The organism is Photorhabdus luminescens subsp. luminescens, from assembly GCF_001083805.1.
Classification (GTDB): Bacteria; Pseudomonadota; Gammaproteobacteria; order Enterobacterales; family Enterobacteriaceae; genus Photorhabdus; species Photorhabdus luminescens.
In genome coordinates, this window is the sequence record NZ_JXSK01000006.1 from 173015 (window position 1) to 230685 (window position 57671).

A 57671-nucleotide genomic window follows, 5' to 3' on the forward strand; every position below is an offset into this window, starting at 1 on the left:
ACCTGTGGGTGCAAAACAAGTGCGGCTTCAATTTCGCTCAATTCAATGCGGTAACCGCGGATTTTGACCTGAAAATCATTGCGTCCCAGATATTCCAGATCGCCATCCGGCCGCCAGCGGACTAGATCGCCGGTTTTATACAGACGGGTATACCCTTTGGCCTTGTCTGCTGCGGTGGCAAAAGGGTTTGCCACAAACCGCTCGGCGGTCAGCTCCGGCAGGTTCCAGTAACCCCGTGCGACTCCGGCGCCACCGATATACAGTTCTCCCGGCGCTCCGACAGGAGACAAATTGCCATGACTGTCAAGAACGTAAAGGCGGGCGTTATTAATGGCTTTGCCGATATTGGTTGGGATGACTCCAGGTTGATATGTTTTTTCAGTCGCACAAACGGTCACCTCTGTTGGCCCATAAGAATTGAGGACAGCGCTATGACGGTTGAAATGTTCAAGAAAATCCAGAGAGGGGGATTCTCCGGCGGTCACTAATAACTGCAAGGAAGGTAAATGCGAGCCCATTAACAGCTTCAATATTGCTGGCGGTAAGGCGGCTATTTCAATGCCTTCTCGTTGAATGAGTTTTTCAACGGCGGGGCCATTACGTTCTGTTTCGCTGCAAAGGTAAAGAGTCAGTCCATTAAATAAACTGGGGAAGAGTTCGAAAACAGAACCGTCAAAAACATAGGCGGCAAACATTAAGGCTTTTGTTCTCTTGGCGGCATCAAAAATTTCAGCCTGTGCTGTTGCCATATGAGCCACATTTTTGTGCTCAATCATGACGCCTTTCGGCTTCCCGGTGGTGCCGGAGGTATAGATGATATAGGCCAAATTGGTTGATTTGTTTACCGATACTAGATTTCCCACCGGTTTGTCTGCGGTGGTTGCCGGGTCATCCGTTGCTATTAGTATTGGTTGTTCTGCGCATGTTTGCGTCTCTGTCGCCAGCGTTGCCAGATACTTTTGTTGAGTTAGGACACAGGGTGATTGGGTATCGTTTAAAATAAACAAAGCCCGCTCTGATGGATATTCCGGTGAAATGGGCACATAAGCGCCCCCGGCTTTCAGCGCCGCCAGAATACTGATGACCATGTCCAGACTGCGGTCGAGGTAGAGGGCTATGGGCGTATCAGCTTGCATGGGGACATTATGATGTTGCTGACAACGTTCACGGATCACATAAGCCAGTTGGTTGGCCCGTTCGTTAAGCTGGCGGTAGGTGAGGGATTCACCTTCAAACACCAGCGCCACGTTATCCGGTGTCCTTTCCACTTGGGCTTCAAACAGTTGTGGCAGGGTTTTATCCTGCGGATAAGGCGCATCGGTCTGATTCCAGCGGTGCAGCAGGGTATGACGCTCTGCTTCGCTAAGGAAGGAGATTGACGTATGTGACTGGTCTGGATTGCATGCTGCCGCGTGCAGGATACGTTCAAGCTGAGCCAGTACGCGCTGTGTCTGTGTTTCTGTCAGCCAGTCTTTGCCATAACTGAATTTGATGGTGAGACTGTTGTTGTGCTCATAGGCTACCAGCGATACTGGATAATCCACTTTTTCGACGGACCGACGGAATGTCAGGGCATGTTCTATGCTGGTGGGGTTTTGGCTTACCACGGGGGCCGGGTAGTTTTCAAATACCAGTAAGCTGTGGAATAACCGTTCTCCGTCGGATTGTAAACTGGCCAGTGAGACGGCACTGTAGCTGTTGAGGGCAGCAATAGCCGCTTGGATATCCTGTAAAATCACCGCTACACTGTCTGTTGGGCGCCATTGCACCATCAGCGGCAAAGTATTGATATATAGGCCGACACTGGATTCAATTCCCGCCACCGGAATATCTCGACCGGAGACGGTGGTACCGACAACGGTCTGCTCATCTCCTGTGTAGCTGTGAAGTAGCTTATGCCAGGCAAATTGCAAGGCCACATTCAATGTCACTCCTTGTGTTCGGCACATATTCTTAAGCTGTTCATAAGTGCTGCCCTGTACAGTGAGTAGTTGCTCAGCGGGTTTTTCAACGGTTTTTATCTGCGTTAAATCAACGCAATGACTTAGCAAGGGGGAAAAATCATTCATTCCGTGGAGTTGTGATTTATGTTCAGCCCAATAAGCCTCGGATTCTGCTTTATGATCCAGATAATATTGCTGAGTTGCCAGATAGGCTTTATCTACCACTATTTGGGGGACACGTTCTTGTGTGAGTTCGTTGTAATATTCATGCACAGTCTGCAATAAAATCGGGTTGCTCCAACCATCGGTAATACAATGATGTTGCGTGATTAGCACCGTTACCAGATGTTCACTTTGTTTAATTAAGGTGAAGCGAATTAAGCCGGGCTGACTTAAATCAAACGGCAGGGTTCGGTCATGTTGTTGAATTGCTTCAATGGCGCTGTTCCATGCTTCTTCCGGTAATTGACTGATATCTTTGATCTCGAAATTCGCCGAATGAATACTTGCGCCTTCCGTCACAACTTGTAACACCTCGTTTTCCCAGTTAAATGCCGTTCTGAGGATGGGGAAGCGTAGCGAGGCCAGCGCCCAGGCCTGCTGGTAGGCGGCAAGATCGAGTTGTGTGTGATAATCCAGCAACAGTTGTACGCGATAGGCATCATCTTGTGGCTGGGTCAGATGATGATAAATAAATCCTTGTTGCAAACTTGTGGCGGGGTACAGGGCTTCAAGCGGGTAGCGCTGTTGTAGCTGGCGTAGGAGAGAGATTGACAGCCCGTCAATACCATAATCACTGGGGGTTTTTATCCCGCCGATTTGCGCCTGTTGTTGACCAGCCATGATGACAACCTGGAGAGTCTGCTCAAATGCGGTGATAAATAGTTGTGTCTGAGTCGGTGTTAAGCGCGAACTGACACTGAATTGCAGCTTGCCGGCTTGAATTAGTCCATTAATATTGAGTAGTAAATGACTATAGTTATCGTTTGCTATTACGTTTCCACAATAGTCGTTGGTCAGTGACCAGTTTTGCCCGATTGCTCCGCCCAATTGCCCGAGGTAATTGAAGCTTATTGCTGGTAAATCCCCATTCAAATAGCCTGCCTGATGTAATGCCCCATAACCAATGCCTTTATTGGGCACAGTACGAAGCATCTCTTTGGTGTGAATGATGGTGTCTGCAATAGTTGCCTGCATTGCCAGACGAACGGGATACAGTGTGGTAAACCAGCCGATAGTTTCAGAAACATCCAGTCTGTTGTCGATACTCTCTCGACCGTGGCCTTCAAGCGTGATGTGGTTAACCGGTTGAGAAAAAACAGCTTGTAATGCCAGTGTGAGAGCGCTGAGAAGCAAGTCATTGATTTCGGTTTTATAGCCAGCATTGGCCTCATGCAGCAGAATGTCGGTCAATTCGGCAGAAATGCTCAGCATGTGATGACTGATTTCATCTGAAGCGGTGTGAGAGGGATTTCCTACCATGACTTGCTGCCAGTAGGAAATTTCCTGTTGATGGCATTTTGCATAGTGATGGACGGCACTCACCCACTGACGATAACTACTGGTCTTTTCTGGCAGTGTTTCGCCCTGCAACAATCTGCGTATATCTTCAGCAATAATTCGCCAGGAAACTACGTCAATAATCAGATGGTGGAATGCGAAGAATAGCCGGGCGCTGCCATCCGTATATCCGGTCAGATGACCTGCTTGCCATAATGGCCCGTTGTAATAATCAAAGCCACTTTGCCATTGGGTTAGTTGTTGATGTAATGCTTCCTTATTTAATCCCCTGATATCACAGTGATGTAAAAGAGAATATGAAGATGGCATTTTCTCGGAATAGTACTGACGATAGCCGTTTTCGGTATCTATAAAACGGGTACGTAGCATATCATGCCGTTTAGCCAGCATTATCAGGGCCTGTTCAATCTGTACGGATTTAATATTCCCGGGGATCTGAATCATAAATGCCTGATTCCAATGGTGTGGATGTGACCAATTCCAGTCGAAGAAGATTTGTTGGATAGGCAACAGGCTAAATTCCCCGCTTAACAATCCCTGCTCTGCAAGTATGTTAACGGTAGGTGATGAGAGTGCCAGTAGTTGGGCTAACCGGGCTACCGTTGGCGCTTCAAAAATTGATTTAACTTGGAGGGAAAAGCCCGCCTGACGCAGTTTTGACACCAGTTGGATACTGACAATGGAATCCCCCCCAATGCGGAAAAAGTTATCTTCAATGCCAATCCGCTCCAGCCCCAAGACGGCCCGCCAGATGGTACAGAGCTGAGTTTCCAGCGCATTTCTAGGCGCGACATAGCTGTCACGATCTCCCCAGATTGGTTCAGGCAGGGCGCGGCGATCCAGTTTGCCATTCAGGGTCAAGGGAACGGAGTCGATGCGAGTAAAGTTGGCTGGCAGCATGTATTCTGGCAGGCGGGAAGAGAGATGTTCAGTCAGGCTGGCATCAGATAGTTCCCCCGCAGTCACCAGATATGCCGCCAGTATTTTATGGCCGTTATGATCACGATCAATCACTACCGCCTGTTTGACCTGTGGGTGGGCCGTCAGGGCACTTTCTATTTCGCCCAGTTCAATACGGTAACCACGGATTTTGACTTGAAAATCATTGCGTCCCAGATATTCCAGATCGCCATCTGCTCGCCAGCGGACTAAATCGCCAGTTCTGTACAGACGGGTGTAACCGCGTGCTTTGTCTTCTGCGGTGGCAAAGGGATTAGCCACAAAACATTCGGCCGTCAGTTCCGGTTGATTTAAGTATCCCCGCGCCAGCCCGGCACCGCCGATATAGAGTTCTCCCGGTGCGCCGACAGGAGATAAATTTCCTTGATTATCAATAACATAAATGCGAGCATTATTAATGGCTTTACCAATGTTTGCTGCAATATCCCCATGTTGATATCGCTTCCCTGTCGCACAAACGGTCACTTCTGTCGGGCCGTAAGCATTCAGTATGCTGCTATGTTGGCTGAAATATTCAAGAAAATCTGGAGAAGGCGACTCTCCGGCGGTCACTAATAATTGCAGGGAAGGCAACTGAGTCCCAGTTAATAATTTCAGTATGGCAGGGGGTAAGGTGGCCATTTCAATATTTTCCCGCTGAATGAGTTTTTCAACGGCGGGGATGTTACGTTCTGTTTCGCTGCAAAGGTAAATTGTATGACCATGAAGCAGGCTGAGGAATAACTCGGAAACCGAGGCGTCAAAGACGTAAGCAGCAAACATTAAGGCTTTTTTTCTCTCTGTGGCATCAAAGATTTCTGCCTGTGCCGCCACCAGATGAGCCACATTTTTGTGCTCAATCATGACCCCTTTCGGCTGGCCGGTGGTGCCTGAGGTATAGATGATATAGGCCAAATCTGAGGATTTGTTTACCGATGCTGGATTGTCCACGGACTGGCCTGCGGTGATTGTCAGGTCATCCGCTGCTATCAGTACCGGTTGTTTTGCGCGTGTTTGCGTGTTCGTCGCCAGGGTTGCCAGATACCTTTGCTGAGTAACGACGCAGGGTGATTGGGTATCATCCAAAATAAACCGAACCCGCTCTGATGGATACTCAGGGGAAATGGGGACATAAGCGCCACCGGCTTTCAGTACTGCCAGAATACTGATGACCATGTCCAGACTACGGTCGAGGTAAAGGGCTATGGGGGTATCAGCTTGCATAGGGACATGATGGCGTTGCTGACAACGTTCACGGATCACATAAGCGAGCTGGTTGGCCCGTTCGTTAAGCTGGCGGTAGGTCAGAGATTCTCCTTCAAACACCAGCGCCACGTTATCTGGCGTGCTTTCCACTTGGGTTTCAAACAGTTGTTGCAGGGTTTTATCCTGCGGATAAGGCGCGTCGGTCTGATTCCAGTGGCGCAGCAGGGTATGACGCTCTGCTTCGCTGAGGAAGGAGATTGACGTATGTGACTGGTTTGGGTTGCATGCCGCCGCGTGCAGGATGCGTTCAAGCTGACCCAATACGCGCTGTGTCTGTGCTTCTGTCAGCCAGTCTTTGCCATAACTGAATTTGATGGTGAGGTTGTTGTCGTGCTCATAGGCTACCAGCGATACCGGATAATCCACTTTTTCGACGGACTGACGGAATGTCAGGGTATGTTCTATACCGGCGGGGTTTTGGCTTACCACGGGGGCCGGGTAGTTTTCAAATACCAGCAAGCTGTGGAATAACCGTTCTCCGTCGGATTGTAAACTGGCCAGTGAGACGGCACTGTGGCTGTTGAGGGAAGCAATAGCCGCTTGGATATTCTGTAAAATCACCGCTACACTGTCTGTTGGATGCCATTGCACCATCAGTGGCAAGGTATTGATATATAGGCCAACACTGGATTCAATCCCTGCCACCGGAACATCGCGGCCGGAGACGGTGGTGCCGACAACGGTCTGTGCATCGCCCGTGTAACTGTGCAGGAGTTTATGCCAGGCAAATTGTAAGGCCACATTCAGTGTCACCCCTTGTGTCCGGCACATATCCTTAAGCTGCGCATAAGTTTTGTCCTGAACAACGAGTTCCTGTGTAGCTGGGTTTTCAATGCTTTTTATTTGCGCTAAATCGACACGGTGACTTAACAACGTGGAAAAATCATTGGCGCCCTGAAATTGGGCTTTGTATGCCGCCCAATAAATGTCTGATTCAGCTTGATGATCCAGATGATATTGTTGGGTTGCTAGATAAGTCTGCTCCACCATAATCTGGGGCTTCTGCCCTTTTATCAATTGGTTGTAATACTCATGCACAGCTTGCAATAAAATCGGATGGCTCCAGCCGTCAGCAATGCAGTGATGTTGTGTAAGCAGTATGGTGACTAACTGCTCATCCTGCCTGATGAGAGTGAAGCGGATTAACCCGGGATGACTTAAATCAAAAGGTAGGGTGCGGTCGTGTTGTTGAATTTCGTCAATTGCCTTGTTTCGGTCTTCTTTGGGTAATTGACTGATATCTTTGAACTTGAAGTTCAATGGTCCAATACTGGAGCCCGTTGTTACGATCTGTAATATTTTTCCTTCCCAATCAAATGCGGTTCTGAGAATGGGGAAACGTAGTGAAGCCAGTGACCAAGCTTGTTGATAGACGGCAAAGTTGATATTGGTGTGATAATCCAACAGCAATTGCACACGATAAGCATCATCCTGTGGCTGAGTCAGATGATGATAAACAAACCCCTGTTGCAAGCTGGTAGCCGGAAATATCGCTTCAATTTTTTTTCTGGGGGAGACGACTACACCATTCGGACCAGAATGGTTTTCATTAAAAATAAAACTCTGAAAATCTTTTTCTGAGAAAATACTTCTTTTGTTCAAAAAGTCTAATATATTTTCTTTTCTCTGTTTAACCTTATTAATAAGTTGGGAGGGAGGTGTTTCTCCGATGAACGCCAGTTTCAACTTATTCTCATAGACCCATACTGACATATGATTTTTATTAAGTTCTTTAAATAGCATCAACATTTTTTACACGTCCAAAATAGTTTTCTTTTCTGGGTGATGATCTGAATTTTCATAATTCATATGATCAAAACGATGAGTGAGCTGGTTTAGCTGTTCCATTGAAACGTCTTTAAACCCGTAATCACTGGGGGTTTTTATTCCTCCCAATTGAGCCTGCTTTTGACTAGCAGCAATGACGTTATTGAGTGCTTGCTTAAATGCCGTGATAAACATCTCTGTCCGGGCTGGCGGCAAACGGGAATCCACGCTGAATTGCAATTTTCCCGCCTGAACTGCGCCATTAATGCCCAGTAGTAAATGGCTAATATTTTTGCTGTCTAACACAGACCCACAATCATCATTGGTTATGGACCAATCTTGATGGCTGGCCCCTCCTAACTGACCAAGGTAGTTGAAACTGATGGTTGGTAGATCGCCAGTCAGGTATCCCGCTTGATGTAACGCACTGTAACCAATACCTTTATTCGGTACGTCACGAAGCATCTCTTTGGTGTGGATGATGGTTTCTGCAATATCAGTTTGCATTTCCAGACGGACAGGATACATGGTTGTAAACCAGCCAACGGTTTCGGAAAGATCTAATGTGTCGTCAATGGATTCCCGCCCATGTCCTTCCAGAATGATGTAGTTTACAGCTTGGGAGAAAGTCTCCTGCAAGGCCAGTGTCAATGAGCTTAACAGTAAATCGTTAATTTCAGTGTGGTAACCGGTATTGGCTTCATGTAGTAGCATGTCCGTCATTTCGGCAGGAATGCTTAACAGGTGCTGAGTGAGGTTATACAGCATGGGTTTGGTGTCGTTTCCTGCTATTACTTGTTGCCAATAGGGTATTTCATCCTGATGCTGTTGTGCATAATGATGGATAGCGGTGACCCATTGTCGATAACTACTGGTCTTCGGTGGTAAGGTCATCCCCTGTAATAACAGATGCATATGTTCAGTAATAATCCGCCAGGAAACGGCGTCAATAATCAGATGGTGGAATGCGAAGAATAGCCGGGCACTGCCATCCGTGTATCCGGTCAGATGACCCGCTTGCCATAATGGCCCGTTGTTGTAATCGAACCCGCTTTGCCATTGGGTTAGTTGTTGATGTAATGCTTCCTTATTTAATTCTCCGATATTACAGTGATGTAAAAGGGAATATGAAGATGGCATTTCTTCGGAATAACACTGACGGTAGCCGTTTTCGGTATCTATAAAACGGGCACGTAGCATATCGTGCCGTTCAACCAGCATTATCAGAGCTTGTTCAATCTGTGCAGATTTGATATTCCCGGGGATCTGAATCATAAATGCCTGATTCCAATGGTGTGGATTTGTCCAATGCCAGTCGAAGAAGGTCTGCTGGATAGGCAATAGGCTAAATTCCCCGCTTAACAATCCCTGCTCTGCGAGCACGTTAACGGTAGGTGATGAGAGAGCTAGCAGTTGGGCTAACCGGGCCACCGTTGGCGCTTCAAAAATTGATTTAACTTGGAGGGAAAAACCCGCCTGACGCAGTTTTGAGACCAGTTGGATACTGACAATGGAATCACCACCAATGCGGAAAAAGTTATCTTCAATGCCAATGTGTTTTAGCCCCAATACGTCTTGCCAAATGGTACAGAGCTGAGTTTCCAGCGCATTGCGGGGCGCGACATAGTTATGACGATTCTCCCAGACTGGCTCAGGCAGGGCGCGGCGATCCAGTTTGCCGTTCAGGGTCAGGGGTACGGCGTTAATAAAAGTAAAGCTGGCAGGCAGCATGTATTCCGGCAGGCAGGGAGAGAGATGCCTGATCAGGCTGTCATCGGACAGTTCCCCCGTTGCCACCAGATATGCGACCAGTACCTTATGGCCGTTATGATCACGATCAATCACCACCGCCTGTTTTACCTGTGGGTGGGCTGTCAGGGCACTTTCTATTTCTCCCAGTTCAATGCGGTAGCCACGGATTTTGACCTGAAAATCATTGCGCCCCAGATATTCCAGATCGCCATCCGACCGCCAGCGGACTAAATCACCGGTTTTATACAGACGGGTATACCCTTTGGCCTTGTCTGCTGCGGTGGCAAAGGGATTCGCCACAAACCGCTCGGCGGTCAGTTCCGGCCGGTTTAAATACCCCCGCGCCAGCCCAGCACCGCCGATATACAATTCTCCCGGCGCTCCGACAGGAGACAGATTGCCATGATTATCAAGAACGTAAAGACGGGCGTTATTAATGGCTTTGCCGATATTGGTTGGGATGACTCCAGGTTGATATATTTTTTCAGTCGCACAAACGGTCACCTCGGTTGGCCCATAAGAATTGAGGACAGCGCTATGACGGTTGAAATGTTCAAGAAAATCCAGAGAGGGGGATTCTCCGGCGGTCACTAATAACTGCAAGGAAGGTAAATGCGAGTCCATTAACAGCTTCAATATTGCTGGCGGTAAGGCGGCTATTTCAATGCCTTCTCGTTGAATGAGTTTTTCAACGGCGGGGCCATTACGTTCTGTTTCGCTGCAAAGGTAAAGAGTCAGTCCATTAAATAAACTGGGGAAGAGTTCGAAAACAGAACCGTCAAAAACATAGGCGGCAAACATTAAGGCTTTTGTTCTCTTGGCGGCATCAAAAATTTCAGCCTGTGCTGTTGCCATATGAGCCACATTTTTGTGCTCAATCATGACGCCTTTCGGCTTCCCGGTGGTGCCGGAGGTATAGATGATATAGGCCAAATTGGTTGATTTGTTTACCGATACTAGATTTCCCACCGGTTTGTCTGCGGTGGTTGCCGGGTCATCCGTTGCTATCAATATCGGTCGTTCTGCACATGTTTGCGTCTCTGTCGCCAGCGTTGCCAGATACCGTTGCTGAGTGACGACACAGGGTGATCGGGTATCGTCCAAAATAAACCGAACCCGCTCTAATGGATATTCCGGTGAAATGGGCACATAAGCGCCCCCGGCTTTCAATACCGCCAAAATACTGATGACCATGTCCAGACTGCGGTCGAGGTAGAGGGCTATGGGGGTATCAGCTTGCAGAGGAACATTATGGTGTTGTTGACAACGTTCACGGATCGCATAAGCCAGTTGGTTTGCCCGTTCGTTAAGCTGGCGGTAGGTGAGGGATTCGCCTTCAAACACCAGCGCCACGTTATCCGGTGTTCTTTCCACCTGGGCTTCAAACAGTTGTGGCAGGGTTTTATCCTGCGGGTAAGGCGCATCAGTCTGATTCCAGCGGTGCAGCAGGGTATGGCGCTCTTGGGCAGACAGGATGTTAATTCCAGACAGCGATTGTGTCTGGTCTGCCACGAATGCGGCCAGCACTCGTTGATAAATCCCTGCCAGTCTTACGATGGTAGCCTCAGCAAACAGGCTGACGGCGTAGTTCAGACAACCGGTAATATCGGTTTGTCCATCGGATAAAAACAGGCTCAGGTCAAACTTGGCCGGGCTGTATAACGGCTCATCCAGTGTCGCCGGTCTGAACGGCAGACGGTTGTCTGGCGGATTTTCTCCAAAGTTCTGCAACCCGAACATTACCTGAAAAATTGGATGACGGGCGGTGTCACGCTCAATATCCAGCGCTTCAACCAGTTGTTCAAACGGCATGTCCTGATGGATCTTGGCTTCTGTCACTCGCTGATGGGTCTGTTTAATCAGTGTTTCCACACTGGCGGTTTGTTGAAGTGGTAGCCTTAAGACCAGTGAGTTAACAAACATTCCCATCAGGGACTGGGTTTGGGCATGGTGGCGGTTATCTGTCGGCGTCCCCAGAACGATATCGTTTTGCCCGGACAATTTTGCCAGCGTGATATAAAAGGCACTGAGCAACACGGTATACAGGGTGGTTTCCTGTGCTTTTGCCAGCGCCCTTAACTGCTCAGAAAGCCGGGAGTCCAGCACAAACTTGAAATCCCGTCCCTGATAACTCACCTGTGTGGGTCTGGGATAATCGGTGGGCAAAGCTAGCGATTCATAGCCGGACAGGGCCTGCCGCCAGTAAGTGAGCTGGCGTTCACGGACGTCGCCCTGTAAATAGTCCCGTTGCCAGACGGCGTAATCGCCGTAGGTGATCTCCAGCGGAGGAAGCTGGTTGTCACGGCCTTCCTGCAAGGAGTGGTAGATCTCTGCCAGTTCAGCCATAAAGATATCGATCGACCAGCCGTCAATGGCGATGTGATGCCATAGCATTAATAAGTAGCGCCGATTGGAAAGCTGATAGCGGCGCAGGCGCAGGCTGGGTTCTGCGGCCAAATCAAACGGAGTGGCTATTTCAGCACGAACTGTGTTCAAAAATGTGTCAGCATTTTCACAGCACTGGGACTGGATAACTAAATTTTCGTCCAGTTTCTGCGGGTAAACCTGTCCATCATCATCGTTGCGGTACACCATCTTCATGACAGCATGGCGTTCAGCCAGCCGGTTAATGGCAGTTTCCAACAGGGGCAGACAGGCATCATTATCCAGCTCAACCAGATAAGGGATATGGTAGGTATCGGAACCTTGTTCAAACTGCTCGATAAATAACATCCGCTCTTGGGCAAACGATAAGGGATAGTGTTCCTGTGCCAGATGAGGGATAACCGTATAAATCTGCTGTTCCATCTGGGTTGTCAGGCCAGCGATGGTTTTCAGCGTAAACAACTGCGCCAGTGAGACTTCGGTTGCCAGCATGCGGCGGATGGCGGTGGTCAGCCTGATTGCCGTCAGGGAGTTGCCCCCGATGCGGAAGAAATTATCCTCAATGCCCACCCGTTCCAGACCTAACACTTCCTGCCAAATGGCGCACAGTTGGGTTTCCAGCGCATTGCGGGGCGCCACGTATTCCTCTTTGTTTCCCCAGACCGGTTCCGGCAATGCCCGCCGATCCAGTTTGCCGTTCAGGGTTAGAGGAACGGACTCAATGCGGGTAAAGCTGGCCGGTACCATATAGTCCGGCAGGCGGGAAGATAAGTGCCTGACGAGTTCATCGTCTGAGAGTTTCCCTTCCATTACCAGATACGCGGCCAGAACTTTATTCCCGTTATGTTGGCGATCGATCACTACCGTCTGTTTGACCTGAGGATGAGCCGCAAGAGCACTCTCAATTTCGCTCAATTCTATGCGGTAACCGCGGATTTTGACCTGAAAATCATTGCGTCCCAGATATTCCAGATTGCCATCCGGCCGCCAGCGGACTAAATCACCGGTTTTATACAGACGGGTATACCCTTTGGCCTTGTCTGCTGCGGTGGCAAAGGGATTCGTCACAAACCGCTCGGCGGTCAGTTCCGGCCGGTTCCAGTAACCCCGTGCGACTCCGGCGCCGCCGATATACAGTTCTCCCGGCGCTCCGACAGGAGACAGATTGCCATGATTATCAAGAACGTAAAGACGGGCGTTATTAATGGCTTTGCCGATATTGGTTGGGATGACTCCAGGTTGATATATTTTTTCAGTCGCACAAACGGTCACCTCGGTTGGCCCATAAGAATTGAGGACAGCGCTATGACGGTTGAAATGTTCAAGAAAATCCAGAGAGGGGGATTCTCCGGCGGTCACTAATAACTGCAAGGAAGGTAAATGCGAGTCCATTAACAGCTTCAATATTGCTGGCGGTAAGGCGGCTATTTCAATGCCTTCTCGTTGAATGAGTTTTTCAACGGCGGGGCCATTACGTTCTGTTTCGCTGCAAAGGTAAAGAGTCAGTCCATTAAATAAACTGGGGAAGAGTTCGAAAACAGAACCGTCAAAAACATAGGCGGCAAACATTAAGGCTTTTGTTCTCTTGGCGGCATCAAAAATTTCAGCCTGTGCTGTTGCCATATGAGCCACATTTTTGTGCTCAATCATGACGCCTTTCGGCTTCCCGGTGGTGCCTGAGGTATAGATGATATAGGCCAAATTGGTTGATTTATTTACCGATACTAGATTTCCCACCGGTTTGTCTGCGGTGATTGCCGGGTCATCCGTTGCTATTAGTATTGGTCGTTCTGCGCATGTTTGCGTCTCTGTCGCCAGCGTTGCCAGATACTTTTGCTGAGTTAGGACACAGGGTGATTGGGTATCGTTTAAAATAAACAAAACCCGCTCTGATGGATATTCCGGGGAAATGGGCACATAAGCGCCCCCGGCTTTCAATACCGCCAAGATACTGATAACCATGTCCAGACTGCGGTCGAGGTAGAGGGCTATGGGGGTATCAGCTTGCAGAGGGACATTATGATGTTGCTGATAATGTTCACGGATAGCATAAGCCAGTTGGTTTGCCCGTTCGTTAAGCTGGCGGTAGGTGAGGGATTCGCTTTCAAACACCAGCGCCACGTTATCCGGTGTCCTTTCCACTTGGGCTTCAAACAGTTGTGGCAGGGTTTTATCCTGCGGATAAGGCGCATCGGTCTGATTCCAGCGGTGCAGCAGGGTGTAGCGCTCCTGAGCAGACAGGATATCAAGTTCGGCCAGCGATTGTGTCTGGTCTGCCACGAATGCGGCCAGCACTCGTTGATAAATCCCTGCCAGTCTCACGATGGTAGCCTCAGCAAACAGGCTGACGGCGTAGTTCAGACAACCGGTAATATCGGTTTGTCCATCGGATAAAAACAGGCTCAGGTCAAACTTGGCCGGGCTGTATAATGGCTCATCCAGTGTCGCCGGCCTGAACGGCAGACGATTGTCTGGCGGATTTTCTCCAAAGTTCTGCAATCCGAACATTACCTGAAAAATTGGATGACGGGCAGTGTCACGCTCAATATCCAGCGCTTCAACCAGTTGTTCAAACGGCATGTCCTGATGGATCTTGGCTTCTGTCACTCGCTGATGGGTCTGTTTAATCAGTGTTTCCACACTGGCGGTTTGTTGAAGTTGTATCCTTAAGGCCAGTGAGTTAACCAACATCCCAATCAAGGGCTGGGTTTGGGCATGGTGGCGGTTATCTGTCGGCGTCCCCAGAACGATATCGTTTTGCCCGGACAATTTTGCCAGCGTGATATAAAAGGCACTGAGCAACACGGTATACAGGGTGGTTTCCTGTGCTTTTGCCAGCGCCCTTAACTGCTCAGAAAGCCGGGAGTCCAGCACAAACTTGAAATCCCGTCCTTGATAACTCACCCGCGTGGGTCTGGGATAATCGGTGGGCAAGGCCAGTAATTCATAGCCGGACAGGGCCTGCCGCCAGTAAGCGAGCTGGCGTTCACGGACGTCGCCCTGTAAATAGCTCCGTTGCCAGGCGGCGTAATCGCCATAGGTAATCTCCAGCGGAGGAAGCTGGCTGTTACGGCCTTCCCGCAAGGAGTGATAAATTTCCGCCAGTTCAGCCATAAAGATATCGATCGACCAGCCGTCAATGGCGATGTGATGCCATAGCATTAATAAGTAGCGCCGGTTGGAAAGCTGATAGTGGCGCAGGCGCAGGCTGGGTTCTGCGGCCAAATCAAACGGAGTGGCTATTTCAGCACGAACTGTGTTCAAAAATGTGTCAGCATTTTCACAGCACTGGGACTGGATAACTAAATTTTCGTCCAGTTTCTGCGGGTAAACCTGTCCATCATCATCGTTGCGGTACACCATCTTCATGACAGCATGGCGTTCAGCCAGCCGGTTAATGGCAGTTTCCAACAGGGGCAGACAGGTATCATTATCCAGCTCAACCAGATAAGGGATATGGTAGGTATCGGAGCCTTGTTCAAACTGCTCGATAAATAGCATTCGTTCCTGGGCAAACGATAAGGGATAGCGCTCCTGCGCCAGATGAGGGATAACCGTATAAATCTGTTGTTCCATCTGGGGTGCCAGGCCCGCGATGGTTTTCAGCGTAAACAACTGCGCCAGTGAGACTTCGGTTGCCAGCATGCGGCGGATGGCGGTGGTCAGCCTGATTGCCGTCAGGGAGTTGCCCCCGATGCGGAAGAAATTATCCTCAATGCCCACCTGCTCCAGACCTAACACTTCCTGCCAAATGGCGCACAGTTGGGTTTCCAGCGTATTGCCGGGTGCTACGTATTCCTCTTTGTTTCCCCAGACCGGTTCCGGCAATGCCCGCCGATCCAGTTTGCCGTTCAGGGTTAGAGGAACGGACTCAATGCGGGTAAAGCTGGCCGGTACCATATAGTCCGGCAGGCGGGAAGATAAGTGCCTGACGAATTCGTCGTCTGAGAGTTCCCCTTCCGTCACCAGATACGCCACTAGTGCTTTATTACCTTCATATTCTCGATCAATCACCACCGCCTGTTTTACCTGTGGGTGTAAAGCGAGTGCAGTTTCAATTTCTCCAAGCTCAATGCGGTAACCGCGGACTGTGACCTGAAAATCATTACGTCCCAGATATTCCAGATTGCCGTCCGGCTGCCAGCGCACCAAATCGCCGGTTTTATACAGGCGGGTGTAACCACGTTGTTTATCTTCATTTGTGGCAAATGGATTCTCTACAAAACGTTTGGTCGTCAGTTCAGGTCGGTTTAAATATCCTCGCGCCAGTCCTGCGCCTCCGATGTAAAGCTCTCCGGGGGCGCCAAGAGGTACAAGATTCCCGGAACGATTCAAGACATAGGCATACATGTCATTTAATGGCCGTCCAATGCAAGATACTGCTGTGGCGTCGTCTTGGGTTAATTTCTTGTAGGTAACATGTACAGTTGTTTCGGTTATCCCATACATATTGATGAGAGCGGGAGATTGATCGCCGTAATGATTCCACCAAGGTTTCAATTGAACCGGATTCAGTTTATCTCCACCAAAAATCACGTAGCGAAGACGGGGAAATTCAGCGCCAATATTCAATGACGCATCAATAAAGGCATAAAATGCCCCGGGCGTCTGGTTTAATACAGTAACTTTCTGATCTGAACAGAGGCGACTGAATCTGTCAAAATCCTTCGTACATTCTACTGTTGGAATAATCAGACGTCCGCCGTAGAGCAATGCGCCCCATAATTCCCAGACACTGAAATCAAATGTGTAAGCATGGTACAGCACCCAGGTATCATTTTGATTAAAGTGGTAATCTCCCTGAGTGGTTGCGAATAAACGCACAACATTATGGTGTGTCTGCAACACGCCTTTCGGTTGTCCGGTCGTGCCGGAAGTATAGATAACGTATGCCAGATCTGTGGCTCCGTTGATGGGGGCCGGATTCTCTGTTGACAGATTTTCTGTCACTGTCTGATCATCCACAGCTATTAACGTTGGCTGTTTAGTCTGTGTCTGCGTATATTCCCTCAGCGTTGTCAGATATCGCTGTTGAGTCAACACACAGGGGGATGCGGTATCTTCTAAAATAAACCGGACTCGCTCCGACGGATATTCCGGGGAAATGGGTACATAGGCTCCCCCGGCTTTCAGCACTGCCAGAATGCTGATGACCATTTCCAGACTACGATCCAGATATAAAGCCGCCAGCGTATCGGCTGGCATGGGTTTATTGCACTGTTGTTGATACTGTTCGCGGATCACCGTGGCTAACTGATTAGCCCGTTCATTGAGCTGGCGATAAGTCAGTGTTTTCCCTTCAAACACCAACGCCACGTTGTCTGGTCTGGCTGTTGCCTGAACCTCAAATTGCTGATGAAGAGTACGGTCTTGCGGATAGGATATATCGAGCTGGTTCCAGGTATGCAGTAATGTATGGCGCTCCTGTTCTAGTAAAATAGGTAATTCACTGACTAATGATGTAGGGTTGTTGAGTAAAGTAATAAACAGATTTTGTAATCGTTCAAGTATTCTGTTGACATCCTGCTCACTAAAGTATTTCCGCAGATAATTTATCGTTATTTTTAGTTCCTGAGCATACCCATAGTCTTTTAATCTAAAGACGATAGGATAAATATTAAATACTCCATCTATGTGATAATGCTGATTTTCAGTGATTTCGACGTCTGATTCAGAAAAACGTTCATAGAAAATAGAGATATTGGGTAAAGAAAGCTTATATTTATGAGCAATTCGAGCAAGGTGAGATTGAGGAAATTTACAGTGATAATAACTCTTTTTGAGTGCGGATTCTGTTAATTTAATCTGTTCAATCACACTAGCCGCATGAGAAATATAACAATGCGCCGGATACATATTTGCATGCATCCCAACAACATATTTTTCTGATTTTCCTTCTCTTCCATGTGTGATTGTGTTAAAAATCAACTCTTGTTGTCCTGTAAGTTCAGTCATAATAATGCTGACCAGACTCGAAAAAATGAAAAGCGGATTAGTTTTGTATTCTCTACAAAAAGTACGCAAATCTTCTTTAATTGGAAAAGGTAATATTAACGTACAATGATCACTGCCTGTATTCTGATAGCAAGGTGTTAATTGATGTATTTCTTTTTGTTTCAGAAAATCAAACCAATAACTCTTATCTTTTTCATATTGAGTGCTATTGAGATATTTTCTCGACTTGATTATTGTAGTTAAATATTGTGGAATTTCTGACAACCATGCGGTAGATGTTCCATTTTCAAGACATTTGTATAATTTATGGACATATTCATGAAGTCGATATAACCCGACGCCATCAATCATAATGTGATGGAATTTAGTGAAAAAGTAGTATTTTTCATTATCTAAGCGGATTAGTGTAATCTGATATGGAGTTTCCTTTAAATAATCGATAGGAATACCGACTTGTTGCTTCATCCAAAGATGTGCTTTCTGTTCAGGATCAAGTTGCATCGAAACATCGTAGCACTTGATTAATTCTGGCGTGTTTTGATTTTGGATATATTGAATAGCTTCATTATTAGAATTAATTGATATACGTAAACGTAACATATCAATGTGTTGATATAGTAAATTACACACTTTCTGCAAAATAACTATATCAACATTGTTTTCTATCAATGTATACCAGCCGAGACTGTGTATTGGACTATTCTCATAAAGCATTTGTTCGTAAAACACATCTTCCTGAGAAGGATGAAGACTATATAAGTTCGAATCCGATGAACCCTCAGATGTTCTCATAGTAAATTATACGAATGTATTCCGTTTGTAAGTTATTTGTAATTTATGGCATGAATGAGTAGATTTCATTACTTGCCTGACTTTAAATTATTCATGTTACGGTCTTAATTTAATAGGCATTGGCATAATCTGTCATAGCGTCACTACAGATAATCTCGCAATCTTTCAACACTCTTCCTCATGAAAAAATAGTTAATATAGTATTTATTGGCTAATGATTCACTTTCTATTAATTTCCTATATATTCAAGCTCACATATTTGTCACCAACCTTATTTTTATTAAATTTACTTGCAGAAATTATTATTATCTTTATTTATCATACTATAATCATGATTTTTGCGATGCAATAATAATTGTCATTTGAATTGATGTCTGTATTGTATAACAAGCTTTTTAATCAGGGCAAGATCGCTAATATTTTTTAATCACAAATAAAGAATAAATCAATTAATCTGAGGAAGTAGTTATGAGCTTATACTCTCTTTTTGAGAGCAGATACTATGTACTTTGAGAGGGAACCCTAAAAACTTTTCTCAGTGGCTAAGATTGAATAAAATACAGACAATGTAATTCCTAATTTCTGACAAGGCAATGCCGTCATTTTCTTCTATATCTGTAGAACCGTATGCACCATATGATAAGGCAATATGTCGATACCCGCTCTTCCATTGTTGAACTTCGTAATGATCCAATCCACATTCTCCTTTTGTTTTCTCAAAACCACACTCAATTTCTCAGCGACAACCGGCTATCTGAACCAGCGTATTGAGGACTGCCTGTTCTTGCTTCTTATCCAACTGCGACGAACCATTAGAAAAACCTTTCCTTCCTTAAATCATATTTTTGTAAAATTAATGTAAATAATTTGTGATTGTAAACACAAAAATAAGAAAAATATTATTCCTTGATAATTGGCAAGAAATAATATTAACAAATTGATTCATAAGAAAATAAAAATAATAAACCCATAAATATGTTATTTTAACTAATGGTTTGGCCTATTGAATATACATGTATATACAACTATACATTTAACAAATATCCGAAGACAAAAGGCAAAAGGAGCCAGACCGTGACCGCCCAAAATAGTAAATTTCGTAATGTCGGTATCCGGGCACCCAGAGGAACACAATTAACAGCCAAAAGTTGGTTAACCGAAGCTCCTCTGCGTATGTTAATGAATAATCTTGATCCAGAAGTTGCTGAAAACCCTCATGAGCTGGTGGTGTATGGCGGTATTGGCCGGGCTGCTAGAGATTGGGAATGTTATGACAAGATTGTTGAGACATTGAAAAAGCTGGAAGACGATGAAACGTTGTTAATCCAATCGGGCAAGCCAGTTGGGGTATTTAAAACCCATAGCAATGCTCCGCGAGTACTCATTGCAAATTCGAATTTGGTACCGCACTGGGCTAATTGGGAACACTTCAACGAGTTGGATGCTAAAGGGCTGGCTATGTACGGCCAAATGACGGCGGGTAGCTGGATTTACATTGGTAGTCAGGGGATTGTTCAAGGCACCTATGAGACGTTTGTGGAAGCTGGCCGCCAGCATTATAACGGTAATTTACAGGGCCGTTGGGTGTTAACTGCTGGTTTGGGTGGTATGGGAGGGGCGCAACCGCTGGCTGCGACATTGGCCGGAGCATGTTCGCTGAATATTGAATGCCAGCAAAGCAGGATTGATTTCCGCCTGCGTACTGGTTATGTCGATGAACAAGCGGAAGATCTGGATGATGCGCTGGCTCGGATCGAAAAATACACTCAGGAAGGTAAAGCCATCTCTATCGCACTGTGCGGTAATGCGGCTGAAATCTTGCCTGAATTAGTCCGCCGTGGCGTACGCCCGGATTTGGTCACTGACCAGACAAGCGCACATGATCCTCTCAACGGCTATCTGCCGAAAAACTGGAGTTGGGAAGAATATCGCCAGCGTGCTATTTCAGCACCAGAAGAGGTTATCAAAGCAGCAAAATCTTCAATGATGGAACATGTTAAGGCGATGTTGATTTTCCAGCAGCAAGGCATTCCTGTTTTTGATTACGGCAACAATATTCGCCAAATGGCATATGAAGTCGGTGTAGAAGATGCTTTCGATTTTCCCGGTTTTGTTCCTGCCTATATTCGCCCGTTGTTTTGCCGTGGTATTGGGCCCTTCCGCTGGGTAGCGCTTTCCGGTGATCCACAGGATATCTATAAGACTGACGCCAAAGTCAAAGCATTGCTCCCCGATGATCAACATTTGCATCACTGGCTGGATATGGCAAGGGAACGTATTAGTTTTCAGGGATTACCTGCTCGTATCTGTTGGGTTGGTTTAGGGCAACGAGCCAAGCTAGGGTTGGCTTTTAACGAAATGGTACGCAGTGGCGAACTTTCTGCGCCGATTGTTATTGGTCGTGACCATCTGGATTCCGGTTCTGTCGCTAGTCCAAACCGCGAAACCGAATCTATGCGCGATGGCTCTGACGCTGTTTCGGATTGGCCGTTGCTAAATGCTTTATTGAATACTGCCAGCGGTGCGACTTGGGTTTCTCTGCATCATGGCGGTGGCGTTGGCATGGGTTTCTCACAACATGCCGGTATGGTGATTGTTTGTGATGGAACCGACGAAGCCGCAGAGCGTATAGCTCGGGTGCTGCATAACGATCCGGCTACAGGGGTTATGCGTCATGCTGATGCAGGTTATGAAATCGCTATCCATTGTGCCAAAGAGCAAGGATTAGACTTGCCGATGCTTAATACAAAATAAGGAACATTATGAAGCAACTAACTATTTATCCAGGAAAATTGACCCTTGATGAACTACGTCGAGTTTATCTACAACCGATGAAAATCACTCTGGATAGTCAGATTTTTCCTGCTATTGAACATAGCGTGGAGTGTGTTAATGAGATTCTTGCTGAAAATCGCACTGCCTATGGAATTAATACCGGGTTCGGACTATTAGCCAGTACACGGATTGAAGAAGATGATTTAGAAAAACTACAACGTTCGCTGGTTGTCTCTCATGCTGCTGGGGTCGGTGAAGCGTTGGACGATAATATGACCCGGTTGATCATGGTATTGAAGATTAACAGTCTCTCCCGTGGTTATTCTGGTATTCGTCTTGAAGTTATTCAGGCATTAATTGCGTTAGTTAATGCAGAAATTTATCCTCATATTCCTTGTAAAGGATCGGTGGGGGCTTCTGGTGATTTAGCGCCATTGGCACATATGAGCCTGTTATTACTTGGGGAGGGGCAAGCGCGTTATCAGGGCGAATGGCTGCCAGCCAAAGAAGCGTTAGCAAAGGCCAATTTACAACCCATTACATTAGCGGCTAAAGAAGGTTTAGCGCTGCTCAATGGAACCCAAGTATCTACTGCTTTTGCGTTACGTGGGTTATTTGAAGCAGAAGATCTGCTGGCGGCAGCGATAGTTTGCGGTTCTTTATCCGTAGAGGCGGCATTGGGTTCCCGCAAACCATTTGATGCCCGTGTACATGCAGTACGGGGGCAACAGGGGCAGATCGATGTTGCCGCGTTGTATCGTCATGTATTAGAAGAGAGCAGCGAACTATCAGATTCTCATATTAATTGCCCCAAGGTACAGGACCCTTATTCATTACGTTGTCAACCACAAGTTATGGGCGCTTGCCTGACTCAGTTGCGCCATGCTGCTGATGTTATTCTGACTGAAGCTAATGCCGTATCTGATAACCCATTGGTGTTTGCTGAGCAGGGAGAGGTGATTTCCGGTGGTAACTTCCATGCTGAACCTGTTGCAATGGCGTCTGATAATTTGGCTCTGGTATTGGCAGAGATAGGCGCATTGTCAGAACGACGTATTGCGTTGTTGATGGATTCACATATGTCACAGCTTCCGCCTTTTCTGGTTGAGAATGGGGGTGTGAATTCAGGTTTTATGATTGCACAGGTGACGGCAGCGGCGCTCGCCAGTGAAAATAAAGCGTTGGCGCACCCGGCGAGTGTTGACAGTTTACCGACTTCGGCCAATCAGGAAGATCATGTATCAATGGCGCCGGCTGCTGGGCGTCGTTTATGGGAGATGGCAGAAAATACCCGAGGTATTCTGGCAATTGAATGGTTATCTGCCTGTCAGGGAATTGATTTCCGCAACGGCCTGAAAAGCAGTCCGATTCTGGAACAAGCACGGGATATTCTGCGAGCGAAAGTAGCTTATTATGATCAGGATCGTTTTTTTGCGCCTGATATTGATGCTGCTGTGAAATTGTTAGCCGAGCAACATCTCTCCTCATTACTTCCTTCTGGACAGATATTACAGAGTAAAAATAACCATTAAAAAATAAACCAACGGCCGGCGCCTGACCGGCCTGATTGTCACATCTATCTTTCTCATAAAACCCAATAATAAAAGATAAGAGGGTAAATTATGCAAGCCTCATTACAACTAGAGCGAGGACTCAACGCACGCCATATCCGGTTTATGGCGTTGGGTTCTGCGATTGGTACCGGTCTTTTTTATGGTTCTGCTGAAGCAATAAACATGGCTGGTCCGGCAGTATTATTAGCTTATTTAGTGGGCGGCGCTGCTGTCTTTATGGTTATGCGCGCTTTAGGAGAAATGGCGGTCCACAGACCGGATGCCGGCTCTTTCGCCAGTTACGCTCATCAATATTTAGGCCCGTTACCCGGATTTATTACCGGCTGGACTTATACTTTCGAAATGATCATCGTTTGTCTGGCGGATGTGACGGCTTTTGGCATTTATATGGGGCTATGGTACCCGGAAGTGCCGCGTTGGATATGGGTACTTAGCATTATTTTCATTATTGGCGCACTCAATCTTTGTAAAGTCAAAGTATTTGGCGAAATGGAATTCTGGTTATCAATTCTGAAAGTTGCTGCGATCAGCGCCATGATTATTGCCGGAACAGGTATTATTCTGTTTGGTTTTAGCGGCCATTTTCAGGCAACGGGAGTTCAAAATCTGTGGCGACACGGCGGGTTTATGCCGAATGGGCTGGGTGGCATTATTGAATCTCTGGCGGTTGTGATGTTTGCTTTCGGTGGTATTGAAATTATCGGTATTACATCCAGTGAAGCTAAAAATCCGGCGAAAGTGATCCCGCAAGCGATTAATTCTATTCCGTTTCGTATTCTTCTGTTTTATGTACTCACTATTTTTGTATTAATGGCAATTTACCCTTGGAGCAGCATCGGTCAAGAAGGTAGTCCATTTGTTGCCATATTTCAGGGGTTAGGTATTGGTTCGGCGGCCAATATTCTGAATATTGTCGTTATTACGGCGGCAATTTCGGCCATTAATAGCGATATTTTTGGTGCTGGTCGTATGATGTACGGTATGGCTGAGAAAGGATTAGCGCATAAAAAATTTATGCATTTAAGCCGTAACGGGGTGCCTTGGGTGACGATCATGGTTATGACGCTGGCATTATTGTGTGCAGTGGTTCTCAATTACTTGCTCCCCAAACAGGTATTCGTCATTGTTGCTTCGATTGCGACTTTTGCCACCGTGTGGGTCTGGTTAATGATTTTGCTATCTCAATTTGCTATGCGCAGAAAAATGTCGCCAAGAGAAGTACAGAAATTACAATTTCCAGTACCGATGTGGCCTGTTGCGCCGATTCTGACCATCGTGTTTATGATATTTATTATTGCTGTTCTCAGTTACTTTCCGGCGACACGAATTGCGTTCTATGTGGGAGGGGTATGGCTCGTGCTGTTAACATCTGCCTATTATTTATGGATACGAAAAAATATCATTATTGTGAGCGCTCAATCAGCTAGAGAAACACGGTGTTAAATATGTAGAAACAAACCGTCTTGTTGCTGAATAAGACGGTTTGTGTTGAAAATTAATTAAGAATCTGCAATAGAATATCCGGGCTGCCTTTTCAGTTGTCATTCCTTAATTCATTGCTTGCTGAGCATTAGCATTTAAAATTCTATGTTATTAACCTGATATAAAGCTGATTTGTCTCAATGATCGTGGCAAACTAGCAGGCTAATGAATTTGCAGGGCTGGAGGTGATTTTGGACAAGATTTTTATCGATGAGGCAGTAGCTGAGTTATATACCATTCAGGATATGTTGCGCTGGTCTGTTAGCCGGTTTAATGCGGCGAATATTTATTACGGGCACGGTACAGACAATCCTTGGGATGAGGCGCTGCAACTGGTCCTTCCATCACTATTTTTGCCGCTGGATATCCCACAAGAGATGCTAACCACGCGACTGACATCGACTGAACGTCATCGTATTGTCGAACGAGTGCTGCGCCGTATTAATGAGCGTATTCCGGTTGCTTATTTGACTAACAGAGCTTGGTTTTGTGGTCATGAATTTTATGTTGATGAACGGGTTTTGGTTCCGCGTTCACCGATTGGTGAATTAATTAATAATGAATTTGCAGGATTGATCCCCGACCAGCCCGCTAATATCCTTGACCTCTGCACGGGTAGTGGTTGTATTGCCATTGCTTGTGCATATGCTTTCCCGGAAGCAGAAATAGATGCTGTGGATATTTCCGCCGATGTGCTGGCCGTGACTGAACAGAATATTCAGAATCACAGCCTTGACCACCGGGTTATTCCGATTCGTTCTGATCTATTCCGCGATATGCCGCCGGTTAAGTACGATCTTATTGTCACAAATCCGCCTTATGTCGATGCCGAGGATATGAGCGACTTGCCGGAAGAGTTTCGTCGTGAGCCTGAGTTAGGTTTGGCTGCGGGTTCAGATGGTTTGAAACTAGCCCGCCGTATTCTGGCGACTGCGCCAAATTTTCTCACCGAACGAGGTGTATTGATTTGTGAGGTTGGCAACAGTATGGTGCATTTGATTGAACAATATCCTGATGTGCCATTTACTTGGTTGGAATTTGAATATGGCGGTGACGGCGTATTTATGTTGACACGTCAACAGTTGGTTGAACATCACGAACATTTTCGCTTATTCAAAGATTGAATAATTGCATAGGCTGTAGCTGCGTAATAATGCAAAACGGGCAGAGTCAAATATAAAGAACGATTAATAGGAAGGAACTGGGATGGCGGGAAATAGTATCGGGCAATTTTTCCGGGTCACCACTTTTGGCGAATCTCACGGTTTGGCGTTGGGATGTATTGTCGATGGTGTACCGCCGGGCATTGCAATTACAGAAGCCGATTTGCAAGTTGATTTAGACAGGCGTCGTCCGGGAACTTCCCGTTATACAACGCAGCGCCGTGAGCCGGATCAGGTTCGCATTCTTTCGGGGGTATTTGAAGGGGTAACCACTGGCGCCAGTATCGGTTTACTCATTGAAAATACTGACCAGCGTTCTCAGGATTACAGCGCTATTAAAGATGTGTTTCGCCCGGGCCATGCCGATTACACTTATGAACAGAAATACGGTATCCGCGACTATCGTGGCGGTGGGCGCTCTTCTGCGCGTGAAACGGCAATGCGTGTTGCCGCAGGTGCAATAGCGAAAAAATATTTGCTGGATAAATATGGTATTCGTGTCCGTGCCTGTTTGACCCAAATGGGCAATATCCATTGCCTATTGAAAGATTGGGAACAGGTGGAACAAAACCCATTTTTCAGTCCTGATGAAACCAAACTTGAACAACTTGATGCCTTGATGCGTGAATTGAAAAAAGCGGGGGACTCTATTGGCGCGAAAGTGACGGTTGTCGCGGAAAATGTTCCGGCTGGTTTGGGAGAACCGGTTTTCGACCGTCTTGATGCCGATATTGCTCATGCGCTGATGAGTATTAACGCAGTAAAAGGTGTCGAAATTGGTGATGGTTTCGGTGTTATCAATTTACGTGGCAGCGAAAACCGGGATGAAATAACTGCTCGAGGATTCACCAGTAATCATGCGGGAGGGATTCTGGGCGGTATTAGCAGTAGTCAGCCAATTATTGCTCATATTGCGTTGAAGCCAACGTCCAGCATCATGGTGCCGGGTAAAACGATTAATCGTCAGGGTGAAGAGGTGGAAATGGTCACTCGTGGACGCCATGATCCTTGTGTTGGTATCCGTGCCGTACCGATTGCAGAAGCTATGATGGCGATTGTGCTGATGGATCACCTATTACGCCAGAGGGCGCAGTGTGCTGATGTTAAATCCAGCCTTCCTCGTTGGTGAACTTGAGAATGAAGCTAGCCTTGAAAATCCCAGAGACTGAAATGGGTAGCTTAATATTGATAAGCGGTTTCTTTTGATGGGATGAAATATGGACTGGTTATTGTCATTAGGTGCGGAAGTTTACGTTCTGCTCTTTCTGGTTGCAATGATGGCTGGATTTATTGACTCGATTTCTGGCGGTGGCGGTTTACTAACCATCCCGGCGCTGTTATCCGTTGGTGTTTCTCCGGTGCAGGCGTTGGCGACAAACAAGTTGCAAGCAGTGGGAGGTTCCTTCTCTGCCAGCCTCTATTTTGTTCGTTATGGTGAGGTCGATCTCAAATCTCAACGCTTTGCCATACTAATGACACTACTTGGCTCAATGGCTGGTGCGATTATTGTCCAGTTTATAAAGCCAGATTTTCTCTGCCAGCTATTACCAATTTTGGTTATTATCATTGGTCTTTATTTCCTTTTAACGCCAGCCATTGGCGTAGAAGATCGCTATCGTCGCTTGACGCCTGTGGCATTTGCCTTGTTTATCGGGAGTGGGCTTGGTTTATATGATGGCATATTTGGCCCCGGTGTCGGTTCATTTTATGCGTTAGCTTATGTTTTGTTATGCGGCTATAACCTGGCGAAATCCACCGCGCATGCTAAGGTACTGAACTTTGCTTCTAATATAGGTTCACTGGCGCTTTTTATCCTTGGCGGTCAAGTTTTGTGGGTATTGGGCCTTGTGATGTTGGCAGGGCAGGTGATTGGCGCGCGGTTAGGCGCAAGTTTAGTTTTGACTCACGGGCAAAAACTGATTCGCCCTATGATTGTCATTATCTCTTTTTTGATGAGTATTAAATTACTGAATGATAATCACGGCGATACGATCCGTAGCTGGCTAGCATTTTATTTCTGATTCAGGATTTTGTTTTTAATTCATGATAACGCATAACTATCAACAACTTATTGATATTTTTAATCGCTGTTTTGGTGATGAATACAACACCCATTTAGTCAAAGGTGATAACGAACCTATTTACCTGCCAGCAGATGAAGAAGTTCCCTATAACCGGATTGTGTTTGCTCATGGTTTCTATGCCAGCGCGTTACATGAAATTGCGCATTGGTGCATTGCGGGTAAAGAGCGCCGTAAACTAGTGGATTTTGGTTACTGGTATTGCCCGGATGGGCGTGATGCACAGACGCAAAATAAATTTGAAAAAGTAGAAGTTAAACCACAGGCACTTGATTGGTTGTTTTGTACTGCGGCAGGTTTTCCGTTTAATGTTAGTTGTGACAACCTTGACGGGGATTTTGAGCCTGACAGATTAGCTTTTCAGCGTAAAGTTCATGCTCAGATCATGGACTATTTGGCGCAGGGGATACCCGCGAGAGCGGAGTGCTTTATTCAGGGGTTGCACTCGTTCTACAATACGCCCCCATTGAAAGCGGAACATTTTCCCTATTCGGAAGATATATTCGCAGATTAAATACTGAATTTTGAGGAAAGAAGAATAATGCTCGCTGAGTTTGAAACGCGTATTTTGGCGCAAATTGATGACATGGTAGATCATGCCAGTGATGATGAATTGTTTGCTGGTGGTTATCTCCGCGGGCATCTCACTTTAGCGGTAGCAGAATTGGAGCAGGAAGGCGCTGATACGGCTGAACAGCTTCATAATCGTGTTGAAGAAAGTATCCAAAATGCGATTAAAGCGGGAGAATTGGCGCCACCGGATCAGGTTCTTGTTCTTAATACCTGGCAGCGCCTATTGGATAACGCTAAAACTCAATAATTTTATTAAGGGACAGAAAACGAACTGTGCTACCAAAATTCATATGAATATCTAACAATTGGTAGTTCAGTCCCTTAATGGTTTTTCAATTTTCACGTTACGGCCTTTTAGTAGTTTTCTGATCCAGAAACGGTTTGGGTGAAGAGCTGCCAGTGTTTCATTATCCAGAGGTAATGGCTCATCAAAGATCTGCCCTGCAAGGATTTCTGCACTGAGTGGCGCAGAACACAATCCACGGGAACCTAATGCCCCGATAACAAATAGATTGGAATAACAGGGTGCATCTGCGATGGGATTCCCTGTGCGGATTTTTTCTGGCAGATTTTGATAATCTGTCATTATTTTATTGAGATCCGGCACATTTCCCACCATTGGCATATGGTCACGAATAACGCAGCGAATACCTTGACGGGATTGTTTAGCAGAAACATCAACCTGATTTACCCATTCGGCATCAGGTAAACATTTCAGTAATCGATCTCGGTTCTCTTGTTGCTCTATTTCAGAATATTCACAATCAAGCCGATGACGTTGGTAACTGGCGCCGATACAGTGGTGTTGATTGGCTGGATTAGCCGGTGTCATATAACCATCGTAGCAAAGTACATTTTGCAATCGGCTCAGATCAGTTGTCGTTGGGATGTGACTGACTTGACCGCGCACAGCAGTTACCGGCAGTTTCTCGGTTTGTTCAAACTGGGGTAGATGATGACCGTTAGCAATTACTACCGTTTTATGCTGTACGTTTAGTGATTGCCCTTGGTGCATCAAATGCAATTGCCAACCATGTTGGTTGTGATTAAGCGCGGTAACTTGATGATCGAAACGACAGCGCATGCCTTGCTGTTGCGCTAATTCGGTTGCTGCTTTGGTGAGTTCTGCCGGGCATAACCATCCGCCCTGTGGATAGTGAATGCCGTGGTGATGAATGTCCAACCCGCATTTTTCACTCAACTGGTGGCAGTTCATGCCGATAGCAAGTTCATTCGGCCATGCTGTTGCCAGCATTTTCTCAATTTTCCTGCTACTTTTTTCATCATAAGCAAGTTGGCTGACACCACACCATTGGTGGTCGAAATCAATTCCCTGCGCTGATAACTGCTCATACTGGCGGCGAGCGAAGGTAAATGCAGAGATAAAGAATTTTTCGAGTCCGTTATGACTACCGTTTAGTAGTGGGTAAAGTGCTCCCTGGCGATTACCGGATGCACCTTGTGTCGGGGCTGCATCTTGACAATAAAGAGTCACCTGCGCTCCTCGACGCAATAGCGCAAGCGCGGTAAGAATACTGGCGATCCCTCCGCCGATAATAGCGATATCATCGGTGTGACTTGCTGACGGCCGGGCAAACCAAGGTGCAGGTAATGGCTGAGATTTCTGCGTTGCTAAAACCCCAGTCAGCATTTCTCTTTTGCGGCCAAATCCTTTGACTTTACTGACATCAAAACCGGCTTGCTGTAAACCACGACGGACAATACCCGCAGAAGTAAAGGTTGCAAAGGTGCCTTCTGGATGGGCAAATTGCGCCATTGCAGCAAACAACTGTTCACTCCACATTTGCGGGTTTTTGGCAGGCGCAAAGCCATCTAAAAACCAGGCATCTATTTTGCCGTGAAGACTGGAATCCATTGTTGGTAACAGATGATTGACGTCACCAAACCATAAATCCAATGTGACAGCGCCATTTGCCATAATCAATCGGTGGCAGCCAGCCAGTGGTTGAGGCCATTGCTGGCAGAGTTGCTGTGAAAAAATTTCAAGCTCAGGCCAGCGTTGATGGGCGGCTTTTAAATCATTGGTTTTCAGTGGATACTTCTCAAAACTGATGAAATGTAGACGTTTCAATGGCGCATCAGGATTTTGCTGTCGAAATGCATCAAATGATTGCCAGAACGTTAGGAAATTCAATCCCGTTCCGAAACCGGTTTCCGCAATGACACAGTAAGAACGGGAATGAGTGCTGAATCGTTGGGGGAAACGGTTACCATTCAGGAATACATAACGGGTTTCTTCCAGCCCATCCTGATTTGAGAAGTAAACGTCATCAAACTGTGTTGAAACCGGAGTACCTTGATCATTCCAACTTAGGGTTGCGGTACAGATAGCAGAATTTTTCACGGTAATGCCTGCAATATTACTGATAATAATGCGATTTTAACGAGGTTGGAGTTGATGTACCACCTGACAGAAGAAAAGAGAGGAAAAGTGCTGATTTAAACAGCAGCCAGCACCTGTATTTGGATTAAGTGCTGGACATTATTTTCATTATATTAACAATCATTCTGTTCAGCTCTTCGCCAGGTGCCCGGCGGCTAAACATAAAAGCCCTGCGGCAACGCCTTCAGCCCAGCGACGGCGACGATCGCTGAATGAACCTTTTTGCCCCATGCTAGCTATGATGACACCGATTAATCCGTAAATGAGAGCGCAGGTAGTGATGAAAATTGCTGAAAGAATGATGGATTGGAGCATGTAGTTGCTGTCCGCAGTGATGAAGTTTGGCAGAATAGCAAAGTAGATTAGTAACCCTTTGGGATTTAGAAAGCTGGTTAGGAAACCTTTGGTCAGCGAGGTTTTGGCTGATGAGGACGAGAAAATAATTTTGCCGGGACGCATGGCTGAACGAAACATCTGAATCGCTAAATAGGCTAAGTAGACAACACCAACCCAACGTATCACTTCGAACAGAATTGGTGAGGTTGCCACAATGGCTGTAACACCCAGAGCACCAAGAATGCTATGTAGACAATAACCGGAGATGACACCTGCATTGGCACGTAGGGCTGCGCTTTTTCCTGCTGATAGACCTTGAGATGCCACAAACATGATATCGGGTCCGGGAGTACAGATTAACGGTAGTACAGTTGCAGCGAAAATTAAAAGGTTCTCTAACTGCATGATTTTTCCTCCATAAATTTTTAATAGGAGCGCTAATTACTGGATGAGAGCAAGTAAGTAAGGCAGGTTAGACGCTATAATCAATCTACAAAAAGATAATTTTTGGTATTTTAAGCTAATTTTTATGATATTTTGTGTCTATTTTTTTATTTTTTCTATTAATATTGAAATTCGTATAATAAATTTTTGTTTTTAATGGAATTGAATGCCAATGAAATTAGACAATATTGATAAACGTATTCTTCGTGCCTTACAACGTGACGGTCGGCTCCAGAATGTCGAATTAGCTAAGAAGGTTGGTTTATCGCCATCGCCTTGCTTGCGGCGTGTACGGTTATTGGAAGAAGCAGGGATTATTAAGCGATATGTTGCTGTTCTTGATGGCTCGAAGATCGGAGCTGGTCTTTCATTGTTTGCCCGGATTTGGCTCAAGGCTCAGGATGCAGAGACAATTCAGCGTTTCACGGATGCTATTCAAGAAATGCCTGAAATTGTGGAATGCCACTTAATGGCAGGGGAATGTGATGCGCTTTTGAGAATCGTTACTGGGGATCTCCACTCTTATCGCCGTTTCCATGCTGAACATCTAACCCGGATAGACAGTATTCAAAGTGTTAAGACGGAGGTACCGATGGAAACTGCGAAACTTACTCATATGTTGCCGATATGAGTTACTCATCTTTCTCTATGTGTACCTGAACGGAATGTTGACTTTGGCAAAGGGGATCACTGAGGAGACACTTGCTTTGGTATGGAATGTTTCTGTTTCATAAAACTGCACCTTAATCAGTTAGTGTCTAACATTTGGGGTGCAGTTCAAAATAGCGAGGTTTAGTATTTATAAATGAATATGGAATTCACATAATTTTTTAAATTCTTTTGAGTGCCTCTCTTTTAAATGTGAGGAAATCGTATCAATCATTGATATCACTTTACGCTTGGCTGCTTCTTTATCACCGCCATTATGATTTACTTCTTCAATATAGGATGAGCATAACTTACAAAATTCAACGACTCTCTTTTCAAGGGTATTTGAATATTTGTCGATAAAATCATAATGGCGGTAATTATTAGCCCGTTTTAAGTAATCTGAATTTTGCATAGGTATAAATATTTCCTCTGAATTGAACCCGGAAATTTCCTTAGTATTACTTCTGTATATAGACTCTAATAATCGCTGATTTTTACTGGATATAATCATAATTAGTCCATAAAGCGTGATGAATGCACCGATTAGGATATGATTTTGTTGTGAAGAAATTAGCTCTATATTGTTAAATTTGTTGCTATATTGTGATAAAATATTTGTCTCCATATTAAAAGCCGCTAGGATCCATATGATGCCAACGCTCAGTAGAAGATAACCAAGTCCTCTCATTATTAACCCCCATTAGGATTATTGGGTAAAGTTACTTAGGTTTTACAATGAACCAACCATTTGCATATGACATAGCATAATTACCATCATTTTTTGTGTGAATAATGGCTTTATCGGTTGATAAAGTCAGAAAATTTTCTGTTTTAAGACATTTGTTGCTGTAAGTTTAGGTATTTTACGTAATTCAGTCAGTAATATAACATAGGGATTGATTCATTTCATAAAAATTTTATTCATCCTTATTATTCTCAGTTATTAAATTTGTTTCTAATTAGCAGGAAATTTAATAAAAATAGCAGGTATATCAACTTCTATATAAATATAAGCCTACTAATCATTATTTTAATGCTTGATAAGTGCATATGTATTGTATTGATATTATTACCCTTAGATTAAATTTTTGATGGAAATTACGAGTGTTTCCTGATTTTATTGTTTACCAGAATAATTCCTATCTGAAATTTATTTTTATCTATTGAGATCTGAATCGTTTTATTGTGTTCTATACCCGTTATCTTTCAAGTTGCCTCTTTGTTGGCTGCACTCACTCACCCCGGTCACATAGTTATCTATGCTCCCGGGGATTCGCTCCCTTGCCGTCGCGATGCATCTTGAAATCCATAGGGTATATACAAGTTAACAGTTATTTTAACTTGAAAACGTATTGGAATTTTTTAGGGGGCAAACTTTTCTTCGTAATTTTATCCTGATCGGACTTGTTCAGCGTACAAGTGTACGCTAAAGTGCTATTATAGTAGATAGAAATCCCGCAGATAAACATAGTGAATGAGGTATTTGATGAAGCGTGTAGTAATCACTGGCTTGGGTATTGTTTCCAGCATTGGTAATAATCAGAAAGAAGTACTGGTATCTTTGAAAGAAGGCCGCTCCGGGATAACTTTTTCTGAAAAATTCAAAGAGATAGGAATGAGAAGCCATGTCTGGGGTAATGTAAAACTGGATACTGCGGGGTTAATAGACCGAAAAATTCAGCGTTTCATGAGCGATGCTTCTGTTTATGCTTATCTGGCGATGGATGAGGCAATTAAAGATTCTGGCCTGACTAATGATCAGGTTTCCAATATTCGTAGCGGACTGGTAGTGGGTTCTGGCGGTGGTTCTCCATATAGCCAGGTTGCGGCTGCTGATGGTATGCGTGCTCGAGGTTTGCGTGGTGTGGGACCTTATGTAGTCACTCGTGCGATGGCTTCCGGTGTGTCAGCTTGCCTTGCGACTCCCTTTAAAATCAAAGGGGTAAACTACTCTATCAGTTCTGCATGTTCTACTTCTGCTCATTGCATTGGTCATGCGGCTGAACTTATTCAGTTAGGAAAACAAGACATTGTTTTTGCCGGTGGTGGTGAAGAGCTGTGCTGGGAAATGAGTTGTGAATTTGATGCAATGGGCGCACTTTCAACGAAGTACAACGAAACGCCGGAAAAAGCGTCCCGTACTTACGATAAGGGCCGTGATGGTTTTGTTATTGCTGGCGGCGGCGGTATTGTTGTTGTGGAAGAATTAGAACATGCACTGGCTCGCGGCGCACACATATACGCTGAAATTATTGGTTATGGCGCAACATCGGATGGCGCAGATATGGTTGTTCCATCTGGCGAAGGTGCGGTTCGTTGTATGAATATGGCGCTGCAAGGTGTGAAAGGTTCCATTGATTATGTGAATACGCACGGTACTTCTACTCCTGCGGGTGATTTGAAAGAATTGGAAGCGATCAGGGAAGTTTTTGGTGATACAACACCGGCAATTTCTGCAACAAAAGCGATGACCGGCCATTCACTGGGCGCTGCTGGTGTACATGAAGCGATTTATAGTCTACTAATGTTAGAGCATGGTTTTATTGCGCCAAGTATTAACATTGAAGATCTTGATGATAAAGCGGCAGGCATGAATATCATCACTAAACCTACTGAGCAAAAGTTGAATACGGTAATGTCCAATAGTTTTGGTTTTGGTGGCACTAATGCTTCTTTGGTGATGAGCAAGTATTTAGGTTGATTCTTCCCATCACAGATTATTTCGGACCAAAAATGGTCATTATTTGATGAATCTTAGGTGACCGCGTACAGCGAGTCACCTTCCTACTATATGTATATTCCCGTTTTTGTCTGTTGTCCGCATCATTAACTCTTCTGCTACTTAATTAACATAAGGAAAGGTGTATGGACTTTTGCGATAAAATGCTGGAGTTTGTAAGATGATGCGCCTATTTGCTTGTTTCAACAGAAAAGACCATTGTTAATAACATTGAACATTCAGCACCATTTAATAATTATTTAACAGTTGTTTGTAGTGTTGAATCAACGATTTGGTAAAGGTAAAGATAATATTTGATTAAAGATAGTATTTGATTAAAGATAGTATTTTACCGAAAGGTGACTCTTACTATTAGTGTTGCAGAAAATTTAGTGTGTTGTATTATCCGTTTATGCTCGTCATCTTTTAAGTTGCCTCTTTGTTGGCTGCACTCACTCACCCCGGTCATATTGTTCGCTATGCTCCCAAGGATTTACTCTCTTGCCGTCACGATGCATCTTGAAATCCATAGGGTATATAAGCGTAAATTCAAACCTGTTTTGCTAAATCCTGATTTTGTATGAAATATAGTGTGAATACGGAAATATATTCTTGTTGCGGTAGAAAAGCCCATAATATTTTTATGATAATTATGATTTTGTAATATTATGGGCTTTTTCTTATTATGTTTTGTTTTCAGTCTCCATTTGCTGAATACGGCGCCGCTTACGAATAATTCGTAATATGGGTGGAATAATCAAAACCAGAGCTGCCAGTATTAGCAAACTCTGAGTAATTGCGCTGCTCCATAGAATGCTATATTCTCCATTGCTAATAGAAAGTGCGCGCCGTAAATTTTGTTCCAGCATTTCTCCCAATACGAAACCGAGGATTAATGGCGACATTGGGAAATTCATCTTTCTCAGAATGTAGCCGAAAACGCCTAACCCTACCATTAACAGAAGATCAAATGTCGTACTGTGTATGGCATATACGCCAACCGCTGAAACGGCGGCAATAGCTGGAACAAGGAACCAGAGAGGAATAGTGAGCATCCGTGTAAACAGACCTATCATTGGGATATTCATAATCAGCAAGATAATATTGGCAATTAATAAAGCTGCAATTAACCCCCAAACGATATCCGGCTGTTCAGTAAACATTCCTGGCCCTGGCGTAATGTTATAGAGCGTTAATGCTCCCATCATAACGGCAGTGGTACCTGAACCTGGCACTCCTAATGTTAGCATTGGAATAAAGGAGCCACAGGCCGAAGCATTATTAGCCGCTTCTGGCGCTGCTACGCCGCGAATATCACCTTTACCAAATGAGTCACTATTCCCACTGAGTTTCTTCTCGGTCATATAGGTAATTGCGCTGGCAATTGTCGCTCCTGCGCCAGGCAAAATACCGACAAAGAAACCGATAAAGGATGATCTAAGCGTTGGCATAGCGCATTCAGCCGCTTCCTTGCGATTGAACAGCAGTCGGCCTGTTTTGCGAATAATTGTTTGGCCGGTTGAGGTATTTTCTAACATCAGCAGAATTTCGCTAACAGAAAACAGACCTATTACCACAACAATAAATTGAATACCATCTGACAAATGAACACTGTCGAAAGTAAAACGATAAACCCCGGTGTTGGCGTCTACTCCGACAGTTGCCAGACTTAATCCGATTAATGCTGCTAATAGTGATTTCAGCGGATTCTGGCTCATCATGCTACCCAGACAAGCAATAGCAAAAACCATAAGTGCAAAATATTCAGCAGGGCCGAAAGCCAGTGACCACTGCGCCAGTAATGGGGCAAACAGAATAATGCCGAAAATTGCCAGCAAAGAACCACAGAAAGAGCTCACCGCGGAAATAGACAGCGCTACACCCGCACGGCCCTGTTTGGCCATTGGATAACCATCTAGTGCGGTCATAATGGCCGCGGCATCGCCAGGAACATTCAGCAGAATCGATGATATACGTCCACCATACTCACAACCGATATAAACAGTTGCCAATAAGATCAGCGCAGATTCAGCAGGCAGTTTTAAAGCGAAAGCCAGCGGCAGTAGAATCGCGACGCCATTAATCGGCCCAAGCCCCGGCAACAGCCCAACAATCGTACCGACAAAGCAGCCAATTAAAGCAATAATCAGGTTTTGCGGCACCATTGCAACTTCAAAACCTTGACTGAGATACATCCAGGTTTCCATAAATTCTCCGTTAGTTGAGCCAGCTACCGAGAGGTAGGGTTACGTCAAGTAAGCGGTCAAAGGCGAAATAGAACGTGACGCCAAGGAACACCCCGGAAATGATTGCCGCAGGCAGTGTTGCGTTAAACAATAGTCCGACACTGAATGTTAGTAGTGTTGTAGCCAGAGGAAAACCAAGCCACTCAAATGACCAACCATAAATAACTAAAGAGAGAATCAACAACATTAGGCGGCGGATAACCGGGGCGTTAGGCCAATTGCTCTGTTCTGGCTTTTTGAAAAGCAGTAATAAGGCGCAGAGCGCCATCAGAGACAGAATGATCATTGGGAAAGGTCTCGGTCCCAGAGGTTCATAAGTGTATTCACTCTGAATGCCCCAACCAATAACCATCCCAATGGCACAGAGCACTAACCAGATAGTAGCAAAGATACGATCGCTCATGATGATGACTCTATTATTTGGCTAAGCCAAAAGCTCTGGCTTGCTCGCGATATTGTTCAACCTGTTTTTTCACATAGCTGTCCAATTCTTTACCGGTCATGTTGAATTCGAATAACCCACGGATATCACGTTGTTTTTTAAAAGCATCTGTTTGTTGTAGTTTATTGAAAGTATCAACCCACCATTGATACTCTTCGTCAGAAACTTTTGGTCCCATGTAAAATCCGCGGATAATCGGCCATACCAGGTCATAACCTTGCTCTTTGGCAGTAGGAATATTGGCTAAGTCACCATTCAGTCGTTTATCTGCATAGACAGCCAAAACCCGGATTTTGTCTCCATTCAGGTAAGGTACCATCTCACTCAGATCACCAGAAACCGCCTGAATATGATTACCTAGCAGAGCGGTGATAGGCTCACCGCCACCTTCAAAAGCGACATAACGCATCTTGTGAGGATCAATACCGACTTCTTTTGCCAGTAGTGCGGTTTTCATCCAGTCCTGACTACCGATAGAAGCGCCAGCGCCAAATACAATGCTGTTAGGATTATCCTTGAAAGCGTTCATCAAATCGTTCAGGGTGCGGTAAGGTGAATCGGCACGGACAGCGATCATTCCATAATCAGTGCCGACACTTGCCAGCCAGCGCACATCATTAACGTTATAGCGGCCAAATTTTCCCTGAGACAAATTGAGCAGAGAGCCGCCGGAGAAGGCAACAATGGTTCCCGCTTCAGCAGGTCGTTGTGCGACGATAGCATTGTAAGCGACAGCGCCGACGCCACCGGGCATAAAGGTGACGCGCATAGGCTTGTTGATCTCTTTCGTATCCAGTAATGAAACTTGAATCAGCTTGCAGGTCAGGTCAAACCCGCCACCCGGTTTTGCAGGGGCAATACATTCCGTTCTGTTAGGCGCACTGGCAGCAAAAACACTGCTTGTGCCAACAAATAGTAAAGCCGTTGCCGCTAATATCTTGATCGTTATAGTTTTCATTTGCTTGCTCTCATCAATACCCGTGTAATATACAACCATTACAAATGGCCCTGGTTGATTCAATTAGTAATAACAAAACCTTTCATTTACCTTTCATTAACAAGAAAAGTTGTTGATATGTGATTTTAATCGCTTAAATTTGCGTAGTGTTTCGCATTAATGAGTTAACAAATAGCGACAGGCTTTCTTTTTTGTTTTGGTTTGTTGTAAGTTCCTCGTAGTTTTGATGTTGCTCTGTTTTACTCGCGATAACTTTACATTCGGCTAAGGAGATATCATGCAAATGGTAATTATTTATTTATGCAATGTGTTAAATTAAACGGAGAATTTATTGAATATAATCAGGCTTTATCTTGAGGAAACCCGAATTGAGGAAATGATGAGAAAATTGATTCTTTGTAGTGTTATGGCTCTTGCTTTGGCAGGATGTAAAACGGAACTTAGCACTTCGGTATCGGTTAACCAACTGTTATCTGAACACGTTAAAACGGTGGCATCTGATTTGTTGGTTGAAGTCAGTGCCTGTGGTGATTATAAAGATTCCAGACAGTCATCAAAATCTTTGTTAGACGCTCAGGAAAAAGTACCGGCTATTTTTGCCGATGCGGAATACGTGGAATGTTTTAGAAAAGGTATGGATTCGTTTGCTCACTTTAAAATTCCTGTGAGTGTAGGTAATTCAAGTGTAACTGGTTCCACTAAGGGTATTCATCTTTACGGTGATGGAACAGATATCCTGGCGATAAGCATACCCAAAGAGATGAAGAAGAAAATTAACCAGATGGATAGTTCAATGGCATCAAAAACCAAAATCTCGATTAATGTTAAGAATGACACAGATAAGGTTTTAAAAATAACGGGCTTCTCCGTGTTTCTTAATGATAAAGAGCCGATAGTGATATCGAATTTTAGTTGGAAAGTAGGGAGTGAAATAAAACTTACTTTGTCTAATGTCTCGGTGGCGTCTGCATTGGATGAACGTTTTGATTTCACTCCTGTGCTCATGGCAACTTCTGAGTAAATGAGAACGGTAATAGAGATCTATTACTTAATTCGGTATAACAGAATACCCTGTTATTTATAGCGCGGTATTTGGACATGAAAATGGAATTGGATCAGTGCCTGACTATTTTTCAGAGAAATAGATGTGACGATATAAACTGAAAATATAGTTATGTTTGTAATTATATTTGTATGAATCGGTTAGATATTTAAAATATGCGCTTACTTTTAGTGGAAGATCACCCTGAATTACTGCACTGGTTGCAAAAAGCACTGAGTAGTGCGGGGTTTGCTGTAGATGTTGCAAGTGATGGTATCGTCGCTGATCAATTATTGCAGACAGAAAACTATGCATTGTTAATTTTGGATGTTTCTTTGCCGAGGTTAGATGGCCTTTCATTGCTGATTCGTTTGCGTAAACGTGGGCAAAATCTGCCGGTATTATTGTTGACGGCGAAGACTGATGTTTCTGAGCGAGTGAAAGGGCTTAATTCTGGTGCTGATGATTATCTGACGAAACCTTTTGATTTACAGGAATTGGAAGCACGTATCCGGGCATTACTTCGGCGTAGTGCAAATGTGCTACAGGAGACGCTGACATTCGGCTCCCTGGTTTATCAGGATGATGGTTACTTTGTTCTGAACGATGAGCCATTGGCTTTGACACCACGGGAACTTTCGGTTTTGACAACATTGTTCCATCGTCGAGGTAAGCCGGTTTCTAAACAACAGTTATTTGAACAGGTATTTGCACTGTTAGATGAAGCAAACCCACAAAGTATTGAACTTTATATCCACCGGATTCGAAAAAAATTGTCAGGTAGTAATGTGGGGATCAGTACATTACGGGGATTAGGTTATCGTCTGGAGTGCCAGAAAGATGACATGGTTTAAAGTACCGAACTCATTGTTTCATCAGTTACTCTTGTTTTTTGGTGTGCCGCTATTTTTGTTGGGGTGTTTATCGGTCTGCACCCATTATTTCAGTGCGGAGAATGCGGCGACATTGGCTTATGACCGTACTTTATTGGCATCTGCTCGAACTGTGGCGGAACGACTGACCGTTAAGGATAACCAATTAATTGTCGATGTACCTTATGTGGTTCTAGATAGCTTTGAGAGAAATATGAATGATCGGTTGTTTTATCAGGTGTTATCTCCTGAAGGAGAAATAATTTCCGGTTATGATGATTTGCCTTTGATACCTAAAGATACGCCTCGCTCCAATTTATACACCGCTTTGGTTTATTTCTATGATGCGGAATATCACGGTCATCCTATTAGGGTTGCTGCCCTTTATCAGCCGATCAATGAAGGGGAATGATGGGAATGGCGTTGATACTGGTTGCTGAAACAGTGGCTTCTCGTCATTATCTTGCGCAACAATTATTAATATCATCTTTGATGAGCCAAGGAACAGTGGTTGGGTTGACTCTGATTCTGGCTTATTTTCTGTTGAAACAGTTACTTAAACCACTACATAAACTTTCTGGCGTCATGGCCCGTCGTCCTGCTAATGATCTCACTCCGCTGCCGGATATATTGCCTTGGTCAGAACTTTCCCTATTATTATATGCATTTAATCGTTATATAGAGCGACTGAAATTGATGGTGAGCCGGCAGGAGAGGTTTAGCGCGGATGCTTCTCACCAACTCAGAACGCCATTAACAGTATTAAAAACGCAAGTAGCGGTAGCGCTTGCCAGCGAAGATCCCGCGCAATGGAAAGAAAGCTTACAGGCTATTGATAGTACATTGGATAATACTATCTCTCTGACGGATCGTTTATTACAACTCTCTCGTTTGAAAGCGCATGAAAAAGAGGCGGTTAGGGATTATAGACCGGTCAATTTGGTTGAATTGTTGCAACAGGCATGTTTTTCTCGTTTGCAACAGGCTGAAAGTAAGAATATTGATTTGGGGTATGAAGGCGAAAATGCTCAATGGATCAAGGGGGAACCTGTATTACTGACAGAAATGTGCGCTAACTTATTGGACAATGCTATTAAATATACGCCGGAAGGTGGCATTGTTACGGCTAGAGTAATTCTTAGCTCTTGTAAGGGATACTGTTACTTGGAAGTGGATGACAGTGGGCCGGGATTGCTAAAGAAGAAGTTAATTTATCGCTGATGGCTTTTAATCGTCTTGATAATGCAGCGGGGCATGAAGGGGCAGGGCTGGGATTAGCTCTGGTGAAAGATATTGGTATTTATCATGGCACTTATCTCCAATTACTGCCCAGTGAAACACTGGGCGGCTTATTAGTGAGAATTCCTTTCAGGCTTTCTGATGATTAATTTCCTGAGATTTTTCTGTTTTACGGCTAAAAAGAGGAATACGTAATTGTTGTGCCAGTATGACTCCTAGCAGTGTTATGCTGCCGCCGATCAGATGGTAACTGTGTATTTTTTCATGCAGAACCAGAATAGCGATAATCGCTGTGAATATCGGTGTCAAATTCATAAATATGGCAGCAGTATTAGCCCCGAGTTTTATGACTCCCTGTATCCATAAATAGGGAGCAATGATCGAGGCGGGAATACCAGCGAATAAGACTAACGAGATATTGTTGGCATTCAATTGGATATCTTTGGTCAATAGGAAATTTGGTAGTAATAGCAGGACGCCAAAAGCAATCTGTATATACAGGGATTGCCAGTTGGGTAATGGAATAGACCAGTGTTTGGTTAACACGCCATAGAGTGCGTAGGAGATGGAAGCAATCAACATCATCAATTCACCGCGGCCTAAACCGTGTTGCAATAATGATATGGGCTCACCGGCGCTGACCAACCAGACTAAACCAGACAGAGATAAAACGGTACCGAGAGCAATACCGACAGTGGGGACAACACGTAAAACAAATATACTGATGACAACAGTCAAAAGAGGAATCAGTGAGCTAAGAATTCCCATAAATGTTGCACTGATACTGTGTGCAGCGTAATAGGCCAGGCTTTGATAAAGCACCATACCAAGTGCGCCAAGAATTAATAATTTCCACCAATATTGACAGATTGTTTTCCATTGGCGAATGACAGATAGCACAACAAAGGGTGTTAATGTGAGAAAGGCTAGGAACCAGCGATAAAAAGAAATTGCGGCCGGATCGATAGCTGTAGCGGAGGCTTTGCTCACCACGGCATTAATTGACCAAATCAAGACAGCCAGAAATGGGAAAATCATATTCATATAGATAAGTCACATTGAGATAAAAATGAGTGTTTAGTCTAATGGTGTCTGTTTTATTATATATAATGATAATCAGCCAATGGATAAGGCAATTGAGACAATATGACAGAAAAACTTCATGTTCCTGTAGAAGCCAAGGATATTCCGACCAGTATCTCTTTCCGTAGCGAGTTATTCAGTGCGAATACCGAGTGTTTACGTCATACCCATCCATTCGGGCAACTTATTTATGTTGTTTGTGGTGTCATGGCAATGAATGCTGGAGGACAACATTTCTTAGCTCCCCCGCAATTCTGTGTCTGGATACCGGAAGGAATAGAGCATTCGGGGTATAGTAGAAAAGCAATGAGATTCAGGGCAATAGATATTTCTCCTGAATGGGGGAAATTATTGCCGAATACTCCTTGTATTATCCGGCTTAGCTCCATATTCAATGCGATTATGACTGACTGTTTTGAACGTAAATTGAGAATACCAGAAACAGAACAGGATTTACGGTTAGCTCAAGTGTTAATTGATCAGCTAATTCAATCCTCTGTTCAGCATACCTATTTGCCTTCATCTAAAGATAAACTTTTGGCGCCGATATTACAGGAACTTGAGAGTAATCCGGCGGATAATACGCCATTAGCGCAATGGGCAAAACAGCGTTATACCTCGGAGCGTACTTTGTCACGGCGTTGCCAGCAAGAATTGGGAATGTCATTTAGTGAGTGGCGGCAGCGGTTACGGTTTTTACATGCTATCTCTTTGCTGGAGCAGGGAAAATCCGTTAATGAAGTTGCCTTTGATGTGGGTTATAGCTCATCTTCTGCGTTTATCGCTATGTTCCAGCAATTGGCAGGTACGACACCGGAGCGTTTCAGGAAAAGTTAATAACAAAAGAAGCCGTTATTATGGGTTTTGTTATGATTAAATGGCAGAATAGTTCGCTGCGTCTGTTTTAATGCCACAGGATGGATTAAGTGAAGATTCTGGTTGATGAAAATATGCCTTATGCTGATCAACTATTTCAGCAATTGGGGGATGTGCAAGCTATTCCGGGGCGTCCGGTACCGGAAGGTGTATTGGATCATGCTGATGCCTTTATGGTTCGTTCAGTAACTAAAGTTAATGAAGAATTGCTGAAAGGCAGCGCGGTAAAATTTATCGGTACGGCAACGGCGGGGATGGACCATGTGGATCAGTCGTGGTTATCTCAGGCTGGAATCGGGTTTTCAGCGGCGCCGGGATGTAATGCCATTGCTGTGGTTGAATATGTTTTCTCTGCGTTAATGTTGTTGGCTGAACGTGATAATTTTGAGCTTAAGGATAAAGTGGTCGGAATCGTCGGTGTCGGTAATGTCGGCAGTAGACTGGCGCAACGGTTAGCTACTCTTGGTGTGCGGACACTCTTATGTGATCCACCAAGAGCTGCCAGAGGGGATGCCGGCGAATTTTGGCCACTGGAAAAATTAGTCAAAGAGGCGGATATTCTGACATTCCACACGCCATTGAATAAATCAGGCCCATATAAAACACATCATTTAGTGGATGCTGAATTATTGTCGGCGTTGCCGGATAATCGCATATTGATTAATGCCAGCCGCGGTGAAGTTGTTGATAATCAAGCATTGCTTACCGAGTTGAAGCGCGGCAAGAAACTTCGTGTTGTTCTGGATGTTTGGGAGCCGGAGCCTGATTTATCTCTGCCATTACTGGAATTGGTTGATATTGGTACGCCACATATCGCAGGTTATACCCTCGAAGGTAAAGCGCGTGGTACCACACAGGTATTTGAAGCTTACTGTGAATTCCTCGGTCAACCCCATACAGTGGCTCTATCTGATCTATTGCCGGAGCCGGATTTCAGCCGGGTTACCCTGCATGGGAATGTGACTCAAAGCACACTGAAGCGGTTGATGCATTTAGTGTATGATGTGCGCCGCGATGATACCCCATTACGGCAAGTCGCCGGTCAAAAAGGGCAATTTGATTATCTGCGTAGAAACTATTTAGAACGCCGAGAATGGTCATCTCTGACGGTATGTTGTGATAACAAAAAGAGCGCTGAGTTGCTAGCCGCTCTTGGTTTCAGTATAGAACTGATTTAATTCGTGCGGAAATATGTCTGCATGTCAAAAAGATAGATGGAGAAAACCAACATGTCAGAAGGTTGGAATATTGCCCTGTTGGGTGCGACAGGGGCAGTAGGTGAAGCGATATTGGCGTTATTACAAGAGCGTCAGTTTCCCGTTGGTGAATTGTATCCTCTCGCCAGTGAGCGCAGTGCCGGTGAAAGTCTGCGTTTTAATGGTAAAAATTTTGTTGTTGGCGATGCGGCTGATTTTGACTGGTCGCAAGTACAACTCGCTTTTTTCGTGGCTGGATTGGAAGCCACGGCACGATATGTTGAAAAAGCGACAGAAGAAGGTTGCTTGGTGATTGATAGCAGTGGGTTGTTTGCTATGGAACCAGATGTACCTTTGGTTGTTCCAGGAGTGAATCCTCATGCTCTGGCGGATTATCGTAACCGAAATATTATTGCCTTAGCAGACAGTATGACCAGTCAGGTACTGACAGCCATTAAGCCGCTGGTGGATGTTGCAGGAATGGCACGTTTGCATTTGACTAATCTGTTCTCTGTTTCTGTTCACGGCAAAGAGGCAGTTGATGAATTAGCGGGGCAGAGCGCTCGTTTACTTAATGGCATCCCACCGGAGCCGGGGCGTTTTAGTAAACAACTGGCATTTAATCTTTTGCCGTTGCCAACAGATGTTGAAGGTTCTGTGCATGAAGAGCGTCGTCTTGTGGACCAAGTACGCAAAATTTTGCAGGATGAGGGACTACCCATTTCAGTGAGTTGTGTTCAGTCTTCCGTTTTTTATGGTAATGCTCAGGTAGTCCATTTGGAAACATTGCGTCCGGTTGGGGTGGAAGAAGCTCGAGAAGAATTAGAGCGGATGGTTGATATTAACGTTGCAGACGAAGGCGATTATCCGACTCCAGTGACAGAAGCATCGGGTAATGATGCGCTGAGTATTGGTTGTCTGCGCCATGATTATGGTATGCCGGAAGTATTACAATTTTGGTCTGTGGCCGATAACATCCGGTTTGGTGGGGCGTTAATGGCGGTTGAGACAGCGGAAAAATTGATTCAGGAGCAATTTTACTGATGTTCGGTACAGAACAAACAGAATCTGTGCCGGGTTCAAAAATGAAAATTGCCTTGGGAATTGAGTACGATGGCAGCCGATATTATGGCTGGCAACGTCAGCAAGAAGTGAAAAGTGTTCAAGGATGCCTTGAGGAAGCATTATCAAAAGTCGCTGATGAACCCATATCGGTATTTTGTGCTGGTCGAACCGATGCTGGCGTACATGCAACAGGGCAAGTTGTGCATTTTGCAACGTCTGTTCAGCGCAAGGATGCCGCATGGACAATGGGTGTGAACGTACACTTACCGCCGGATATTGCTGTTCGTTGGGTAAAAACCGTAGATGAGAGCTTCCATGCCCGTTTTAGTGCAACTGCCCGGCGATACCGTTACATTATTTTTAATCATCGTTATCGTCCGGCAGTGTTGGCCAATGGCGTGACCCATTTTCACTATCCATTGGATGAAAAGCGGATGCATCGAGCAGCGCAATGTTTGTTGGGGGAAAATGATTTTACCTCTTTCCGTGCGGTTCAATGCCAATCTAAAACACCTTGGCGTAATATGATGCATATTAATGTCAACCGTTTTGGGCATTACGTTGTCATAGATATTAAAGCCAATGCTTTTGTACATCATATGGTGCGTAATATTGCTGGTAGCCTGATGGAAATTGGTTGTGGGAATCAGGATATTAATTGGATGGCCCAGTTGCTTGCTTTAAAGGATCGGACGAAAGCTGCTGCGACGGCAAAAGCGGCAGGGTTGTATCTGGTTGCTGTTGATTATCCAGAGCAATTTGATTTACCTGGCGCTGTTATGGGACCTCTGTTTTTGGCAGATGATCTGATTTAACATTTTTAGTTGCCGACACGGATGTTTGGGCATAGCGGGGAATATTATGGAGTTTATGACTCATTTTGTTGATTTTGCTAAATTTATTATTGATTTTATTCTTCATATTGACATTCATTTAGCCGAATTGGTCGCACAATATGGTAATTGGGTATATGGCATTCTATTTCTGATTTTATTTTGTGAAACAGGGTTAGTGATTACTCCGTTTCTGCCGGGGGATTCGCTGTTATTTGTTGCTGGCGCTTTAGCGGCTTTGGGCTCAAATGATCTGAATGTACATCTCATGGTGGTATTGATGATCATTGCGGCTGTTATTGGTGATGCGGTGAACTATGCTATTGGTCGCATCTTTGGCGAAAGGTTATTTACTAATCCAAATTCAAAAATTTTCCGCCGCAGTTATTTAGATAAAACACATGAGTTTTATGAAAAACATGGTGGGAAGGCAATTATTTTGGCGCGATTTGTGCCGATTATCAGAACATTTGCACCATTTGTTGCAGGCATGGGGAAAATGTCTTATCGTCATTTCGCTGCTTATAACGTGATTGGCGCACTAGTTTGGGTGCTGTTATTCACCTATTCTGGTTATATATTCGGTGATATGCCAATGGTACAACAGAATTTGAAACTGTTGATTGTCGCTATCATCTTTATCTCAATCCTGCCCGGAGTGATTGAAATCTGGCGTCATCGTCGTACAGTGATGAAGCAGAAGACTGATAACCGGTAACAGGTTTGAGCAGTTTTTTATCCACACTGTAATAGCATTGTGGTTTAATGGCATACATAACAAAACTGGCATAAGCCAGATTCAGACGGAAAGATCATTCAATGAGCTGGATTGAAAAAATTCTTAATAAAAGCAACATTACCCAAACTCGTAAAGCGAATATCCCAGAAGGAGTTTGGACGAAATGTGATAGTTGCAGTCAGGTGCTCTACCGTGCTGAGCTAGAGCGCAATCTTGAAGTTTGTCCTAAATGTGATCATCACATGCGTATTTCGGCGCGTACCCGATTGGCTACATTTCTTGATGAAGGAACAACGACGGAATTCGGGGAGGAATTAGAGCCAAAAGATATTCTTAAATTCCGCGATTCTAAAAAGTATAAAGATCGTATATCAGCGGCGCAGAAGCAAACCCAAGAGAAAGATGCGCTGGTCGTGATGAAAGGTACCCTGAGTGGTATGCCAGTTGTTGTTGCTGCTTTTGAATTTGCATTCATGGGCGGTTCTATGGCTTCGGTTGTCGGCGCCCGTTTTGTCCGTGCTGTAGAGCAAGCATTGGCAGACAATTGCCCTCTGATTTGTTTTTCTGCCAGTGGCGGCGCTCGTATGCAAGAGGCATTGATGTCACTGATGCAGATGGCGAAAACCAGTGCTGCTTTAGCAAAAATGCAAGAGCGCGGTTTGCCTTATATCTCTGTCATGACCGATCCGACAATGGGTGGTGTTTCTGCAAGTTTGGCGATGTTGGGTGATATCAATATTGCTGAACCAAAGGCATTGATTGGTTTTGCCGGGCCACGAGTTATTGAGCAGACGGTTCGTGAAAAATTACCGTCTGGTTTCCAGCGTAGTGAGTTTTTGCTGGAAAAGGGGGCGATTGACATGATTGTTCGTCGTCCTGAAATGCGTGACACACTTGCCAGTTTACTTTCTAAACTGACTCATCAGTCGCAGCCAGGTACTAAGCCGATTGTCGCTGAATTTGTGGCAGAACCTGCTGATGTTGAGGCGGATATTCAAATAAATACTAATAAAGAAGATGTCTGATATTTTACAAATTCCTCAAGCCACGTCGCCATTGATGACGTGGCTTTCCTATCTTGGAAACCTGCATACCAAGACCATTGATATGGGGCTTGAGCGTGTGGGAAAACTTGCCCGAACTTTGGAATTGGTTAACCCGGCGCCTAAGGTGATAACTGTATCCGGTACTAATGGCAAAGGAACCACTTGTTGCACGATAGAATCTATTCTGTTGGCGGCCGGGCTGAGAGTGGGGGTTTACAGCTCTCCACATCTTGTACGTTATACCGAAAGAGTTCGTATTCAGGGGAAAGAGTTACCTGAACAGGAATTCTGCCGTGTATTTGCGGATATTGAATCTCGTCGCGGTGATATTTCACTAACTTATTTTGAATATGGCACATTAGCGGCTTTGCAACTGTTTAAACAAGCTTGTCTGGATGTGGTCATCTTAGAAGTAGGCTTGGGAGGGCGGCTGGATGCGACAAATATTGTGGACGCCGATATTGCCGCTATTACCAGTATTGCCATTGATCATATTGATTGGTTGGGGTCAGACCGCGAACATATTGGTCGAGAGAAAGCGGGGATTTTCCGTAAAGATCATTTTGCCGTAGTGGGTGAGCCAGATATGCCATCTTCTGTTGCGGAAGTTGCGGGCGAATTAGGAGCCAAGTTATTCCGCTGTGGCATTGATTGGCGTTTCTCTCAACAGGATAAAAACTGGCGCTGGCAATCTGATGATAGGCTATTTAGCAACCTACCTTTACCAAATGTTCCTCTGATGAATGCCGCGACGGCAATGGGTGTTATTTGTTGCCTGTTACGACAAGACGATAAAGTCAGTCGGGCTATTAATGAGAGCGCCATCCATCAAGGGTTGCAAAGTGCACAGTTGCCTGGGCGTTTCCAGATAGTTCGTGAAAATCCATTATTGATCTTGGACGTGGCGCATAATCCTCATGCGGCGGCGTATCTGGTACAGAAACTGGCCCAATTGTCCCGTCAGCCGGGTAGTAGAGTCCTTGGCATCGTGGGTATGTTAGGTGATAAAGATATTGCCGGTACACTGACTTGCCTGTCACAGCAAATAAATGAGTGGTATTGCGCTCCGTTGACTGAATTTCGTGGCGCCGATGCGCAGACACTGGCTCAGTATCTTGAACAACCTCGGTTATTTACTGATGTGGAAAGTGCCTGGCATCAGGCGATGGCTGATGCTAATGAGCAAGATATTGTTGTCGTTTGTGGTTCATTCCACACAGTAGCGCATGTTATGGAGGCTCTGGACAGGGAGAAAGGAAGTGGCAAGTAGATTTCAGAATCGTTTGGTTGGTACCATTGTCTTGGTAGCATTGGGTGTCATTGTGCTGCCTGTGTTGTTAGACGGCAATAAGAAATATAACGAAGATAAATTTGCATCAATTCCTCTGGTTCCAAAGCCAGGGGATGAGCAAGAAATTGAATCTATACCTCCTCTTAATCCACCAATATTATCAGTGCCTCTGGAAGATGAGACAGAGGCATTGCAGCCAGAAACACTGGAGCAGCCGGAAATACCATTGGTTGCCACTCCTCAGCTCGCGCCGATAGTCCCTCCTGCTGTTCAGCCAGAAGTGAAGCCCCAACCACAGATTAAGCCTGAACCAAAACCAGATACTAAGCCGCCAGCGTCGGCGCTTAAACCTAAACCAGACATTAAGCCAGAGCCGAAACCTGAAGTTAAGCCGGTTGAAACAGCCCCGCAAGGGCAGGCTTATATCGTACAACTGGGTGCTTTGAAAAATGCTGGAAAGGTAGATGAAATCGTTGCCAGATTACGTTTGTCTGGTTATCAGGTTTATACAATTCCATCATCTCCGGTTCAGGGTCAATTAACGAGAATATATGTTGGCCCGAATGCTTCTAAGCAACAACTTGACTCGGTATTATCAGAATTGAAAAGTTTGACTGGATTACAAGGGCAGGTAAGGAGCTACAGACCGTAATAGTTATATACCCTATGGATTTCAAGATGCATCGCGACGGCAAGGGAGTGAATCCCCGGGAGCATAGCGAACTATGTGACGAATAGGGCAACTGTCATGAAGAAGTAAATATTAAGTAACTGCGGCGATGATGACTCAAATTCGTCGCCCAATTATTTTCAGTAGGATAGGAAATCTTGCTACGCAAACGTTTTCGTTTTCTGTTAGAATGCACTTGAAACGGATGCCGAGGTGTCTATTTTGGAATTAAAACATGGTTTGGATTGATTACGTTATTATCGCCATTATTGGCTTCTCGGCATTAGTTAGCCTGATTCGTGGGTTTATTCGTGAGGCATTATCACTGGTCACTTGGGGATGTGCTTTCTTTGTGGCAAGCCATTTCTATACTTACTTAGCGGTCTATTTCACCCGTTTTGAAGATGAATTGGTGCGTAACGGGATCGCTATTGCGCTGCTGTTTATTGCTACTTTGATTGTCGGTTCTGTGGTGAACTATGTGATAGGTTCTCTTGTGCAACGGACTGGATTGTCAGGTACTGATCGCGTACTGGGGGTCTGCTTTGGGGCATTGCGTGGTGTGTTGATTGTCGCGGCTATTCTGTTTTTTCTGGATACATTTACACCATTAGCTCGAAGTGAGGATTGGAAACAATCACAATTGATCCCACAGTTCAGTCATATCATTAGGTGGTTCTTTGACTACCTGCAAAATGCGTCAAGTTTCTTGCCGGAGAAATATACCTCTCCGTTTGGCTGATGAGGAAAAACTACATGTGCGGTATTGTTGGTATCGTCGGTTTTACACCGGTTAACCAGTCGATTTATGATGCGTTGACGGTGCTTCAGCACCGTGGGCAAGATGCTGCGGGCATTGCCACTATTGATGGTAACAATGGGTTTCGTTTACGTAAAGCCAATGGCTTAGTGAGAGATGTGTTTGAAGCCCGGCATATGCTGCGTTTACAGGGAACGATCGGGATTGGTCATGTTCGCTACCCGACAGCGGGCAGTTCCAGTGCATCGGAGGCTCAACCGTTTTATGTGAACTCTCCATTTGGTATTACACTGACACACAATGGTAATTTGACAAATGCTCATGAGTTGAAGAAAAAGCTGTTTGAGAATGCCCGTCGCCATGTGAATACCACGTCAGATTCTGAGATTTTGCTCAATGTTTTTGCTAGTGAACTGGATTGCTTCCAGCATTATCCATTGGAGCCTGACAATATTTTTGCGGCAGTAGCGGCAATGCATAAACAGGTGAGCGGCGCCTATGCCTGTATTGCGATGATTATCGGTCATGGATTAGTGGCTTTCCGTGATCCGCATGGTATTCGTCCGTTGGTTTTAGGTAAGCGTACTTTGGATGATGGCCGCAATGAGTATATGGTCGCTTCTGAAAGCGTCGCATTGGATACGCTAGGCTTTGAATTCCTGCGGGATGTCGCATCAGGTGAAGCGATTTATATCACTGAACAAGGCCAATTATTTACTCGTCAGTGTGCTGAAAATCCTTCTTTAACTCCTTGTTTGTTTGAATTTGTCTATTTGGCGCGCCCAGACTCCTTTATTGATAAAATTTCGGTTTATAACGCCCGCATACGGATGGGGCATAAACTAGGGGCGAAAATTGCCCGTGAATGGGAAGATTTGCATATTGATGTGGTGATTCCAATCCCCGAAACATCTTGCGATGTCGCGCTAGAAATTGCCCGCATACTCGGTAAACCCTATCGTCAGGGGTTTGTGAAAAACCGTTATGTCGGCCGGACATTTATCATGCCTGGGCAACAGGAACGCCGGAAATCAGTCCGCCGTAAACTGAATGCCAATCGAGCAGAATTCCGTGATAAAAATGTGCTATTGGTGGACGATTCTATCGTGCGCGGCACAACGTCAGAACAGATTGTTGATATGGCTCGTGAAGCGGGCGCGAAGAAAGTTTATCTTGCTTCGGCAGCACCGGAAGTGCGTTTCCCGAATGTTTATGGCATCGATATGCCCAATGCAAATGAACTGATTGCTCATGGGCGTGAAGTGGATGAAATTCGCCAACTCATTGGTGCAGATGCATTGATATTTCAGGATTTAACCGATCTGATCGACGCGGTTCGTGAAGAAAACCCGGATGTTGACGGGTTTGAGAGTTCAGTATTCAATGGCGTTTATGTGACTAAAGACGTTGACCAGACTTATCTCTATTATCTGGAGAATCTGCGTAAAGACGATGAAGAAAAACTGAATAACCAGAATGAAATCGAAAATCTGGATATCTATAATGAAGGTTGATGACCTTCGGGTTTAGGTTGTTGTTCAGTGTTTGGCATGAGGAAAAAATGAAAAGATTGATAGTAGGGCTTACAGGAGCAAGTGGGGCCATTTATGGTATAAGGCTACTGCAAGTTTTACAACCAGTTGAAGGGGTGGAAACACATCTGGTTATCAGTCATTCCGCTCGCCAGACACTGGCGCTTGAAACGGACTATAGTTTACGGGATGTGCAGGCGCTGGCTGATGTTGTGTATGACAACAGAGATATTGCCGCTGCCATCTCTTCCGGTTCATTTAAAACTTTGGGCATGGTAATTTTGCCATGCTCAATGAAAACCCTTTCAGGTATTGTTCACAGTTATACTGATGGATTAGTGACCAGAGCGGCAGATGTCGTATTGAAAGAAAGCCGTAAATTAGTGCTTGGAGTGAGAGAAACGCCGTTGCATTTGGGGCATCTTAGGCTGATGACTCAAGCGGCAGAAATTGGCGCGGTGATCATGCCGCCTGTGCCTGCATTTTATCATCAGCCCCAACAGATTCAGGATATTATTGACCAGACGGTTAACCGAGTGCTTGATCAGTTTGATATCGAGCTGCCTCATGATCTATTTACCCGCTGGCAAGGGGCTAAAAGCGTTGAGATTTAGGGCTTAATAGATCTTCAAGCGCCTCTTTTAGCTGAAAATAGCGGAAGCCAAAACCTGCTTGTTCCAAGTTATGCGGTATGGCCTGTTGTCCGCCTAGTACCAGTGCGGAAGCTTCTCCCATCAGTAATTTCAGCACAAAAGCAGGCGTTCGAATAATGGTAGGGCGATGCAATACTTCTCCCAATGTTGCGGCAAATTGATCATTATGTACGGGATAAGGGGCAGTCATATTAAAAGGACCACTCAAGTCAGGCGTCATTAACAGGTAATAGATGCCATTCACCATATCATCAATATGAATCCAGGGCAGATACTGTTTTCCGCTCCCCATAGGGCCACCAAGCCCAAGGCGGAACAAGGGCAGCATTTTTTTCAGCGCGCCGCCGTTTTTTGCTAGTACAACACCAGTGCGTAAAAGACAAACACGGGTTTTATCACTGGCAGCCTGTAATGCAAGTTGTTCCCACTGCTTACAGAGCTGATGAGTAAATTCATCATGGGGTGGCTCATGCTCTGTAACGACTGTTTGATTTTGATCCCCGTAATAGCCCACCGCAGAGCCGGAAATAAAGACTTCTGGTGGTGTCTGGCTGGCATTAATGAGCTTGCTGAGTTGTTCTGTTAATGTCCAGCGACTCTGGCACAGCTTCTCTTTTTGCGTTGAAGTCCATAGTTTGTTTGCTATGGGTTCGCCAGCAAGATTGATGACGGCATCAAAATCATTGAGATCGGTTTTATCTTTCAGGCTGGTCCAGCATTCAGCTTGATTGCTGAATAGAGAATAAACTTTTTGGGGTGAGCGGCTTAGAAGAGTAATGGAATGGGATAGGGAAAGAAGTTGGCAAACCAGACGGCTACCAATCAAACCTGTTCCTCCAGTGATTAAAATACGCATGGCCACTCCTATAACCTAAGTTGTTGATATAAGAACTATAGCATATTGCAGAGATATAAGGGCTGGTGGTTAAAGATATCGCTATCTGTCAGCTTGATCAAGTTTCGCGGGGAAATAATTACCCCGCAGACAGGTATTTAGGCTTTGCTATAAGCAATTTGAGTGGCGGGGCGTTGACTAATAGTATCAAACCATTTTTGCACTGCCGGATAATCATTCAGATCAATATTCTGACGTTCATAGGCACGAACCCACGGATAAGTAGAGATATCCGCAATACTGTATTCCTGACCGCCCAGATAAGTTGTTTTTTCCAATTGAGTATTCAGGACTTGATACAAGCGCTTTGTCTCTGCCTGATAACGATTAATTGCGTAAGGGACTTTCTCCGGCGCGAAGTGATTAAAATGGTGATTTTGCCCTAGCATTGGGCCAAAGCCGCCAATCTGCCAAAACAGCCATTGTAGGCTTTGGATACGCTCACGCATATCTGTGCTGAGGAACTTGCCCGTTTTTTCTGCCAGATAAGTAAGAATGGTGCCAGATTCAAAAATAGCGATAGGTTTGCCGCCATCGATTGGTTGCTGATCAACAATAGCGGGAATCTTATTATTAGGCGAAATGGCGAGAAATTCAGGTTTGAATTGATCCCCGGCGCCAATATCAATTCGGTAAAGATTATAGGGAAGGCCAGCTTCTTCCAGGAATAGTGTAATTTTATGGCCGTTTGGCGTTGGAGCATAATACAGATCGATCATGGAACCTCCAGTGGAACACGTAATTGCATCACACATTATCATTAATTTGTGCAGTGTGTAAGGTATGTTGATACCCTTCTTAGCGGAGACTGGCGGTGTTGATTTGTTAACGCAATAGAGCCTGAATAATGATCTTCCTGAACAGTACGACAGGAAGATCTGGTAAAGAGATGGTCAGTTTTTCTTCTGGAGATGATAAAGAGTACTTATCTGGAGCTTGTTTTTATACTGCCATCGGCGTTAACTGTTGCCCGACTTCCGCCGTACAAATCTTTCCTGAAAGTAGAGTAATCTGTGTGGACATCATCACGGACTTCTAATTCTGCCAATATTTCCTGGCTGGATACGCTAAATCCTTTGGCATGTATAGGAGAAGAGAAGGGTTCGGTATAGAGATTCAATCCCCATTGAGGCGTTAAACCGTGGTTAGCCGCCCCTAAATTAACTTCAATCATAGAATGATGATTATCATCAACCAGATAACCGGTTGCCAGCCATCGAGTTAGCTCTTTCATTTCCCGCTCCCCACGTTGAATTGACTGATCTGTCGATTCGCCGTTAGTAGGCGTCCCTAAAGCAAGATCATTTTTCAGGCCCGCCCCTAACAATCTGGCCGCAGTAATAAAACGATCTGTGGTGCCGGAAGGCGCAGCGACAGTTGGCAAATTATGTAAAGCCGCATCCTTGGAAAATCCTGTATTTTCTTTCACATTCCAAACAGCAAAACCGTTGCCTCGTTGTACGATAATGTTTTCCTTAGCTAATTCTTGATGTGCTTTGACAGGTTCTGACCGACCAAATTGATAGTCAGTTCTGTCCAGTCGATTGCGGGGATTTAAACTGGCAAATGCCAATTCCCGACTGGTCAGACGATCATTGGCTTTAAGTGAAGCGGCAGTTGACCAGACGTTATCCTTATCAGGAGCTGATGCTCTGAAATCACCCTGAACCTCTGTAAGGCTATTGCCAGCCAGAGCAGGATTACTGATAACTTCTTGTCCTTTTATCTGTTTAGTCACCTGATATAATTCGGGGTTTTCAGAGGCGTTAAATTTATTTTCATTTTTGAAAGTGTAGAGTGCCAATTGATCTGGTAAGGGCTTTTCCTTAGTGGAGCCGCGGGCTGGCGCAAAGTTTTTACTTTCCAGATAACCAATATCAATTATATCCTTGAATTCTGATTTCAATTCAGATGATGAATAGATCTTCTCCAGAGTATCCCGGAAATAAGCAGAGTTGGTGAGATCATAGTAAGCAGTGGCTTTTTCCCTCAATGTTAGCGGCTCTGTACCTGCTCTATCCGGTCTGGCGCCATTCTGCCGTGCTTCGCTAATGATTCGAGTAAATCCACCTGCGCCAAGCTGGCCGACAATACTAAAACCGGGTTTATCACCGGTATAGGCATTTAGCATTTTAGTGATTGCGGTTAACTCATTACCCTCCGCCCGAACAAAAAGTTTCACCAGATTGGATAAGAGAGAATCAACGGTTTTATGGGCGGCGGTGCTTTCGCTGGCTAAGCGGGAAATATTAGCTTCAATTTGTTTGTTGGTCACGACGGATTTTTCATTCCATTGTGTGATAACCGAGGTCGGTGCGGTAAGTGGATTATCAATGGTATTATTTAATAATGGCTCGCAGCAATGGCAAGTTTTATCTGTTGCAGTTGGTTGATGCAATTCAGTTTGATGAATATCGATTCTGGTGTTAGCTCTATTTATTGAAAAATCCGGCATATTTTTTCTCCATTATTTTATTGTTTTTTCTGCTGTAAGTCCGTTGAATTTACGGTTTAAGAAAACAGGTCAAACAAAAATATCGTGGGCCGAAGTGGAAGTGGTAGGTTCATTTTCTGGAAAAGGAAGTTCAGCTCTTATTTTTTGCAGGTTTCCCAGAATATTAGCCAAGTCAGTAGCATCGATTCGTTCTATATCTTGTAATAAACAGAGACGAATAGTTTGCGTTGGCTGATGTAATGCGAGCCATGCTCCTCCCAGTATATTTATATTACTGTTTAATGAGAGCCAAAATTCTGCATCGCTATTCACAAACGAAGCCACCGTATGATGGAAAGTCAGCATTGATCCTGTTGAATCCACTTCTAACCACCAGGGACCATGATCACCAATGTTCAATTGCACTGCGCCAGTGGAAAGATTCAACATAATGTTGGTTTGAGCGGCAAAATCTGCGCATAATTTTTCTAACTTGGGCATCAATAAATCTCATCAAAAAAATTAACAGTAAAATATTGTCCAAATTATGTGGTCGAAGCGTAGGATCGTCTATCAAAAACAGGCAATGATATTGTAAGAATTAATCAGATAGATGGGTTCTTGGTAGGACGTCAACATACGGTAACGGTTGGTTTTTTATGAAGAATCTGGTGAATTCGGTGATGATTTCCGAGTCCTTGTAGATTGAGGAGGTAGTTCGAACATATTGTGTTGATAACTATGTGACTGGGGTGAGTGAAAGCAGCCAACAAAGCAGCAGCTTGAAAGATGAAGGGTATAACTTATTTAAAGCTGAAACGTTTAATATGACCGGGATAATGATCTGCATATTCTTGAAATAATATTTAAATGAAAATAGATTATAAATTATTGACATAATATTTATGTCAATAATAAATTGTCGGTATATTATCACTTGATCTTTTTCGCCATTTTGGTTGAGCATAGATGGGATATTTTTATTATTTAATTCATTGAAAATAAAATTTAATGATTAATCATGATAGTTAGTAAGGATAATGCTTTCCTCATGTAAATCAAACCATTATTTCTTGTGTTTTGTGGTGATAATAATTCTGTGTCAGGTTAATAAGTTTGTGTTTTTTATTTTTTGTGGATTTATTATTTGTGAAATTAAATAAATCAATGATCTGCATTGTTATTTGGTTGCCATTTTTTACCTTGTGTTTTTCATAATTATATTCGTTTTGCATTTGTTGAATTTTATTACAATTACAGACTTGAGTGAATGAATT

Annotated in this window: 36 protein-coding genes and 2 pseudogenes (1 of these 38 cut by a window edge); 24 read left to right on the forward strand and 14 right to left on the reverse strand. The window is 44.7% G+C overall.

The features are described 5' to 3' along the window. The 3 genes and pseudogenes from TI10_RS24020 to TI10_RS26070 form a co-directional block, all read right to left on the reverse strand. Positions 1 to 7418, reverse strand: partial view of a non-ribosomal peptide synthetase gene (locus TI10_RS24020; RefSeq protein ID WP_075262248.1) — the 5' portion only. The gene continues 1243 nt to the left of window position 1, outside the view; 7418 of the gene's 8661 nt are visible here — the first part of the coding sequence; the start codon lies at positions 7416 to 7418; its stop codon lies beyond the left edge, outside the window. A 3-nt stretch (positions 7419 to 7421) separates the two neighbouring features. Beyond that, complete coding sequence (locus TI10_RS15410) at positions 7422 to 18320, reverse strand: non-ribosomal peptide synthetase (protein ID WP_049584302.1); 10899 nt, start codon at positions 18318 to 18320, stop codon at positions 7422 to 7424. 625 nt (positions 18321 to 18945) lie between these two features. Then, a pseudogene (locus TI10_RS26070) lies at positions 18946 to 19104 on the reverse strand (IS701 family transposase); the annotation flags it as partial. A 290-nt stretch (positions 19105 to 19394) separates the two neighbouring features. Between TI10_RS26070 and hutU the strand changes: the two are divergent. The 8 genes from hutU (at position 19395) to TI10_RS15450 (ending at position 28215) form a co-directional block, all read left to right on the forward strand. Next, positions 19395 to 21074, forward strand: a complete 1680-nt coding sequence (gene hutU, locus TI10_RS15415) for a urocanate hydratase (RefSeq protein WP_049584303.1) — start codon at positions 19395 to 19397, stop codon at positions 21072 to 21074. Between the two features lie 8 nt (positions 21075 to 21082). Next, entirely contained in the window at positions 21083 to 22627 is a 1545-nt protein-coding gene (gene hutH, locus TI10_RS15420; RefSeq protein WP_049584304.1) for a histidine ammonia-lyase, read from the forward strand. Positions 22628 to 22717: 90 nt separating this feature from the next. After that, positions 22718 to 24112: an amino acid permease gene (locus TI10_RS15425; RefSeq protein WP_049584305.1), complete on the forward strand. Its 1395-nt coding sequence runs from the start codon at positions 22718 to 22720 to the stop codon at positions 24110 to 24112. A gap of 230 nt (positions 24113 to 24342) precedes the next feature. Continuing rightward, positions 24343 to 25275 carry a 50S ribosomal protein L3 N(5)-glutamine methyltransferase gene (prmB, locus tag TI10_RS15430; RefSeq protein ID WP_049584306.1) on the forward strand — a complete coding sequence of 311 codons (933 nt, stop codon included), beginning with the start codon at positions 24343 to 24345 and terminating at the stop codon, positions 25273 to 25275. Between the two features lie 82 nt (positions 25276 to 25357). Beyond that, a complete protein-coding gene (aroC, locus tag TI10_RS15435) occupies positions 25358 to 26443 on the forward strand; it encodes a chorismate synthase (protein ID WP_049584307.1) in 1086 nt (361 codons plus the stop codon). 88 nt (positions 26444 to 26531) lie between these two features. Further along, on the forward strand, positions 26532 to 27335 hold the full coding sequence (locus TI10_RS15440) for a sulfite exporter TauE/SafE family protein (protein WP_049584308.1): 804 nt from the start codon (positions 26532 to 26534) through the stop codon (positions 27333 to 27335). 22 nt (positions 27336 to 27357) lie between these two features. Beyond that, entirely contained in the window at positions 27358 to 27909 is a 552-nt protein-coding gene (locus tag TI10_RS15445) for an elongation factor P hydroxylase (protein ID WP_049584309.1), read from the forward strand. Positions 27910 to 27936: 27 nt separating this feature from the next. Continuing rightward, the gene (locus TI10_RS15450) at positions 27937 to 28215 is read left to right on the forward strand and encodes a YfcL family protein (protein WP_049584310.1); all 279 of its coding nucleotides are present in this window, start codon (positions 27937 to 27939) and stop codon (positions 28213 to 28215) included. A gap of 66 nt (positions 28216 to 28281) precedes the next feature. Here the strand turns inward: TI10_RS15450 and mnmC are convergent, their stop codons facing one another. After that, positions 28282 to 30333, reverse strand: coding sequence for a bifunctional tRNA (5-methylaminomethyl-2-thiouridine)(34)-methyltransferase MnmD/FAD-dependent 5-carboxymethylaminomethyl-2-thiouridine(34) oxidoreductase MnmC (gene mnmC / locus TI10_RS15455; RefSeq protein ID WP_049584311.1), 2052 nt, complete (start codon positions 30331 to 30333; stop codon positions 28282 to 28284). A 168-nt stretch (positions 30334 to 30501) separates the two neighbouring features. Further along, positions 30502 to 31113 (reverse strand): LysE family translocator, encoded by a 612-nt coding sequence (locus TI10_RS15460; protein WP_049584312.1) that lies wholly within the window; start codon positions 31111 to 31113, stop codon positions 30502 to 30504. A 205-nt stretch (positions 31114 to 31318) separates the two neighbouring features. On the opposite strand from TI10_RS15460, the gene TI10_RS15465 reads away from it, so the two are divergent. Then, positions 31319 to 31783, forward strand: coding sequence for an Lrp/AsnC family transcriptional regulator (locus tag TI10_RS15465; protein WP_049584313.1), 465 nt, complete (start codon positions 31319 to 31321; stop codon positions 31781 to 31783). Between the two features lie 168 nt (positions 31784 to 31951). On the opposite strand, the gene TI10_RS15470 is transcribed toward TI10_RS15465, so the two are convergent. Further along, on the reverse strand, positions 31952 to 32491 hold the full coding sequence (locus tag TI10_RS15470) for a hypothetical protein (RefSeq protein ID WP_049584314.1): 540 nt from the start codon (positions 32489 to 32491) through the stop codon (positions 31952 to 31954). Positions 32492 to 33289: 798 nt separating this feature from the next. Between TI10_RS15470 and fabB the strand changes: the two genes are divergently transcribed. Continuing rightward, positions 33290 to 34504, forward strand: a complete 1215-nt coding sequence (gene fabB, locus TI10_RS15475; protein WP_049584315.1) for a beta-ketoacyl-ACP synthase I — start codon at positions 33290 to 33292, stop codon at positions 34502 to 34504. 701 nt (positions 34505 to 35205) lie between these two features. On the opposite strand, the gene TI10_RS15480 is transcribed toward fabB, so the two are convergent. From TI10_RS15480 to TI10_RS15490, 3 genes are read right to left on the reverse strand one after another with little or no spacing between them, the layout of a single operon-like run. Further along, on the reverse strand, positions 35206 to 36729 hold the full coding sequence (locus TI10_RS15480) for a tripartite tricarboxylate transporter permease (protein ID WP_049584316.1): 1524 nt from the start codon (positions 36727 to 36729) through the stop codon (positions 35206 to 35208). A gap of 10 nt (positions 36730 to 36739) precedes the next feature. Next, a complete protein-coding gene (locus TI10_RS15485) occupies positions 36740 to 37171 on the reverse strand; it encodes a tripartite tricarboxylate transporter TctB family protein (protein WP_049584317.1) in 432 nt (143 codons plus the stop codon). A gap of 13 nt (positions 37172 to 37184) precedes the next feature. Beyond that, positions 37185 to 38168, reverse strand: a complete 984-nt coding sequence (locus TI10_RS15490) for a Bug family tripartite tricarboxylate transporter substrate binding protein (protein WP_049584318.1) — start codon at positions 38166 to 38168, stop codon at positions 37185 to 37187. Between the two features lie 331 nt (positions 38169 to 38499). Between TI10_RS15490 and TI10_RS15495 the strand changes: the two genes are divergently transcribed. The 3 genes and pseudogenes from TI10_RS15495 (at position 38500) to TI10_RS15505 (ending at position 41470) form a co-directional block, all read left to right on the forward strand. Then, positions 38500 to 39189 (forward strand): DUF7424 family protein, encoded by a 690-nt coding sequence (locus TI10_RS15495; RefSeq protein WP_244161614.1) that lies wholly within the window; start codon positions 38500 to 38502, stop codon positions 39187 to 39189. 197 nt (positions 39190 to 39386) lie between these two features. Then, positions 39387 to 40064 carry a transcriptional regulator TctD gene (tctD, locus tag TI10_RS15500; protein WP_049584319.1) on the forward strand — a complete coding sequence of 226 codons (678 nt, stop codon included), beginning with the start codon at positions 39387 to 39389 and terminating at the stop codon, positions 40062 to 40064. Further along, positions 40051 to 41470, forward strand: a pseudogene (locus tag TI10_RS15505) (sensor histidine kinase N-terminal domain-containing protein). The gene tctD and the pseudogene TI10_RS15505 overlap by 14 nt, the downstream one beginning before the upstream one ends. Here TI10_RS15505 and TI10_RS15510 read toward each other — a convergent pair. Then, positions 41451 to 42365 carry a DMT family transporter gene (locus TI10_RS15510; protein WP_049584320.1) on the reverse strand — a complete coding sequence of 305 codons (915 nt, stop codon included), beginning with the start codon at positions 42363 to 42365 and terminating at the stop codon, positions 41451 to 41453. The pseudogene TI10_RS15505 and the gene TI10_RS15510 overlap by 20 nt on opposite strands. A gap of 102 nt (positions 42366 to 42467) precedes the next feature. On the opposite strand from TI10_RS15510, the gene TI10_RS15515 reads away from it, so the two are divergent. From TI10_RS15515 to TI10_RS15565, 11 genes are all read left to right on the forward strand, one after another. Beyond that, on the forward strand, positions 42468 to 43241 hold the full coding sequence (locus TI10_RS15515; RefSeq protein ID WP_049584321.1) for an AraC family transcriptional regulator: 774 nt from the start codon (positions 42468 to 42470) through the stop codon (positions 43239 to 43241). Between the two features lie 89 nt (positions 43242 to 43330). Further along, positions 43331 to 44458, forward strand: a complete 1128-nt coding sequence (gene pdxB, locus TI10_RS15520) for a 4-phosphoerythronate dehydrogenase PdxB (RefSeq protein ID WP_049584322.1) — start codon at positions 43331 to 43333, stop codon at positions 44456 to 44458. Positions 44459 to 44509: 51 nt separating this feature from the next. Next, complete coding sequence (locus tag TI10_RS15525; protein WP_049584323.1) at positions 44510 to 45520, forward strand: aspartate-semialdehyde dehydrogenase; 1011 nt, start codon at positions 44510 to 44512, stop codon at positions 45518 to 45520. 41 nt (positions 45521 to 45561) lie between these two features. Then, complete coding sequence (gene truA / locus TI10_RS15530; protein WP_175445367.1) at positions 45562 to 46356, forward strand: tRNA pseudouridine(38-40) synthase TruA; 795 nt, start codon at positions 45562 to 45564, stop codon at positions 46354 to 46356. Positions 46357 to 46402: 46 nt separating this feature from the next. Beyond that, the gene (locus tag TI10_RS15535; protein ID WP_049584325.1) at positions 46403 to 47092 is read left to right on the forward strand and encodes a DedA family protein; all 690 of its coding nucleotides are present in this window, start codon (positions 46403 to 46405) and stop codon (positions 47090 to 47092) included. Between the two features lie 101 nt (positions 47093 to 47193). Further along, positions 47194 to 48138 carry an acetyl-CoA carboxylase, carboxyltransferase subunit beta gene (accD, locus tag TI10_RS15540; protein ID WP_049584326.1) on the forward strand — a complete coding sequence of 315 codons (945 nt, stop codon included), beginning with the start codon at positions 47194 to 47196 and terminating at the stop codon, positions 48136 to 48138. Then, complete coding sequence (folC, locus tag TI10_RS15545) at positions 48131 to 49429, forward strand: bifunctional tetrahydrofolate synthase/dihydrofolate synthase (protein ID WP_049584327.1); 1299 nt, start codon at positions 48131 to 48133, stop codon at positions 49427 to 49429. Before accD ends, folC begins: the two co-directional genes overlap by 8 nt. Then, entirely contained in the window at positions 49419 to 50102 is a 684-nt protein-coding gene (gene dedD / locus TI10_RS15550) for a cell division protein DedD (protein WP_049584328.1), read from the forward strand. The genes folC and dedD overlap by 11 nt, the downstream gene beginning before the upstream one ends. A 253-nt stretch (positions 50103 to 50355) precedes the next feature. Beyond that, positions 50356 to 50862 (forward strand): colicin V production protein, encoded by a 507-nt coding sequence (gene cvpA / locus TI10_RS15555; RefSeq protein WP_036778783.1) that lies wholly within the window; start codon positions 50356 to 50358, stop codon positions 50860 to 50862. A 14-nt stretch (positions 50863 to 50876) separates the two neighbouring features. After that, positions 50877 to 52394, forward strand: coding sequence for an amidophosphoribosyltransferase (gene purF, locus TI10_RS15560; protein WP_049584329.1), 1518 nt, complete (start codon positions 50877 to 50879; stop codon positions 52392 to 52394). Positions 52395 to 52441: 47 nt separating this feature from the next. Further along, a complete protein-coding gene (locus TI10_RS15565; protein WP_049584382.1) occupies positions 52442 to 53026 on the forward strand; it encodes a UbiX family flavin prenyltransferase in 585 nt (194 codons plus the stop codon). Here the strand turns inward: TI10_RS15565 and TI10_RS15570 are convergent. From TI10_RS15570 to TI10_RS15585, 4 genes are all read right to left on the reverse strand, one after another. Beyond that, entirely contained in the window at positions 53007 to 53921 is a 915-nt protein-coding gene (locus tag TI10_RS15570; RefSeq protein ID WP_049584330.1) for a TIGR01777 family oxidoreductase, read from the reverse strand. The two genes, TI10_RS15565 and TI10_RS15570, sit on opposite strands and share 20 nt — an antisense overlap. Positions 53922 to 54058: 137 nt before the next feature. Further along, complete coding sequence (gene yfcG / locus TI10_RS15575; protein ID WP_049584331.1) at positions 54059 to 54679, reverse strand: GSH-dependent disulfide bond oxidoreductase; 621 nt, start codon at positions 54677 to 54679, stop codon at positions 54059 to 54061. A 206-nt stretch (positions 54680 to 54885) separates the two neighbouring features. Next, positions 54886 to 56415 (reverse strand): hypothetical protein, encoded by a 1530-nt coding sequence (locus TI10_RS15580; protein WP_053093457.1) that lies wholly within the window; start codon positions 56413 to 56415, stop codon positions 54886 to 54888. A 69-nt stretch (positions 56416 to 56484) separates the two neighbouring features. Further along, positions 56485 to 56895 (reverse strand): type III secretion system chaperone, encoded by a 411-nt coding sequence (locus TI10_RS15585; RefSeq protein ID WP_049584332.1) that lies wholly within the window; start codon positions 56893 to 56895, stop codon positions 56485 to 56487. Positions 56896 to 57671: the final 776 nt, after the last annotated feature.

Bases quoted from the DNA above. Each gene is read 5' to 3' on its own strand.
- TI10_RS15510 (WP_049584320.1), bottom strand. From the start codon at position 42,365: ATGAATATGATTTTCCCATTTCTGGCTGTCTTGATTTGGTCAATTAAT.
- yfcG (WP_049584331.1), bottom strand. From the start codon at position 54,679: ATGATCGATCTGTATTATGCTCCAACGCCAAACGGCCATAAAATTACA.
- TI10_RS15535 (WP_049584325.1), top strand. From the start codon at position 46,403: ATGGAGTTTATGACTCATTTTGTTGATTTTGCTAAATTTATTATTGAT.
- TI10_RS15580 (WP_053093457.1), bottom strand. From the start codon at position 56,415: ATGCCGGATTTTTCAATAAATAGAGCTAACACCAGAATCGATATTCAT.
- aroC (WP_049584307.1), top strand. From the start codon at position 25,358: ATGGCGGGAAATAGTATCGGGCAATTTTTCCGGGTCACCACTTTTGGC.
- purF (WP_049584329.1), top strand. From the start codon at position 50,877: ATGTGCGGTATTGTTGGTATCGTCGGTTTTACACCGGTTAACCAGTCG.
- TI10_RS15525 (WP_049584323.1), top strand. From the start codon at position 44,510: ATGTCAGAAGGTTGGAATATTGCCCTGTTGGGTGCGACAGGGGCAGTA.
- TI10_RS15425 (WP_049584305.1), top strand. From the start codon at position 22,718: ATGCAAGCCTCATTACAACTAGAGCGAGGACTCAACGCACGCCATATC.
- TI10_RS15570 (WP_049584330.1), bottom strand. From the start codon at position 53,921: ATGCGTATTTTAATCACTGGAGGAACAGGTTTGATTGGTAGCCGTCTG.
- TI10_RS15585 (WP_049584332.1), bottom strand. From the start codon at position 56,895: ATGCCCAAGTTAGAAAAATTATGCGCAGATTTTGCCGCTCAAACCAAC.
- tctD (WP_049584319.1), top strand. From the start codon at position 39,387: ATGCGCTTACTTTTAGTGGAAGATCACCCTGAATTACTGCACTGGTTG.
- TI10_RS15465 (WP_049584313.1), top strand. From the start codon at position 31,319: ATGCCAATGAAATTAGACAATATTGATAAACGTATTCTTCGTGCCTTA.
- TI10_RS15565 (WP_049584382.1), top strand. From the start codon at position 52,442: ATGAAAAGATTGATAGTAGGGCTTACAGGAGCAAGTGGGGCCATTTAT.
- TI10_RS15450 (WP_049584310.1), top strand. From the start codon at position 27,937: ATGCTCGCTGAGTTTGAAACGCGTATTTTGGCGCAAATTGATGACATG.
- TI10_RS15480 (WP_049584316.1), bottom strand. From the start codon at position 36,729: ATGGAAACCTGGATGTATCTCAGTCAAGGTTTTGAAGTTGCAATGGTG.
- cvpA (WP_036778783.1), top strand. From the start codon at position 50,356: ATGGTTTGGATTGATTACGTTATTATCGCCATTATTGGCTTCTCGGCA.
- hutH (WP_049584304.1), top strand. From the start codon at position 21,083: ATGAAGCAACTAACTATTTATCCAGGAAAATTGACCCTTGATGAACTA.
- TI10_RS15410 (WP_049584302.1), bottom strand. From the start codon at position 18,320: ATGAGAACATCTGAGGGTTCATCGGATTCGAACTTATATAGTCTTCAT.
- TI10_RS15470 (WP_049584314.1), bottom strand. From the start codon at position 32,491: ATGAGAGGACTTGGTTATCTTCTACTGAGCGTTGGCATCATATGGATC.
- TI10_RS15440 (WP_049584308.1), top strand. From the start codon at position 26,532: ATGGACTGGTTATTGTCATTAGGTGCGGAAGTTTACGTTCTGCTCTTT.
- truA (WP_175445367.1), top strand. From the start codon at position 45,562: ATGAAAATTGCCTTGGGAATTGAGTACGATGGCAGCCGATATTATGGC.
- TI10_RS15445 (WP_049584309.1), top strand. From the start codon at position 27,358: ATGATAACGCATAACTATCAACAACTTATTGATATTTTTAATCGCTGT.
- TI10_RS15460 (WP_049584312.1), bottom strand. From the start codon at position 31,113: ATGCAGTTAGAGAACCTTTTAATTTTCGCTGCAACTGTACTACCGTTA.
- accD (WP_049584326.1), top strand. From the start codon at position 47,194: ATGAGCTGGATTGAAAAAATTCTTAATAAAAGCAACATTACCCAAACT.
- fabB (WP_049584315.1), top strand. From the start codon at position 33,290: ATGAAGCGTGTAGTAATCACTGGCTTGGGTATTGTTTCCAGCATTGGT.
- folC (WP_049584327.1), top strand. From the start codon at position 48,131: ATGTCTGATATTTTACAAATTCCTCAAGCCACGTCGCCATTGATGACG.
- TI10_RS15485 (WP_049584317.1), bottom strand. From the start codon at position 37,171: ATGAGCGATCGTATCTTTGCTACTATCTGGTTAGTGCTCTGTGCCATT.
- TI10_RS15490 (WP_049584318.1), bottom strand. From the start codon at position 38,168: ATGAAAACTATAACGATCAAGATATTAGCGGCAACGGCTTTACTATTT.
- TI10_RS15515 (WP_049584321.1), top strand. From the start codon at position 42,468: ATGACAGAAAAACTTCATGTTCCTGTAGAAGCCAAGGATATTCCGACC.